The sequence below is a fragment of the Roseospira visakhapatnamensis genome (assembly GCF_014197915.1).
GTDB lineage: Bacteria > Pseudomonadota > Alphaproteobacteria > Rhodospirillales > Rhodospirillaceae > Rhodospira > Rhodospira visakhapatnamensis.
On sequence record NZ_JACIGK010000028.1, the window covers coordinates 1 to 55,810 of the forward strand.

43 protein-coding genes, 1 tRNA gene, 1 other RNA gene and 1 pseudogene are annotated in these 55,810 nt (G+C 71.1%); 10 read left to right on the forward strand and 36 right to left on the reverse strand.

Annotated features, from left to right (window positions below; genetic code table 11):
* Window positions 1–340: 340 nt before the first annotated feature.
* Window positions 341–1,027: pseudogene (locus GGD89_RS20195) on the forward strand (IS3 family transposase); the annotation flags it as partial.
* 66 nt (window positions 1,028–1,093) lie between these two features.
* Here GGD89_RS20195 and GGD89_RS20200 read toward each other — a convergent pair.
* Both GGD89_RS20200 and GGD89_RS15540 read right to left on the reverse strand, forming a co-directional pair.
* Complete coding sequence (locus tag GGD89_RS20200) at window positions 1,094–2,020, reverse strand: hypothetical protein (protein WP_246423162.1); 927 nt, start codon at window positions 2,018–2,020, stop codon at window positions 1,094–1,096.
* A 135-nt stretch (window positions 2,021–2,155) separates the two neighbouring features.
* A complete protein-coding gene (locus GGD89_RS15540; protein WP_184046955.1) occupies window positions 2,156–3,229 on the reverse strand; it encodes a glycosyltransferase family 2 protein in 1,074 nt (357 codons plus the stop codon).
* 184 nt (window positions 3,230–3,413) lie between these two features.
* Here GGD89_RS15540 and ilvD point away from each other — a divergent pair, with 184 nt between their 5' ends.
* Window positions 3,414–5,330, forward strand: coding sequence for a dihydroxy-acid dehydratase (gene ilvD, locus GGD89_RS15545; protein ID WP_184046958.1), 1,917 nt, complete (start codon window positions 3,414–3,416; stop codon window positions 5,328–5,330).
* Window positions 5,331–5,336: 6 nt separating this feature from the next.
* Complete coding sequence (locus tag GGD89_RS15550; RefSeq protein WP_184046961.1) at window positions 5,337–6,245, forward strand: bacteriohemerythrin; 909 nt, start codon at window positions 5,337–5,339, stop codon at window positions 6,243–6,245.
* Between the two features lie 25 nt (window positions 6,246–6,270).
* Here the strand turns inward: GGD89_RS15550 and ligA are convergent, their stop codons facing one another.
* The 24 genes from ligA to GGD89_RS15670 all read right to left on the reverse strand — a co-directional run bounded on the left by ligA (window position 6,271) and on the right by GGD89_RS15670 (window position 36,651).
* Window positions 6,271–8,379, reverse strand: a complete 2,109-nt coding sequence (gene ligA, locus GGD89_RS15555) for an NAD-dependent DNA ligase LigA (protein WP_425503046.1) — start codon at window positions 8,377–8,379, stop codon at window positions 6,271–6,273.
* Window positions 8,376–10,091 carry a DNA repair protein RecN gene (gene recN / locus GGD89_RS15560; protein ID WP_184046965.1) on the reverse strand — a complete coding sequence of 572 codons (1,716 nt, stop codon included), beginning with the start codon at window positions 10,089–10,091 and terminating at the stop codon, window positions 8,376–8,378. The genes ligA and recN overlap by 4 nt, the downstream gene beginning before the upstream one ends.
* 84 nt (window positions 10,092–10,175) lie before the next feature.
* Window positions 10,176–11,042 carry an outer membrane protein assembly factor BamD gene (locus GGD89_RS15565; RefSeq protein WP_184046967.1) on the reverse strand — a complete coding sequence of 289 codons (867 nt, stop codon included), beginning with the start codon at window positions 11,040–11,042 and terminating at the stop codon, window positions 10,176–10,178.
* 172 nt (window positions 11,043–11,214) lie between these two features.
* On the reverse strand, window positions 11,215–12,240 hold the full coding sequence (lpxC, locus tag GGD89_RS15570) for a UDP-3-O-acyl-N-acetylglucosamine deacetylase (protein WP_246423158.1): 1,026 nt from the start codon (window positions 12,238–12,240) through the stop codon (window positions 11,215–11,217).
* 624 nt (window positions 12,241–12,864) lie between these two features.
* Window positions 12,865–14,811 carry a cell division protein FtsZ gene (gene ftsZ, locus GGD89_RS15575; RefSeq protein WP_184046971.1) on the reverse strand — a complete coding sequence of 649 codons (1,947 nt, stop codon included), beginning with the start codon at window positions 14,809–14,811 and terminating at the stop codon, window positions 12,865–12,867.
* Between the two features lie 305 nt (window positions 14,812–15,116).
* Window positions 15,117–16,427 (reverse strand): cell division protein FtsA, encoded by a 1,311-nt coding sequence (gene ftsA, locus GGD89_RS15580; RefSeq protein ID WP_184047063.1) that lies wholly within the window; start codon window positions 16,425–16,427, stop codon window positions 15,117–15,119.
* A gap of 12 nt (window positions 16,428–16,439) precedes the next feature.
* Entirely contained in the window at window positions 16,440–17,462 is a 1,023-nt protein-coding gene (locus tag GGD89_RS15585) for a cell division protein FtsQ/DivIB (protein WP_184046974.1), read from the reverse strand.
* Window positions 17,450–18,388 (reverse strand): D-alanine--D-alanine ligase, encoded by a 939-nt coding sequence (locus GGD89_RS15590; protein ID WP_184046978.1) that lies wholly within the window; start codon window positions 18,386–18,388, stop codon window positions 17,450–17,452. The genes GGD89_RS15585 and GGD89_RS15590 overlap by 13 nt, the downstream gene beginning before the upstream one ends.
* Window positions 18,385–19,377 carry a UDP-N-acetylmuramate dehydrogenase gene (murB, locus tag GGD89_RS15595; RefSeq protein ID WP_184047066.1) on the reverse strand — a complete coding sequence of 331 codons (993 nt, stop codon included), beginning with the start codon at window positions 19,375–19,377 and terminating at the stop codon, window positions 18,385–18,387. The genes GGD89_RS15590 and murB overlap by 4 nt, the downstream gene beginning before the upstream one ends.
* Window positions 19,377–20,831 carry a UDP-N-acetylmuramate--L-alanine ligase gene (murC, locus tag GGD89_RS15600; RefSeq protein WP_184046982.1) on the reverse strand — a complete coding sequence of 485 codons (1,455 nt, stop codon included), beginning with the start codon at window positions 20,829–20,831 and terminating at the stop codon, window positions 19,377–19,379. Before murC ends, murB begins: the two co-directional genes overlap by 1 nt.
* Window positions 20,828–22,033, reverse strand: a complete 1,206-nt coding sequence (gene murG / locus GGD89_RS20205; RefSeq protein ID WP_184046985.1) for an undecaprenyldiphospho-muramoylpentapeptide beta-N-acetylglucosaminyltransferase — start codon at window positions 22,031–22,033, stop codon at window positions 20,828–20,830. Before murG ends, murC begins: the two co-directional genes overlap by 4 nt.
* Window positions 22,030–23,244 carry an FtsW/RodA/SpoVE family cell cycle protein gene (locus tag GGD89_RS15610; protein ID WP_425503047.1) on the reverse strand — a complete coding sequence of 405 codons (1,215 nt, stop codon included), beginning with the start codon at window positions 23,242–23,244 and terminating at the stop codon, window positions 22,030–22,032. The genes murG and GGD89_RS15610 overlap by 4 nt, the downstream gene beginning before the upstream one ends.
* A complete protein-coding gene (gene murD, locus GGD89_RS15615) occupies window positions 23,241–24,740 on the reverse strand; it encodes a UDP-N-acetylmuramoyl-L-alanine--D-glutamate ligase (protein WP_184046987.1) in 1,500 nt (499 codons plus the stop codon). Before murD ends, GGD89_RS15610 begins: the two co-directional genes overlap by 4 nt.
* A 40-nt stretch (window positions 24,741–24,780) precedes the next feature.
* Window positions 24,781–25,866 carry a phospho-N-acetylmuramoyl-pentapeptide-transferase gene (mraY, locus tag GGD89_RS15620; protein WP_184046990.1) on the reverse strand — a complete coding sequence of 362 codons (1,086 nt, stop codon included), beginning with the start codon at window positions 25,864–25,866 and terminating at the stop codon, window positions 24,781–24,783.
* A 76-nt stretch (window positions 25,867–25,942) separates the two neighbouring features.
* Window positions 25,943–27,391, reverse strand: coding sequence for a UDP-N-acetylmuramoyl-tripeptide--D-alanyl-D-alanine ligase (locus GGD89_RS15625; protein ID WP_184046993.1), 1,449 nt, complete (start codon window positions 27,389–27,391; stop codon window positions 25,943–25,945).
* Window positions 27,388–28,860 carry a UDP-N-acetylmuramoyl-L-alanyl-D-glutamate--2,6-diaminopimelate ligase gene (locus tag GGD89_RS15630; RefSeq protein WP_184047072.1) on the reverse strand — a complete coding sequence of 491 codons (1,473 nt, stop codon included), beginning with the start codon at window positions 28,858–28,860 and terminating at the stop codon, window positions 27,388–27,390. The genes GGD89_RS15625 and GGD89_RS15630 overlap by 4 nt, the downstream gene beginning before the upstream one ends.
* Before the next feature lie 145 nt (window positions 28,861–29,005).
* Window positions 29,006–30,805: a peptidoglycan D,D-transpeptidase FtsI family protein gene (locus tag GGD89_RS15635; RefSeq protein ID WP_184046996.1), complete on the reverse strand. Its 1,800-nt coding sequence runs from the start codon at window positions 30,803–30,805 to the stop codon at window positions 29,006–29,008.
* Entirely contained in the window at window positions 30,802–31,236 is a 435-nt protein-coding gene (gene ftsL / locus GGD89_RS15640) for a cell division protein FtsL (protein ID WP_184046999.1), read from the reverse strand. Before ftsL ends, GGD89_RS15635 begins: the two co-directional genes overlap by 4 nt.
* Entirely contained in the window at window positions 31,233–32,237 is a 1,005-nt protein-coding gene (gene rsmH, locus GGD89_RS15645; RefSeq protein ID WP_184047002.1) for a 16S rRNA (cytosine(1402)-N(4))-methyltransferase RsmH, read from the reverse strand. The genes ftsL and rsmH overlap by 4 nt, the downstream gene beginning before the upstream one ends.
* Window positions 32,234–32,716, reverse strand: coding sequence for a division/cell wall cluster transcriptional repressor MraZ (gene mraZ, locus GGD89_RS15650; RefSeq protein ID WP_184047005.1), 483 nt, complete (start codon window positions 32,714–32,716; stop codon window positions 32,234–32,236). Before mraZ ends, rsmH begins: the two co-directional genes overlap by 4 nt.
* 608 nt (window positions 32,717–33,324) lie before the next feature.
* An RNA gene (gene rnpB, locus GGD89_RS15655) (RNase P RNA component class A) lies at window positions 33,325–33,775 on the reverse strand.
* A gap of 83 nt (window positions 33,776–33,858) precedes the next feature.
* Window positions 33,859–34,851, reverse strand: a complete 993-nt coding sequence (moaA, locus tag GGD89_RS15660) for a GTP 3',8-cyclase MoaA (protein ID WP_184047007.1) — start codon at window positions 34,849–34,851, stop codon at window positions 33,859–33,861.
* 115 nt (window positions 34,852–34,966) lie between these two features.
* Window positions 34,967–36,247: a DUF2478 domain-containing protein gene (locus tag GGD89_RS15665; protein ID WP_184047009.1), complete on the reverse strand. Its 1,281-nt coding sequence runs from the start codon at window positions 36,245–36,247 to the stop codon at window positions 34,967–34,969.
* Between the two features lie 203 nt (window positions 36,248–36,450).
* Window positions 36,451–36,651 (reverse strand): DUF3553 domain-containing protein, encoded by a 201-nt coding sequence (locus GGD89_RS15670; protein WP_184047010.1) that lies wholly within the window; start codon window positions 36,649–36,651, stop codon window positions 36,451–36,453.
* A gap of 214 nt (window positions 36,652–36,865) precedes the next feature.
* Between GGD89_RS15670 and GGD89_RS15675 the strand changes: the two genes are divergently transcribed.
* Window positions 36,866–37,534, forward strand: coding sequence for a histidine phosphotransferase family protein (locus GGD89_RS15675; protein ID WP_184047012.1), 669 nt, complete (start codon window positions 36,866–36,868; stop codon window positions 37,532–37,534).
* 193 nt (window positions 37,535–37,727) lie between these two features.
* Window positions 37,728–40,583, forward strand: coding sequence for a hybrid sensor histidine kinase/response regulator (locus tag GGD89_RS15680; RefSeq protein WP_184047014.1), 2,856 nt, complete (start codon window positions 37,728–37,730; stop codon window positions 40,581–40,583).
* A gap of 154 nt (window positions 40,584–40,737) precedes the next feature.
* Here the strand turns inward: GGD89_RS15680 and can are convergent, their stop codons facing one another.
* The 3 genes from can to GGD89_RS20565 form a co-directional block, all read right to left on the reverse strand.
* Window positions 40,738–41,364, reverse strand: a complete 627-nt coding sequence (gene can, locus GGD89_RS15685) for a carbonate dehydratase (protein WP_184047016.1) — start codon at window positions 41,362–41,364, stop codon at window positions 40,738–40,740.
* A gap of 189 nt (window positions 41,365–41,553) precedes the next feature.
* Window positions 41,554–41,629, reverse strand: a tRNA-Ala gene (locus GGD89_RS15690).
* Window positions 41,630–41,903: 274 nt separating this feature from the next.
* Window positions 41,904–42,563 (reverse strand): TIGR02300 family protein, encoded by a 660-nt coding sequence (locus tag GGD89_RS20565; protein ID WP_343058626.1) that lies wholly within the window; start codon window positions 42,561–42,563, stop codon window positions 41,904–41,906.
* On the opposite strand from GGD89_RS20565, the gene GGD89_RS15700 reads away from it, so the two are divergent.
* The 3 genes from GGD89_RS15700 (at window position 42,532) to rpsA (ending at window position 45,872) form a co-directional block, all read left to right on the forward strand.
* Window positions 42,532–43,353, forward strand: coding sequence for a hypothetical protein (locus tag GGD89_RS15700; protein ID WP_184047022.1), 822 nt, complete (start codon window positions 42,532–42,534; stop codon window positions 43,351–43,353). The genes GGD89_RS20565 and GGD89_RS15700 overlap by 32 nt on opposite strands.
* Complete coding sequence (cmk, locus tag GGD89_RS15705; RefSeq protein ID WP_184047025.1) at window positions 43,350–44,039, forward strand: (d)CMP kinase; 690 nt, start codon at window positions 43,350–43,352, stop codon at window positions 44,037–44,039. The genes GGD89_RS15700 and cmk overlap by 4 nt, the downstream gene beginning before the upstream one ends.
* 84 nt (window positions 44,040–44,123) lie before the next feature.
* Window positions 44,124–45,872, forward strand: a complete 1,749-nt coding sequence (gene rpsA / locus GGD89_RS15710) for a 30S ribosomal protein S1 (protein WP_184047028.1) — start codon at window positions 44,124–44,126, stop codon at window positions 45,870–45,872.
* A 121-nt stretch (window positions 45,873–45,993) separates the two neighbouring features.
* Here rpsA and GGD89_RS15715 read toward each other — a convergent pair whose 3' ends face one another.
* From GGD89_RS15715 to GGD89_RS15745, 7 genes are all read right to left on the reverse strand, one after another.
* Entirely contained in the window at window positions 45,994–46,680 is a 687-nt protein-coding gene (locus tag GGD89_RS15715) for a 2OG-Fe(II) oxygenase (protein WP_184047031.1), read from the reverse strand.
* Window positions 46,681–46,747: 67 nt separating this feature from the next.
* Window positions 46,748–48,043 (reverse strand): glycolate oxidase subunit GlcF, encoded by a 1,296-nt coding sequence (gene glcF / locus GGD89_RS15720; protein ID WP_184047034.1) that lies wholly within the window; start codon window positions 48,041–48,043, stop codon window positions 46,748–46,750.
* A gap of 4 nt (window positions 48,044–48,047) precedes the next feature.
* Window positions 48,048–49,298: a glycolate oxidase subunit GlcE gene (gene glcE / locus GGD89_RS15725; protein ID WP_184047037.1), complete on the reverse strand. Its 1,251-nt coding sequence runs from the start codon at window positions 49,296–49,298 to the stop codon at window positions 48,048–48,050.
* A 13-nt stretch (window positions 49,299–49,311) separates the two neighbouring features.
* The gene (locus GGD89_RS15730) at window positions 49,312–50,823 is read right to left on the reverse strand and encodes an FAD-linked oxidase C-terminal domain-containing protein (protein WP_184047040.1); all 1,512 of its coding nucleotides are present in this window, start codon (window positions 50,821–50,823) and stop codon (window positions 49,312–49,314) included.
* Between the two features lie 188 nt (window positions 50,824–51,011).
* Window positions 51,012–51,308: a DUF2442 domain-containing protein gene (locus GGD89_RS15735; protein ID WP_184047042.1), complete on the reverse strand. Its 297-nt coding sequence runs from the start codon at window positions 51,306–51,308 to the stop codon at window positions 51,012–51,014.
* A gap of 55 nt (window positions 51,309–51,363) precedes the next feature.
* Window positions 51,364–51,582 (reverse strand): DUF4160 domain-containing protein, encoded by a 219-nt coding sequence (locus tag GGD89_RS15740; RefSeq protein WP_184047045.1) that lies wholly within the window; start codon window positions 51,580–51,582, stop codon window positions 51,364–51,366.
* A gap of 33 nt (window positions 51,583–51,615) precedes the next feature.
* Entirely contained in the window at window positions 51,616–52,059 is a 444-nt protein-coding gene (locus GGD89_RS15745) for a universal stress protein (RefSeq protein WP_184047048.1), read from the reverse strand.
* Window positions 52,060–52,382: 323 nt separating this feature from the next.
* Here GGD89_RS15745 and dnaK point away from each other — a divergent pair, with 323 nt between their 5' ends.
* The gene (dnaK, locus tag GGD89_RS15750; RefSeq protein ID WP_184047051.1) at window positions 52,383–54,329 is read left to right on the forward strand and encodes a molecular chaperone DnaK; all 1,947 of its coding nucleotides are present in this window, start codon (window positions 52,383–52,385) and stop codon (window positions 54,327–54,329) included.
* Window positions 54,330–54,508: 179 nt separating this feature from the next.
* Window positions 54,509–55,645, forward strand: coding sequence for a molecular chaperone DnaJ (gene dnaJ / locus GGD89_RS15755; RefSeq protein ID WP_184047054.1), 1,137 nt, complete (start codon window positions 54,509–54,511; stop codon window positions 55,643–55,645).
* Window positions 55,646–55,810: the final 165 nt, after the last annotated feature.

The window sequence follows — 55,810 nt, forward strand, 5'->3', positions numbered from 1 at the left end:
TCGAGCGGCGGTCCCAAGCCTGGAAGTGCTTGCAGACGAGGCCGTTCCTGGTGACGGTCATGTGGTCGATCTGGATGCGCTCGCCGACGGCGATGCCCTTGTAATCCTTTATACGTCCATGGCTGGGCGTGCCGGCCCTTGAAGGTGCGTTTGTGTTTGGCGCGCAGGGCGGACGGCGAGCGCTGGGTCAGCCCCTTTTCCGCCAGGTGCTTGAGGATGCGCCCGACGGTGCTGACTCTGAGGGGGCGGCTTTGACGTCGATCGCCGAGACGTTCGGGTGTTCGGCGGAGACGCTGCGCAACTGGGTGCGCAAGGCGGACCGCGCGGCGTCGCCGGTGCACGCGGCGTCCGACGCGGCGGCATTGAGGTGGCCCGCTGCACGGTGGAACGCCTGATGAAGGACATGGCTCTTCAGGGCGCGGTAAGGGGCAAGCGGATCAAGACGACGATCAGCAATCCGGCCACGCCGAGCCCCGAGGACCATGTCAACCGCCAGGTCCAACCGTCCCGCCCCGATGCGCTGTGGGTGGTGAACTTTACCTTTGTCGCGACGGCCTTTGGGTTTGTCTATGTCGCCTGTGTCATTGACGCCTTCGCGCGCCGGATCGTCGGCTGGCGGGGCTCGGCCCGCGCCATGACGACCCTTGTCCTCGATGCCCTGGATCAGGCCCTGCATGCCTGCGGGCCGTTCCCGGGCGGGGCCCTGATCCACCACAGCGACCGGGGAGTCCAGTACTTATCACTGACGTACACCGAGCGCCTGACCGACGCCGGCGTGAAACCGTCCGTGGGCAGTGTCGGCGACAGCACCGACAACGCCCTGGCCGAGACCGTCAATGGCCTCTACAAGGCCGAGGTCATCAACCCGCGCGGCTCCTGGTCCGGCGTCGAGGCCGTCGAATGCGCCACCCTGGAATGGGTGGAGTGGTTCAACCATCGCCGCCTGCTGGGACCGATCGGAAACAGACCCCCCGCCGAGGCCGAAGCCCGCTATCATGAGGCCCTCCGGGAGGCCACGATGGCGGCGGAGCACTCACACCAACCAGCCTCCGCCAAACCCGGGGCGGTTCACTTTGATGCCGTCCGCAGCCTGCTAGACGAGGAGGTTGACGGCGCCGTCCGCCCCTACCGCACCGAAGGCGTCGGTCACCGCCGCCCTGGCGCCGCGCGCGGCGGCGTCGGCGTCCCGGACAGCATAGGAGGCGCCATCGCCGGTCCGCTCCAGGACACGTTCCGCGGCCTTGATGATCGACCGAAGGGTGGCCAGCGTGTGCCGGGCATCGCGCGCGAACGCCTCGTCCTCAGCACGGGCGGATCCACGCCCCCCTGTCTCGGGCGGAGATGCGATCCCCCCCGGGCCGGCGGCGGTCTCCGGTCCTTGGTCGCCGGCGACGACCGGGGGCGGCGCCGTCTCCCCCCCCGGGCCGGCGGCGGTCTCCGCGCCGGCCCTCGTCGCCGATACGGGCGCGCCCTGGGTCTCGGCCGGCGGCGCGCCCGCCCCGTCGGTGGCGCCGACCGTCACCGGCGCGGTCGCCGAGACCGACGCCCCGCCCGGGGACCCCGGGGACATCATGGACGCGGCGGACGCTCCTCCCCCCCCGCCCGCGCCGGCATAGTCCCGAACGGCGGTCGCCAGGTCCCGGGCCAGGGCGGCGGCCCGGCGGGCGGCGGCCTCGGGATTGGTGGCGACCATCATGCGCAGCGCCTGAAGCTCGGCCTTGATACGGGCGATCTTCTGTCGGGCGGCTTCCTTGCGGGCTTCGTCGATGCGCGCCGGGTTGGCGTCGAGCCACGCCTGGGCCTGCCGAAGATGCTCCTGCTGCTCGCGCATCGCGTCCGCGCGATCCGGATCATCCTTCGCGACCATGGCGATCAGGTCGTCGGACGGCAGCGCGCGATCCGCGCGGGTCGCCGATCCGGGTGTCGGCCCCGAGGCACCGGCCGACGATCTGGCGACGGCCGGCTGTCGGGATGCGAAGAAGAGAGCCGCGTTCTGCGGCGTGGGACTGGTCACAAGCATGCGGGTCATCCTTGTTCCCGGGGGGCTTGCTCACGTGACACGTCAGGCTTCATGGGACGTCAGGCTTCAAGCCTTTGACAACCATAGCATCCCGAAACGACCCAAGGCCAAGACTTCTCGCGCCGCGCCGTGTGGTCAGGCGCGCTCGCGCTCGATCGCGTCGCCGACCCTCCGGGGCGGACGGTCACGCACCATATAGGGATCCTGCCCGGTGACGCGCGCGTGCGTGTCGGACAGCAGCTCCAGCACGAAGCCGAATCCCATCAGCATCATGGCCGCCAGGCCCACGCCCATGGACACGTAGAACAGCGGCCGGCTGGTGATGGGGGTGCCGACGATGATCCGCTCCAGGCCCAGCCACAGCAGCACCGCCCCGGCCACCAGCACGGTCGCCAGGCTGATCCGTCCGAACAGGTAGATGGGGCGGGCCTTGAAGCTGGCCTGGAACCACAGCATGACGATGTCGAACAGCACGTCGACGACGCGGTTCAGGCCGTACTTGCTGGTCCCGGCGAAGCGGGCGTCGGCGTGCACGTCGACCTCGACCACCGATCCGCCCATCAGATGCACCAGCGCCGGCAACAGGCGGTGCTGGCCGGCACGCAGGCGCAGGCGCCGGGCCACGTCGCCACGCAGGCACTTGAAACCGCCCATGTCGCGGGCCGGACAGCCGGTGGTGGCGCGCAGCATGGCGTTGGCCGCGCGGCTGGGCCACAACCGCCAGACGGCGCTTTCGGGACGGCCCTGGCGACGACCGGAAACCAGGTCCGCGCCGCCCTCGGCCGCCGCCAGCAGCGTGGCGATATCCTCAGGCCGGTTCTGAAGGTCCGCGTCCATGACGACCACGTGGGCGCCGCGCGCGACCCGGAAGCCGGCCGACATGGCCGCCCATTGCCCGGTGTTGCGCGTCAGGTAGCGCGGTTTCAGACGGGGATCGCCGGCGGCCAGCGTCGCCAGGCGGGCGTTGGTGCCGTCCGTCGACCCATCGCTGACGGCGATGATCTCGTACTCGACTCCCAGCGCCGCCATGGCCGCCGTGGTGCGCCGATGGAAGGCGTCGAGGCATGCGTCCTCGTTGAACATGGGCACGACGATGGACACATCGGGGGGGAGGTCGGCCGGCGGATGGTCGGCGGAGTCGCCGGTCGCGAACCCGGCCGGCTCGGCGGGGGCGACGCGGGCACGGGACACGCACGGATGAGAGGGCATCGCCTGGGCTCGCGAGGGTGAAGGATGGGGCGGGGCGGACCTGTTTAGCGGCTGTCGGGCGCCCGGTCCAGCCGCGTCGCCGGGCCCGGCCGTCGACACCCGTCGCGCCACGCTTTTCAGGGTATCGTGGAGGCCCGCCCCTAAGGTAAGAGTGGCATCACGAACTCGAGACGGGAGGATCATCATGCCTGAGTTGCGTTCGCGCACCACGACGCATGGCCGTAACATGGCCGGAGCCCGGGGACTGTGGCGGGCCACCGGCATGACGGACTCCGACTTCGGCAAGCCGATCATCGCGGTGGCCAACTCCTTCACGCAGTTCGTGCCCGGCCATGTGCACCTGAAGGATCTGGGGCAGCTGGTCTGCCGCGAGATTGAGGCCGCCGGCGCCGTCGCCAAGGAATTCAACACCATCGCCGTGGACGACGGCATCGCCATGGGCCATGGCGGCATGCTCTACAGCCTGCCGTCCCGCGAGCTGATCGCCGACGCCGTCGAATACATGGTCAACGCCCACTGCGCCGACGCGCTGGTGTGCATCTCCAACTGCGACAAGATCACCCCCGGCATGCTGATGGCCGCCATGCGGCTGAACATCCCCACGGTGTTCGTCTCCGGCGGACCGATGGAGGCCGGCAAGGTGGAGGTGGACGGCCAGGACCACGCCGTGGACCTGATCGACGCCATGGTGCAGGCGGCCGACGACGCCAACAGCGACGAGACCGTCGCCGCCTACGAACGCTCCGCCTGCCCCACCTGCGGGTCGTGCTCGGGCATGTTCACCGCGAACTCCATGAACTGCCTGACCGAGGCGCTGGGGCTCGCGCTGCCCGGCAACGGCTCCATGCTGGCCACCCACGGCCGCCGCAAGGCGCTGTTCCTGGAGGCCGGGCGCCGCGTGGTGGACCTCTGCCGGCGGTGGTACGAGCAGGACGACGCCTCGACACTGCCGCGCCACATCGCCTGCCACGCCGCGTTCGAGAACGCCATGCGCCTGGACATCGCCATGGGCGGCTCCACCAACACCGTCCTGCACCTGCTGGCGGCCGCCCGCGAGGGCGAGGTGCCGTTCACCATGGCCGACATCGACCGGCTGTCACGCTCCACGCCGAACCTGTGCAAGGTGGCGCCGGCGGTCGCCGACGTGCATGTCGAGGACGTCCACCGCGCCGGCGGCATCATGGCCATTCTGGGGGAACTGGACCGCCTGAATCTGCTGGACACGTCGGTGCCCACGGTGCACGGCGCCACCCTGGGCGAGGCGCTGGCCCACTGGGACGTCCGCGTGACCAACGACCCGGCGGTGCGCGACATGTTCCGCGCCGCCCCCGGCGGGGTGCGCACCACCCAGGCGTTCTCGCAGGATCGCCATTATCCGGACCTGGACCTTGACCGCGCCGCCGGCGTCATCCGCGACGGCGCGCACGCGTTTTCGGCCGACGGCGGGCTGGCGGTGCTGTACGGCAACGTCGCCGAACGCGGCTGCATCGTGAAGACCGCCGGCGTCGATGCATCCATCCTGCGGTTCTCCGGTCCCGCCGTGGTCTGCGAAAGCCAGGACGAGGCGGTCGCCCGCATCCTCGGCGGCGAGGTCACCGCCGGCGACGTCGTCATCGTCCGCTACGAGGGTCCCAAGGGCGGCCCCGGCATGCAGGAGATGCTGTATCCCACGAGCTACCTGAAGTCGATGGGCCTGGGCAAGAGCTGCGCCCTGTTGACCGACGGCCGCTTTTCCGGGGGAACCTCGGGACTGTCGATCGGCCACGCGTCGCCCGAGGCCGCCGCCGGGGGCGGAATCGCGCTGATCGAGCCGGGAGATATCATTGACATCGACATTCCGGCGCGCACAATCGGCGCGCGCGTGGACGACGCGGAAATGGATCGGCGCCGCGCCGCCATGGAAGCCCGGGGACCCGCCGCGTGGCAACCGAACGGCCGGCGCCGCGTTGTCTCACCAGCGTTGCGCGCCTACGCCGCCCTGACCACCAGCGCCGACCAGGGCGCGGTGCGCGACGTCGCCCAGGTCGAACACGGCGCCGGCGCGGCAGCCGCGCCGGCGCCCACGCCCGCCTCTCCCTTGCCCGTGACCGAGGACGTCTGACCCGACATGGCCTACATCGACTGGAGCCCCGACCTGGAGTTGGGAATCGATCTGGTGGACCAGGACCACAAGGTTCTGGTCGCCCTGCTCAATCAGGCCCACGAATGCATGGGCGATCGCGAGGAGGCGGCCACCCTGGGCAGTGTCTTGAATGCCCTGGTGGATTACACGGAGTATCATTTCCTGCGCGAGGAGCGGGTGATGGACGCCGCCGGCTTCAGCGAACTCGACGAACATCGCGAGTTGCATCGCCGGCTGACCCGCCAGGCCCGCGAAATCCGCGATCGCTACGCCGTCGATCCCAGCGGCGTGCGCGCCGTCGAGGTGATGGACTTCCTGCGCACCTGGCTGATGGACCACATCCTGAAACAGGACTTCCGGTTCCGCCCGGCGGTGATGGCCCGGCCCGAGTCCGTCGACGTGGCCCGGACCATCGAGTTCGAAACCCGCGACGAGGACCACGCCGCCGATGGCGCCACCGGAGCCGGCGACAGCCCCAGGGACGCCGCCACGGTCGGAGGACCGGTGGACTTCACGACCATGTCGGTGCTGGTGGTGGACGACAACCAGAATTTCCAGATCATCCTGCGCACCATCTTCAAGGGCCTCGGCTGCCCCGACGTACGCCTGGCCGACGGCGCCCGCCAGGGCCTGGACGCCCTGAACCAGGCCCCGCCCTCGCTGATCCTGGTGGACTGGCGCATGGAGGGCATGGACGGCCTGGGCTTCGTGCGCGCGGTGCGCGACCAGGACATCACCGTGCCCATCGTCATGATCACCGGCTACAACGAGCCGGGCTTTTCCGACCGGGCGCGTGAGGCCGGCGTCAATGGGTTCCTGGAAAAGCCGATCACCGCGCGGGGGCTGGTGGAGACCGTCTCCCGCGCCCTGCATGACGTGCGTTCGGCGGCCTGACGCCCGCCGGGACCACGCGGGTCCCCTACCCCGCCATGGCCCGGAAGTCGGCCTCGCTGAGGATGGCCACGCCCAGGTCGCGGGCCTTGGCGGCCTTGGATCCGGCGTCGGCGCCGATGATCACGTAGTCGGTCTTCTTCGACACGCTGCCGGCCACCCGGGCGCCCAGGGCCTGGGCGCGGGCCTTGGCCTCGGCGCGGGACAGCGTTTCCAGGGTACCGGTGAACACCACGGTCTTGCCCGCGAGGGGACGCTCGCCCTCGCCGCCGGCCGGGTCCTCGAACGGCGGCACGGTGACCACCGCCGCCAGGGCATCCAGCGCCGCCTGGTTGTGCGGTTCGTGGAAGAAGTCCAGCAGGTCCTGGGCGACACCGGACCCGACATCGTTGATGTTCACCAGATCCCGGTAGGCATCGGACTCCCGGTCCTGGGCCGCCGCCATCGCCGCGCGCAGCGCCTCAAGCGTCCCATAGTGCCGGGCCAGCAGGCGCGCCGTGGCCTGACCCACCTGACGAATGCCGAGCGCATAGATGAACCGCTCCAGGCCGATGGTCCGGCGGGCGTCGATGGCCCGGAACAGGTTCCCGGCGGAGGTCTCGCCCCAGCCGTCACGGTTCCTCAGGCGTTGGAGGCTCTCCCGGTCCCGGGCCTCCAGGTGGAAGATGTCGGCCGGCGCGCGGATTAGGCCGTCCTGATAGAACGCCTCCACGGCCTTGGCGCCCAGCCCCTCGATGTCGAAGGCATCGCGAGACACGAAATGCTTGAGCCGCTCCACCGCCTGCGCCGGACAGACCAGCCCGCCGGAGCAGCGGCGCACCACCTCGCCCTCGGGACGCGGGGCCTCGGAGCCGCAGACCGGGCAGCGCTCGGGAAACGCGAAGGGCGCCGCGTCGGCCGGCCGGGCCTCCGGCACCACGGACACCACCTGGGGAATCACGTCACCGGCGCGCTGGATGATCACGGTATCGCCCGCGCGCACATCCTTGCGCGCGATCTCGTCCTCGTTGTGGAGCGTGGCGCGGGACACCACCACGCCGCCCACCGTCACCGGCGCCAGATCGGCCACCGGAGTCAGCGCCCCGGTGCGGCCCACCTGGACACGGATCGCCGTCACGACCGTCCGCGCCTGCTCGGCCGGGAATTTGTGGGCGGTGGCCCAGCGCGGCGCGCGGCTGACGAAGCCCAGGCGCCGTTGCCAGTCCACCCGGTCCACCTTGTAGACCATGCCATCAATGTCGTAGGGCAGCGCGGCGCGGCGGGCGCCGATGTCGTCGTAGGCGGCCAGGACCTGGTCGATGTCCGCGCACAGCCGGGTCTCGGGGCTGACCGGCAGACCCCAGGCGCGCAGGCGGTCGAGGAAGCCGGACTGGGTCTCGAAGGCGACGCCGGCCACCTCCCCCCAGCCGTAGGCGAACAGGCGCAGCGGCCGCGCGGCGGTGATCGCCGGATCCTTCTGGCGCAGCGATCCGGCGGCGGCGTTGCGCGGATTGGCGAAGGTCTTGCCGCCGGCCTCGGCCTGACGCCGGTTCAGGTCCAGGAAGGCATCGCGGGTCATGTAGACCTCGCCGCGCACCTCCAGCACCGGCGGCGGGTCCTCCCCGGCCAGGGTCTCGGGCACCGCGTCCAGGGTGCGGATGTTGGCGGTCACATCCTCGCCCTCGCGACCATCGCCCCGGGTGGCGGCCTGCACCAGCCGCCCGGCCTCGTAGCGCAGCGAGACCGACAGGCCGTCGATCTTGGGTTCGACCACCAGCGCCAGGGGATCGTCCGCGTCCAGGCGCAGGAAACGGCGGATCCCGGCGACGAACTCGGCGACCTCGGCCCGCTGGAACAGGTTGCCCAGCGACAGCATGGGCACCGCGTGGGTCACCTTGCCGAAGACGCCCACCGGCGCCGCGCCCACCCGCCGCGACGGGCTGTCGTCGCGCACCAGATCCGGGAAGCGGGCCTCGATCGCCGCGTTGCGCCGCGCCAGGGCGTCATAGGCGGCGTCGCTGATCTCCGGCGCGTCCTGCTGGTGATACAGGGCGTCGTGGCGGGCAATCTCGGCCGCCAAACGGGCCAGTTCGGCGGCAGCCTGATCGGCGGTCAGGTCGGTGGGGTCGATCGCGGTGGCGTCGGGTTCGGTCATCATGGCTCCCGGCAGGCGGCCGGTGTCCGGCCCCCCGCGCGCAACAGGGTCTCGGCGGCGGCGCGGGCCTCGGTGGTGACGGTGGCGCCGGACAGCATGCGGGCGATTTCCTCCCGGCGCTGGTCGTCGTCCAGCGGCGTCACGGTGGTCACGGTGGCGGAGTCGGCGACGTCGGCGGCCTTGGCCACATGCCAGTGATGATCGCCCATCGCCGCCACCTGCGGCGAGTGCGTCACCACCAGAACCTGGACCTCCCGGGCCAGCCGCGCCAGGCGATCGCCCACGGCGGCGGCGGTGGCGCCGCCGATGCCGGTGTCCACCTCGTCGAACACCAGGGTGGGGACGGGCCGCGCCCGCGACACCACCACCTTCAGGGCCAGCATGAAGCGCGCCAGTTCGCCCCCCGAGGCGATCTTGTGGATCGGCCCCGGGTCGGCCCCCGGATTGGTGGCCACCAGGAAGGTGACCCGGTCCAGGCCGTCGGGTCCCCAGTCGCGTTCCGGCAGGCTGTCCAGGCCGGTGACGAAGCGGGCCTTGTCCAGCTTCAGCGGCGGCAGTTCGGCGGCGACGGCGGCGTCCAGGGCACGGGCGGCGGCGGCACGGGCATCGGACAGGGTACGGGCGGCGCCAAGGTAGGTCTCGCGAGCCGCCTGCTCGGCCCGCGCCAGGTGGGCCACGTCGTCGCCCCCGGCGTCCAGCGCCGCCAGCCGGGCGCGGGTGCGCTCGGCGAGACCAGCCAGATCGTCCACCGCCACGTCGTGCTTGCGCGCCAGCCCCCGCAGGGCGAACAGGCGTTCCTCCACCTGATCCAGGTGACGCGGATCCAGGTCGATGTCGGCGTTGGCGCGCTCCAGTTGGGCCAGGACCTCGGCGACCTCGATGGCCGCGCGCTCCAGGCCCTCCATGATCGGCGCCACGGTGCCGCCGGCCACCTCGGCGATCCGCTCGAGGGAGCGTTGGGCGGCGCGCAGCGCGCCGTCCACGTCGGCCGGCTGGGTGAGCGCCGTCAGCGCCGCGCTCAGGCCCTCGGCCACCTTCTCGGCATGCATGAGCGCGGTGCGCCGCTCCGCGAGGCGGGCATCCTCGCCGGGGCTGGGCGCCAGGGCCTCCAGGTCGTCCAGAATGGCCCGCACCTGGGCCTCCTGGGCGCGCGTCTGCTCCAGGTCGCGCAGCATGGCGGCGTGGGCGTGGGCGGCGGCGCGCCACTGCGCCCAGGCGTCCCGGCAGGCGGCCAACGGGGCCTCAAGATCACCCTGGGCGTCCAGCAGCGGGCCGTGCAGGGCCGGATCCAGCAGCCCGTGGGTGTCGTACTGGCCGTGCACCTCCACCATGATCTCGCCCAGGCGCCGCAGCAGGCCGACGCTGGCCGGCTGGTCGTTGACGTAGGCCCGGCTGCGCCCGTCGGCGCCCACCACCCGGCGCAGCACCAGCAGCTCGGCCCCGCTGTCCGCCGGGGTGTCCAGGTCGTGCTCGGCAAGACGGTCCAGAACCGGATGCCCGGGCGGCACATCGAACTGGGCGACGACCGAAAGCTTGCCGGCGCCCGCGCGCACCAGGCCGCTGTCGGCGCGCGCCCCCAGGGCCAATCCCAGGCTGTCCAGCAGGATGGACTTTCCGGCGCCGGTCTCGCCGGTCAGCACCGACAGCCCGCTCCCGAACGACAGGTCCAGGCGGGTGATCAGCACCACGTCACGGATGGACAGCGACACCAGCATGACCAGGGGTTCCGAGAGCCTTGGAGGAGTGGGCGCGGTGGGCGGGTCCCGGCCTCGACCCGGCGCCGCCCCACCAGGGCACCGTCAGAGCCAGTCGAACCACCCGTCGTACCAACGGGTTTCCCGCCGGGGATCGGCGATGCGCTCGCCGGTGACCAGTTCATAGGCGTCCACGTACCAGTCGCTGCCCGGGTAGTTGTGGCCCAGCACGGCGGCCACCTTGCGGGCCTCCCCCGTGAGACCCAGCATGACATTGGTCTCCACCACGCGGTACAGCGCCTCGGGAACATGGGTGGTCTGTTGATAGTCGGCGATCACCTGCTTGAACCGGTTCAGCGCCGCCAGGTGGTGCTTCTGCCGCAGGTAGTAGCGCCCGACGCTCATCTCCTTGCCCGCCAGATGGTCGCGCGCCAGGTCGATCTTGAAGCGCGCGTCGCGGGCATACTTCGTGTTGGGGAAGCGGTTGGCCACCTCGCGCAGGCTGGCCATGGCCTGGCGCGTCATTTCCTGATCGCGCTGCACGTCGGTGATCTGTTCGTAGTAGCTCAGCCCCTTGAGATAATAGGCGTAGGCGATGTCCCGATTCCCGGGATGCAACTGGATGAAGCGGTCGATCGCGACGATTGCGTCGTCATATTGGTTATTCTCGTAATGGCTGTAGGCCGCCATCACCTGCGCCTTGGTCGCCCAGATCGAGTACGGGTGCTGCCGCTCCACCTCGTCGAACGCCCGGGCCGCCTCCTCGTAGTCCTCGTCCTCCAGCAGGGTGACGGCGCGGTTGTACAGGCGCTCGACCGGTTCTTCCGTGTAGTCCAGTTCGTCCTCGCCATTGCTGCCGCACCCCGTCAGGCCGACCGTCAGGCCGGCCGCGAGAACAAGGGCGGCCAGGCTCAGGGCCGGGCGGCGCGGAACGCGAGCGTGGTGCGGAACGCGGACTGGGAAGGCGGTCATGGATGCGGCGATGATCCGGATGGCCGTGGGCCGCGAGGGCCGGGGCGGAGGCACGGACCGGGCCGGCTCGGCCCGAGCGAGGACCGCACTATACCACGGTGGCACCGGCTGTCATCACCACGGTGGCGCGGGCGATCATCCGGCCCGCGAGCGTCCCGGCACGCGGGCCGGATCACGCGCGGCGGCGCGCCTCCTGCACACCATCGGTGATGTCGGCGGCGGTGCTCAGGGCGGGTTCCAGGCGCCAGGCCGCCGGCCGCGCGAACAACGCCCGCAGCAGCAGGTTGTTGGCGCGGTGGCTGGGGCGCAGGCCGGCATAGACCCCGATGATCGGATGCCCGGCCAGGGCCAGATCGCCCAGGGCGTCCAGCGCCTTGTGGCGCACGAACTCGTCGGGACGGCGCAGGCCCTCCGGATTCAGCACCCGGTCGCCATCGATCACCACCGCATTGTCCAGCGACCCGCCCTGGGCGAGGCCGTTGGCGCGCAGGAAGGCGACCTCATGGGCGAAGCCGAAGGTACGGCAGTCGGCCAGGTCGGCGCGGAAGCTGTCGGGACTCACCGTGATGGCGTGATGCTGGTGGCCGATCACCGGACTGTCGAACTGGATTTCCGCCTCGATGGTCAGGCCACGCCGGGCGGGGCGCAAGGCCAGCCAGGTCTGGCCGTCCTCCACCGTGATCTCGTCCAGGACACGGATCGCCTGGCGCACCGCCGGCTGGGCGACGGTGCCGACCTTCAGGATGGCGGTCACGAAGGCGGCACTGCTGCCGTCCATCACCGGCAGTTCCGGGCCGTCCACCTCGATGTCCAGATTGTCCACGCCAAGGCCGGCCAGCGCCGCCATCAGATGCTCGACGGTGGAGACGGTAACGCCTTCGGTATTGCCCAGCATGGTGCACAGGCGCGTGTCGGTCACGTGGTCCCAGCGCGCCGGGATCATCGGATTCCGCCCGGTCACGTCCAGGCGGCGAACCCACAGACCCCGTCCCGGCGCTCCCGGACGCAGGGTCATGGTCACCGCCGCGCCCGAGTGCAAGCCCACGCCCTCGATGGTCACCGGCGCGGCGAGGGTCCGCTGGGCGGTGGTGGGGGCCACGGCGCCGTGCGTCCAGGACGTCCGGGCGCCTGGTCCGGGGGTAGGATCATCCCCGGCAAGCTCCATGCTCAGGGCTTCGTCCAGGCTGGCGTCCTTCATCACGGTCCCCTAACGACTGGTTCCAGGTGGTGATTCGGCTGGCGGTCCGAGGGATGGACCATCGGGCGATCCGGCCGCGATCCTGTCGTGACCGGAGGCCGGCGACCCTGGCGCGAGACCTGGCCCGCGAGGCTCCATCCCGCGCTGGCCCCTTCTGGCGACGCAAAGACCATGGCGGCACGGTCCCTGACCGTGCGGATCCCGGCCGCGGCGGCAAACCCATGCCACGGCGAGGGACTCACCTTTTACTGTTCTAGGGATAGAGGGTGCGTCGCTGCACCGCAAATCAATCAATGTTTCAGATTGTTGCGACGGGACGGGAGCGAATTCGGTCTTTGAATCAAAACCCTGACGACGTCTGCGAGAGCACCGTCGTAAGTCTGGGCACCGGCGACAGCACCACCGTCGCGGCACCCGGCCAGAACCGGGGCGCGCGGAAGGCGGACAGTCCTCGTCATGAATAGACGCGTCTTGACCACACGCGTCATGACGACAGGCACGCGCCCCCGGGCGGGCGACGGGCAGGGAAACGGGTGTTGGGAAGGACGCGGAACCGGACACGGCCGGCCGGACCGGGACGAGGGCACGCAGGCCCCGACCCCGACCGGCCGCGCGGTCCCGGCCTCAATTCGCCTGGCGGCGCAGGAACGCCGGGATCTCCAGGTGGTCCTCCCCATGAGACACCGTCGGACGGTCGCTGGGATGGACGGTCATCGGCCCACCGTCGACCCCACCGTCGTCCCGGCGCGCGCCCTGGGGCTCCGCCGTCCAGGTCTCGCGACGGGGATCGCCGCGCGGATCATCCCGCTGATCCTCGCCCGCCGAGGTTCCGCGCCGGAACCCCGTCATGCGCTGGAACAGGCTCAGGCGCTCGCCACGCCCCTGCCCGTCGTCGGACTCGTGCCGGGGCGCGGCCCCATGGCCCCCGTGATCACGACCACCGTGCGTGACCCGCAGGCCCGGCTGATCCCCGCGCGGCGCCATCGGACGGCCGGTCGGATGCGAGTGCGGGTGAGACTGCTGATGAGGTTGGGGATGAGGCTGGGGATGAGGTTGGGGGTGCGGCTGCGCGGCCAGGGCGGTCTGACCCACGGCCTGGGGCTGGGCCATCGTCTGCGGCGCCGCGTACCCCCGCGCCGGCGCCCCGGCGCCACCCGGCTGCGGCACGTGCAGCCCGCGCGCGGCCGCCGGCTCCATGCGCGGCGTCCCTGGTGTGACCGCCGGTTCGGGGATGAAGGCGCGGGCTCCGGCGGCCGCCTGGTTCGGGACCGCCGGGGAAACCGGCGCGCGCACCACCGGACGCGCCGGCGCCTGCGTCGGGGCCGGACGGGGCGGCACCGCCGCGCGCGGCGGCGCGGTCACCGGAGCCGGACGGGCCTCGCCCTCCAGCACCGCCGCCGGGTCAAGCAGATCGCCGGAGGTCATGGCGTCGGCTGTGTCGTCCAGCACCGTGGCGGCCGTGGCGGCGGCCGGCGGCGCCGTCCGGGCGGCCGGGGCCGCCACCTTGCCGGCGGCGTGATCCTGCGCGGCGCTGGCCAGCCCCAGTCCGAACCCACCCGAGACCTGGGCCCCGCCTTCGCGCGGCTGGGTCTGGGCGACGGCATCGATGCCCGTGGCCACCACCGACACCCGCATGCGACCGTCCAGGCCGGAATCCAGGCTGGACCCGAAGATGACGTTGGCTTCCTCGCAGCGCACCTCCTCGCGGATGCGGTTGGCGGCCTCGTCCACCTCGTACAGGGTGAGGTCGTTGCCGCCGGTGATGTTGATCAGCACGCCGCGCGCGCCGCGCATCGACGTCTCTTCCAGCAACGGATTGGCGATGGCCGCCTCCGCCGCCTCGATGGCGCGGTTCTCGCCGCTGGACTCGCCGGTGCCCATCATGGCGCGGCCCATGTCCATCATCACCGTGCGCACGTCGGCGAAGTCCAGGTTGATCAGGCCGGGCATCATCATCAGGTCGGTGACCGAACGCACCCCGGCATAGAGCACGTCGTCCGCCATCTTGAAGGCGTCGGCGAAGGTGGTCTTCTCGTTGGCGACGCGGAACAGGTTCTGGTTGGGGATGATGATCAGGGTGTCCACGTACTGGCCCAGTTCATCGATGCCCCCATCGGCCAGGCGCATGCGGTGGGCGCCCTCGAACTGGAACGGCTTGGTCACCACGCCGACCGTCAGGATACCCAGGTCGCGGGCGCAGCGGGCCACCACCGGGGCGGCGCCGGTGCCGGTGCCGCCGCCCATGCCGGCGGTGATGAAGCACATATGGCTGCCCTTCATCTCGGTGGCGATGGCGTCATAGCTTTCCTCGGCCGCCGCGCGGCCGATGTCGGGCCGGGCACCGGAGCCGAGACCGTGGGTGGTTTCCGCGCCCAGTTGAATGCGGCGGTCGGTGCACGCCTGGGCCAACGCCTGGGCATCGGTGTTGGCGACCACGAAGTCCACCCCTTCCAGGTTGGACTCGATCATGTTGTTGACGGCGTTGCCGCCCGCGCCACCGACACCAATGACGGTGATGCGCGGCTTCAACTGCGGCTCGATATCGTCGGGGACGCCGAGATTGATGCTCATCCTTGCCTCCGTGTGCGAAAAAGGTCGGGTCATGTCTGTCGGGCACCCGGGGGCGATCCCCTTGGGCGCGTGGGATGGCGACGGGTGTCGATGGGTCGATTCTGTGTCGCCCGGGTCTCTGGTCGTCTGCGCGGTTTTCCCGTTCGTCGTTGCGATGTCGGCCCCGGAACCGGCTGGTTCGGCCGGCAGGGGGGCGGGGTGGGGTTCGGGGGGCGCCGAGGGCACCTCATGCGGAGCCGGCGCCAGCGCGTCCGTCACCGGCAGGGGCGCGTCAAGGCGCGAGAGCAGATCGCGGGACTGGGTCATCAGAAGTGCTCCTTCAACCAGCGGCCGATACGCTCCACCGGGCCGAGCAGCCCGCCGGCGCGGGGCGGGTCCTCCGGGTCCGGGCGGTCCACGTGCTCCTGGACGGCGTGACTGAGCAGGCCGGCGCAGGTGGCGAAGGCCGGCCCGGCGACGCTCTCCGCGAGGCCCCGCAGCCTGAGCGGACGGCCGCAGCGGACCTGCTTGTCCAGCACCAGTTCGGCCAGTTCCCGGACCCCGGTGAGCTGGCTCGCGCCGCCGGTCAGCACCGCGCGCCGACCCGCGACCTGGTCCATGCCGGCGGCCTTCAGGTGGCCGTGCACCAGTTCCAGGGTTTCCTCGACGCGCGGACGGATGATCTGCACCAGGTAGGAGCGCGGAACCTCGATGGACTGGGTGTCCTCGTCCTCGCCCACCAGCGGCACGCGCAGGATCTCGCGGCTATCGGCCGGCGAGGCGATGGTGCCGCCGTACATGGTCTTGAGGCGCTCGGCGTTGGCCAGCGGCGTGGACAGACCCTGGGCGATGTCGCTGGTGACGTGGCCGCCGCCCACCGGGATGACGCCCACGTGGACCACGTGCCCGCCCAGGAACACCGCCACCGAGGTGGTGCCGCCGCCCATGTCGATGACCGTGGCGCCCAGGTCGCGCTCGTCCTCCACCAGGCTGGCCAGCCCGGCGGCGTAGGGCGCGGCGACGCGGTTGTCCACGTCCAGGTGGCAGCGCTCGATCACGGTGGACAGGTTGCGCAGCGGCGCCGAGGCCACCGACACCAGATGCATGCGCGCGCCCAGGCGCTCGCCGAACATGCCGCGCGGGTCGATGATGCCGTCGGCGCCGTCGATGGCGTAGCCCACCGGGATGCAGTGGATCAGCTCGCGGTCCGGATCCTCCGGCGGGCGGCGGCCGAAGGCCAGGATGCGGCGCACGTCGGCGTCCCGCACCTGATGGCCGGTGACCGCCATCTCGGCGTCGATGCGCTGGCTTTCGGGCGCGCCGCCGGAGACCGCCACCACCACCCCGTCGATGGTCTCGCCGGCCATGTCCTCGGCGGCGGACACGGCCTGACGGATGGCCGCCTCCACTTCGTCCCGATTGACCACCAGACCGGTGCGCATGCCCCGGGAGCGGTGATGACCCACCCCCAGCACGCGCAGGCCGCCGCTGTCCTCGTCCACGCGGGCGATGAAGCAGGCCACCTTGGTGGTGCCCACGTCCAGCGCGGCCACCAGCCCGCCGCGCCGGCGAAGCACGGGCGGCGGCTGGGGCGCGGGCGCGTCATGGACGCGGGGCGGATCGGTGCGGTCAAGCATCAGCATCGGTCGTCAAGTCTCCTGTCCGGCCGTCGAGACGGACAACGCCGGCACCCCGGACCGCGCCGGCGCCTCGGGGGTCTGCCCACCCAGGCCGACGGACGGACGCGGCCGCACCACCAGACGATCGGGCAGGCGCAGATCCACGCGGTCGATGTGCCGGGCCAACAGGCGCCCCTGGCGTTCCATGACGGCCAGGCGCCCCCAGGCGTCGGCCGGATCGTGTTCCGGCAAGTGAATGTCGATGCCGTCGTCGATGGCATCCAGGCGCAGGGTCCAGCGGCGCCCGCCCACCCAGGTGGCGGCACGGACCCGCGCCGCCAGCGCCGGCTGACGCGCCAGCAGGGCCATCAGGTCCGGCACCTGACCGGGGGCGCCGGCGCCCACGATCACCGGCAGGTCGGCGAACGGACGACAGTCCACCGTCAGCGGCAGACCGGTCTGGTCGATCACCGCGAAGTCGCCGTCCGGCCGGCGCTGCCACAGGGCCAGCGGTTCGCGTTCGGTCAGCACGACGTGGATGGCGTCCGGCAGGCGCCGTTCGACCCGGGCGCCGGCCACCCAGGGCAGGGCCTCCACCCGTGCCCGCGCGGCATGGGGATCGAAGCGCAGGATGGGTTCGCCGCGCCCGGTGCCCAGGGCGTTCAGCAGGCGCGTCGGCGAGGTGCGGTCGCGGCCCTCGACGGTGACCGACCGCACCACCAGCCCGCCCCGCATCGCCAGTTGATCCATCGCCGCGCCCAGGGCCGCCCACTGCTGGCCAATGAGGCCGGAGCGCCACGTCCAGGCGGCGCCGGCCACCAGCCCGATCATGAGCAGGCCGACCCCGGCCAGGCGCAGCCGCCCCCAGATCTGACCCCAGGAGACCGGCGCGCGGCGCGGCGCGGGCCGCTTCCGGCGCGGCGTGCTGGCGTTGGCGGCGCCGCCACGGGCGCGACCGCCACCGGCGCCCCCCCGGGTCCGGCCGCCGCCCCGGGCGGGGGCGGCGCGCGGGGCGTCACCGCCGCGTCCAGCCCTGCCCGTTATCCATCGCATGCGGCGGCCTCCACCATCCAGGCGCAGAGCGCGGGAAACGACAGGCCCGTCAGGGCGGCCTGCTCGGGCACCAGCGAGGTCGCCGTCAGGCCGGGCTGGGTGTTGACCTCCAGCAGGTACGGCGTCCGGCCGTCGAAGCGCAGGTCGGCGCGGCTGACGCCCCGGCAGCCCAGGGCGCGGTGGGCGCGCGCCGACAGCTCCAGGCAGGCGGCCGTGGTGGCGGCGTCCAGGTCGGCCGGCAGCACGTGCACCGAGCCCCCCGTCACGTACTTGGCGTCGTAGTCGTAGAAGCCCCGCTGGGTGGTGATCTCGGTCACCGCCAGCGGGCGGACGGCGTCGCCCTCGCCCATGACCGCCACCGTGAGCTCGCGCCCGGGAATGAACCGCTCCACCATGGCCGGTCCGTCGTAGGGCCAGTCCTGGCGCAACGCGGCCAGGGCGTTGGAGCCCTCCGTCACCACGTAGACGGCGACGCTGGACCCATCGTTGGGCGGCTTGACGACGTAGGGCCGCGCCATCGGCTCGCGGTCCGGATCGGCGAAGGCGTCGGCGCCGACCAGCACATGCTCGGGCACCGGGATGCCGGCGGCGGCGAAGACCGTCTTGGCGGCCGGCTTGTCCATGGCCAGGGCGCTGGCCAGCGCGCCGGAGTGGGTGTAGGGCAGCCCCAGGATATCCAGCATGCCCTGGATGCGGCCGTCCTCGCCGAAGCGCCCGTGCAGGGCGTTGAACACCACGTCCGGGCGGCTGTCGCGCAGGTCCTCCAGGAAGCGCAGCGGGTCCCGGTGCACATCGAGGACGGCCACCGTGTAGCCGGCCTTGCGCAGGGCGTCGGCGGCGGCGGCGCCACTGTTCAGCGACACCGCCCGCTCGGCGGACCAGCCTCCCATCAGGACGGTGACGCGGCGGTATCGTGGAGGGCTCATGACGGCTCTCCCTCGGTGGCGGCGGTGGCGGCCGGATCGGCGCCCGGCAGCGGGTCGCCGATGATCCGGATCTCCCAGCGCAGGTCCACACCACTGGCCGCGCGCACCCGGCGGCGCACCAGTTCGCCCAGGGCCTCGATGTCGGCGGCGCTGGCGGTGCCGGTGTTGAGCAGGAAGTTGCAGTGCCGCTCCGACACCTGCGCCCCGCCCAGGCGCAGGCCCCGACAGCCGACCTTGTCGATCAGCTCCCACGCCTTGCAGCAGGGCGGATTGGCGAACGTCGACCCGCCCGTGCGACCGCGCACCGGCTGGCTGGCCTGGCGGGCCTCGCGAATGGCGTCCATGCGGGCACCGATCTCCGCCGGATCGTCGGGGCGGCCGCGCACCGTGGCCGACGTGAAGATCCAGTCGGCGGGCGCCTCCGAATGTCGATAGGACAATCCCAGGGCGGCGGCCGGCACGTCGTGGATGCGGCCGGCGCGATCCACGGCGCGGGCCGAGACCAGCACGTCCGAGACCTCGCGACCATAGGCGCCGGCGTTCATGCGCAGCGCGCCCCCCAGGGTGCCGGGGATGCCCGAGAAGAACTCCAGCCCGCCCAGCCCGGCATCGCGGGCCACCCGGGCGAGGCTGGCATCCAGGACGGCGGCCCCGGCGACCAGGGTCTCGCCCTCCACCCGGGTCCCGGCGAAGGCGCGCCCCAGGCGGATCACCAGGCCACGCACGCCCCCGTCGCGCACCAGCAGGTTGGAGCCGACGCCGATCACGGTGACCGGCACGCCGTCCGGCAGGGCGGCCAGCACCGCCGCCAGGTCGGCCTCGTCGGCCGGGCGGAACAGCACCTCCGCCGGTCCGCCCACCCCGAACCAGGTGACGGCCGACAGCGGCGCCTCGGCGCGCAGCCGGCCGCGCACCGCCGGCAGGCGGTCGATCAACCGCCGCCGGGGGACGGAGCCGGCGGGACCGGCGTCCAGGCGCTCGGCGGGCATCATGCGAACCTCCCGGTCTGGTCGGGCACCACGCCGGACACGGTCTCGGCCCGCGCCCGCAACTGTCCGGGCAAGGCGTTGGCCCAGGCCGAGATGGTGCCGGCGCCCAGGCACACCACCAGGTCGCCGGGGGCGGCCATGGCGGCGATCGTCTCGGGCAGGGCGGCCGGATCCGCCAGCGGGGCGGCCTTGCGGTGACCATGGGTGCGCAGCCCGTCCACCAGGGCGTCGCGGTCGACGCCGGGGATGGGCGCCTCGCCGGCGGCATAGACGTCGGCCACCAGCACCTCGTCGGCATCGTTGAAGCAGGTGCAGAAGTCCTCGAACAGCGCCTGAAGGCGGCTGTAGCGATGCGGCTGCACCACCGCGATCACGCGCTTGTCGCCGGCCACCTCGCGCGCGCCGCCCAGCACGGCGGCGATCTCCACCGGGTGGTGGCCGTAGTCGTCGACGACGGTCACGCCGTTCCAGGTGCCGGTGCGGGTGAAGCGCCGCCGCACCCCGGCGAAACCGGCCAGGGCGCGGCGGATGGTCTCGCCGTCGATGCCCATCTCGTGGCCGATGGCGATGGCCGCCAGGGCGTTCTGCACGTTGTGGCGCCCGAACATCGGCAGGAACAGGTCCGCGACGGTCTCGCGGGCCCCGCTGACCCGGTCCGCCAGGGTGACGTCGAAGCGCGCGCCATCCGGACCCCGCCGGGGATTGACGGCGCGGACGTCGGCCTGCGGGCTGAAGCCGTAGGTGATGACCTTACGGTCCAGCACCTCGGGGATCAGGGACTGCACCTCGGGATGATCGATGCACAGGATGGCGAAGCCGTAGAAGGGCAGGTTCTGGATGAAGGTCTTGTAGGCGTCGCGCATGCGCGCGAAGGTGCCGTAGAAGTCCAGGTGCTCGGCATCCATGTTGGTGACCACGCCGATGGTCGCCGGCAGCTTGGTGAACGTGCCGTCGCTCTCGTCGGCCTCGACCACCATCCAGTCGCCATGGCCCAGGTAGGCGTTGGTGCCGCGCGCGTTCAGGATGCCGCCGTTGATGACCGTCGGGTCCATGCCGGCGGTCTCCAGCAGGGCCGCGACCATCGACGTGGTGGTGGTCTTGCCGTGGGTGCCGCCGATGGCGATCGCCCACTTCAGGCGCATCAGCTCGCCCAGCATCTCGGCCCGGCGCACCACCGGGATCAGGCGGGCGCGGGCGGCCTCCACCTCGGGATTGTCGCCCTTCACCGCCGACGAGATCACCACCACCTGCGCCTCGCCCAGATGGGCGGCGTCGTGGCCGGTGGCGACCCGCACGCCCAGCCCGCGCAGACGCTTGACGTTGGCGTTCTCGGCAAGGTCGCTGCCCTGGACGGTATAGCCCAGGTTGTGCAGCACCTCGGCGATGCCGCTCATGCCGATGCCGCCAATGCCCACGAAGTGGATCGGGCCGATATCGAGGGGAAGGGCTCTCACGCGGTGGTCTCCCGGGGCAGGACATGGTCGGTCGGACCATCGGGGGGATCGGCCAGCGCCAGGGTCAGGGCGGCCAGCCGTTCGGCGGCGTCGGGGCGGCCCAGGGCGCGGGCGCGGGCGGCGGTGGCGGCCAGGCCATCCGCGTCGCCCAGCAGCGCCGCCAGGCGCGCGGACAGGGTGTCGGGGGTCAGCGTGCCCTGGGGCATCAGCCAGGCGGCCCCGGCCTCGTCCAGGGCGCGGGCGTTGGCCGTCTGATGGTCGTCGACGGCGAACGGAAACGGGATCAGCACCGCCGGGCGGCCGGCGCAGGTCAATTCCGCCACCGTGGAGGCTCCGGCCCGGCACAGGACCAGATGGGCGGCCGCCAGCCGCGCCGGGATGTCGTCGAAGAAGGCGGCGGTCTCGGCGGCGATGCCGGCGGCGGCATAGGTGGCGCGGGCCCGGTCCAGGTCCTCGGGACGGCACTGCTGGGCCACCGACAGGCGCGCCCGCAGGGTCTCGGGCAGCGCCGCCAGGGCCACCGGCACCAGGTCGGAGAGCGCCCGCGCCCCCTGGCTGCCGCCGGTGACCAGAAGGCGGACCGGCCCGTCCGGCGCCGGCGGGTCATAAGGCACGGCGCGCGCCTCCAGCGTCGCCGGGCGCACCGGATTGCCCACGTGCCGGCCCTTGCCGGCGGGCAGGTGGCGCACCGTGGGCAGGGCCGTGGCGACCATCCGCGCCCGCCCGGCCAGCAGGCGGTTGGCGCGGCCCAGAACCGCGTTCTGCTCGTGAATCACCGTCGGCAGCCCCAGCAGGCTCGCCGCCAGGGTCGGCCCGAAGGCCGCGTAGCCGCCGAAGCCCACCACCACGTCGGGCCGCAGCCGGCGCAGCAATCGCCACGCCTGCCCGGCGCCGACGATCAACCGCGCCAGCCCCACCACGCGACCGGTCAGGCCGCGCCCGGCGATACCGCCGGCCTGGACCCGATGCGTCGTGAGCCGGCCCAGGACACCCCCCAGGGTCGCGCCGCCGTGGCCCTGACCGCGCCGGTCGGTGACCAGCGCCAGCCGGCAGCCGCGCGCCTCCAGCGCCGCCGCCAGCGCCTCGGCCGGGAACACGTGCCCGCCGGTTCCCCCGGCGGCCAGGACGATGAAGGGCGCGTCCCGCCCGGGCGCGACCGGCGTGGAAACCGGAAGGGGGGTGCACAGGGGCACGTGCGTCATGACCGACCCTCCGCGCGTGGACGCGCCCGGGTGAGCGCCAGAATCATCCCCGTGGCCATCGCCACGCCGACCATCGAGGACCCGCCGTAGCTGATGAACGGCAGGGTCATCCCCTTGGTGGGCATGAGGTTGAGGCTGGAGGCCATGTTGATCACCGCCTGCATGGCCAGCTGCACGGTCAGACCGCCCACCGCCAGCATGGCGAACAGGTCGCGCTGGCCCATGACGCGGACCATGGCGCGCACCACCAGCAGGGAGAACAGGGCCACCAGCACCAGGCAGAGCCACAGGCCGAATTCCTCGCCGGCGACGGCGAAGATGAAGTCCGTGTGGGCGTCGGGCAGCGCCTCCTTGACCCGGCCCTCGCCCGGGCCGCGCCCGAACAGCCCGCCCTGGGTGAAGGCGTCCATGGCCTGGCGGATCTGATAGTTGTCGCCGCTTTCCGGATCCAGGAAGCGGTTCACGCGGGACTGCACATGCGGAAACAGGGCGTAGGCGCCGACCAGGCCGCCCAGCCCCATCAAGGCCAGCAGCACCACCCAGGCCAGCGACAGTCCGGCCAGGAACACCTGGGCGCACCAGATGGCCACCACCACCAGGGTCATGCCCACGTCCGGTTGGGCCAGCAGCAGCGCCGCCACCCCCGCCGTCAGCACCAGCGACAGACGCAGGCCGGGCACGCCCTCTCCGGTGACGCCGGCGGCCAGCAGCCAGGCCACCACCACCGCGAACAGCGGCTTGACCAGTTCCGAGGGTTGCAGGGTCAGCCCCGCCACGGTCAGCCACCGGGTGGCGCCGTTGTACTCGGGACCGACCACCAGGGTGAGCGCCAGCAGGCCCGTCGCGCCCAGGAAGCCCAGGACCCCCAGGCGCCGCACGCCGCGCGGCGACAGCAGCGACACCGCGAACAGCACCGCCAGACCGACCGGCACGAACACCATCTGCCGGCGCACGAAATGGAAGGTCTCGACATTGATGCGGCCGGCGGCCGGCGGGCCGGCGGCCAGGATCAGCACCCCGCCGATGGCCACCAGCAGGGCCACCACGGCCAGCATCCAGCGGTCCACCGACCACCACCAGCGACCGATCACGCTGCCATCGCCCGGACGCACGCGCACGCGCCGCGCCGCCCCCGCGACGCCCGCGCTGGGGGGCGGCACCGTGGGCAGGGCGCGGGGCGCGATCGGAGCCTGGACGCGATGGAGGGTCACGCGGGCGCCTCCCTGTCGGTGTCGGTGTCAGTATCGGTGTCGGTGCCGGTGCCGGTGTCAGCGTCGGTGTCGTCCTCGGTTTCGGCGGCCTGGTCGCCGGTCCCGGCGCGGTCGTGCGCGCGGGACAGGTCGGCGACCAGCGCCTTGAAGACGTCGCCGCGATGGGCGAAGTCGTCGAACTGGTCCCAGGACGCGCAGGCCGGCGACAGCAGGACCACCGGCTCCTCCTCGTCGTCCTCCACCGCGTGCCGGAAGGCCATCGGCACCGCCTTGTCGAGGGTGCCGCACAGCGAATAAGGCACCTCGTGACGATCCAGGAAGGCGGCGAACGCCTTGGCGGCGTCGCCGATCAGGTAGGCATGGACGATACGGTCCAGGTGCGGCTCCAGGCGGTCGATACCGCCCTCCTTGGCCTGACCGCCGGCGATCCAGTAGATGTCCTCGTGGCACAGGATGGCCTTCTCGGCGGCCTCGGCGTTGGTGGCCTTGCTGTCGTTGACGAAGTGGACGGCCCCCACGGTGGCCACCGGCTCGTGCCGGTGCGGCAGACCCGGGAAGCTCTGGATGGCGGCGGCGATCACAGAGGCCGGCAAGCCCCGGGCCCGGCACGCGGCGTAGGCGGCGGCGGCGTTCTGCCAGTTGTGCGCGCCGGCCAGCGTGGCCACGCCCGTCAGGTCCATGACCCGGTCGGGGCGGCCGTCGATGGCGTCCACCAGCACGCCCTTGGCGGTGGTGACGCCGCCGGGGATCGGCCGCTCGGCGGAGAAGGGAATCAGACGCCGGGTATCCTGGGAGACCAACTCGCCATGGATGGCCCGGCAGGTCTCGTCATCCACGCCGATGCACACGGTCCGGGGGGGCAGGACACCATCCAGGATGCGCCGCTTGGCGGCCACGTACCCGTCCATGCCGCCGTGGCGCTCCAGGTGGTCGGCCGACACGTTGAGCAGCACCGCCACGTCGCAGGTCAGATCGCGGATCAGGTCCAACTGGTAGCTGGACAGCTCCAGGACATAGGTGCCGAAGTCCGACAGGGGCTCCAGGTCCAGCGCCGGAACACCCAGATTGCCGCCCACCTGCACGCGCTGCCCGGCGCGGCCGAGGATATGGCCGATCAGGGCGGTGGTGGTGGACTTGCCATTGGTGCCGGTGACGCCGACGGTGAAGGCGGTGCGGCAGCTCGCGGCCAGCAGGTCGATGTCGCAAAGCAGCGGCACGCCGGCGGCGCGCGCCCGCTCGGCCACCGGATGCGGGGTCGGCAGGCTGTGCGGAATGCCGGGGCTCCACACCATCGCGCGCGTGCCGCTCAGGTCCGCCTCGCCCAGGTCGGCCAGGGGGATCCCCTCGGCCTCGGCCGCCGCGCGCCGCGCCGCGTCGTCATCCCACGCCCGGACCTTGGCCCCCGCCGCCATCAGGGCGCGGGCGCTGGCCAGTCCGGACCGACCCAGGCCCATGACGGCGACCGGTTCCAAGGCGAGGGCATAGACGGGAATCACGACGGCGGTCTCCTTGCGGACTGAAGAGGATCAGGGGATCTCAGCGCAGCTTCAGGGTGGACAAACCGATCAGCGCCAGGATCACGGCGATGATCCAGAAGCGGATGACGATGGTGGGCTCGGCCCACCCCTTCTGTTCGAAGTGATGGTGCAGCGGCGCCATGTGGAACACGCGCCGGCCGGTGGTCTTGAAGCTGACCACCTGGACGATCACCGAGACCGTCTCCAGCACGAACAGGCCGCCGACGATGGCCAGCACGATCTCGTGCTTGGTGACCACGCTGATGGCCCCCAGGGCACCGCCCATGGCCAGCGAGCCGGTGTCTCCCATGAACACCATGGCCGGCGGCGCGTTGAACCACAGGAAGCCGATGCCGGCGCCGATCAGCGCGCCGCAGAACACCGCCAGTTCTCCGGTGCCGGGCACGTGGTGGATCTGGAGGTAGTTGGCGAACACGGCGTTACCCACCAGATAGGCGATGAGCGTGAACACACCGGCGGCGATGATGACCGGCACGATGGCCAGGCCGTCCAGGCCGTCGGTCAGGTTGACGGCGTTGGAGGCACCGACCATCACGAACACGGCGAACGCCAGGTAGACCCAGCCCAGGTCCACCAGCAGATCCTTGAGAAACGGGAAGGCCAGGCTGGTGCTCTCGCCGTTGTCGCCCAGCGAGGCGATCCAGACGGCCGCCGCCACGGCCAGCACGATCTGGCCCAGCAGCTTGGACTTGCCCGGCAGGCCCTTGCTGTGGCGGCGGGTGACCTTCAGGTAGTCGTCGGCGAAGCCCAGGACGCCATAGCCCAGCGTGACCATCAGCACCGCCCAGACATAGCCGCTGGACAGGTCGGCCCACAGCAGGGTGGCCACGGCCACGCCCAGCAGGATCATGATGCCGCCCATGGTGGGCGTGCCCTGCTTGGTCTCCAGATGGCGTTCGGGACCGTCCTCGCGGATCGGCTGGCCGTTGACGTGACGCCGCTTCAGCCAGCGGATGATGGCCGGCCCGAAGACGAAGGCCACCAGCATCGCCGTCATCACGGCGCCGCCGCTGCGGAACGTCAGATACCGAAAGACGTTCAGCGCGCCGACCTGATCCGAAAACTGGTACAATAGATAGAGCATTCCCCGGTCCTGTCCCGCCGTCCGTATGTGTGTCCCGACAGGCCCCGATGTGACCTGGCGTCCCCTGTGCGCCGCCCTACGCGGCCGGCTCGTCCTCGACACGCGCCTCGGCTCCGGCCAGCGCCAGCAGGGCGCGGACCACCAGACTCATGCGGCTGCCCAGCGACCCCTTGACCATCACCACATCGCCCGGCCGCACCGCCGCCGTCACGCGGGGCGCCAGCATGGCGCTGGAGGACGCGTGATCACCACGCCGCCCGGCCGGCAGCGCGTGGTGCAGGTGCGCCATCAGGGGGCCGGCGGTATGCACCACATCGATCCCATGTTCCAGAACCGAGGCGGCAAGCCCGGCATGCAGCGCCGGCCCCTCCGCCCCCAGTTCCAGCATGTCGCCCAGCACGGCGATGCGCCGGCCGCCCGGTCCGGTGCGAGCCAGCGCCAGGGTTTCCAGCGCCGCCGTCACCGCCACCGGGCTGGCGTTGTAGCTTTCGTCGATCAACCGGAAACGACCGCCCGGCATGACACTCTCCCTCTGCTCGCCCCGTCCCTCCGGCGAGGTCATGCGGCCCAGGGCCGCCACCGCCGGCATCACGTCGGCGCCCGGCGCAACCAGGGCGCGCACCGCCACCACCACCGCCAGGCTGTTGAACGCCCAATGGCGCCCGTCCAGCCCCAGCGGGTAGCCCAGCGCCGCGCCCTCGCACACCATGAACACCCGCTGGCGGCCCGGATCGCTGGCCAGGTCGAGCAAGCGCGCCTCGGCCTCGGCATGGGCGCCGAAGCCGACGATCCGCGCGACCCCGGCCAGGCGCGCGGCCCGCGCCAGCCGCCGGAAATGGCGGCTGTCACGGGGCAGAACGGCCACGCCGCCGGGCTCCAGACCCTCCAGGATTTCGGCCTTGGCGTCGGCGATGCCCTCCTCGGAGCCGAAGAACGCGATGTGCGCCGAGGCGATGGCCGTGATGATCGCCACGTGAGGCCGCGCCAGCCGCGTGAGCGGCGCGATCTCGCCGGCGTGGTTCATGCCCATCTCGATGACCGCGAAGGCGGTGTCGGCGGGCATCCGCGCCAGCGTCAGCGGCACCCCCCAGTGATTGTTCAGGTTGCCCCGGGTGGCATGGGTCGACCCCAGGGACGACAGGGCCAGGGCCAGCATGTCCTTGGTGCCGGTCTTGCCGACGCTGCCCGTGACGCCCACGACCCGCACCCCGGCGGCGCGGGCGCGGGCCCGGCGGCCAAGGCCGTGGAGCGCCGCGAACGTGTCATCCACCACCAGCAGACGAGCCGGGTCCACGCCGGCCGGCGCCTGATGAACCAGGGCGGCCACGGCGCCGGCCTCCAGGGCGGCGGCGACATAGTCGTGGCCGTCGAGGCTCGGCCCCTTGAGCGCGACGAACAGGTCGCCGGGCGCGACGGAGCGGCTGTCGATGGACACGCCGGTGGCCGTCCAGGCACCCCCTGCCCGGCCGCCGGTGGCGCGCGCGGCCTCGTCATGGGTCCACAGCGAGGCGACGGACTGGGTCATGTCGCGTCCTCCCCCTGGCGACGGTCGCGCACGGCGGCGCGGGCCTGGGTCGCGTCGTCGAAGGGCAGCACGCGGTCGCCGACCACCTGGCCCTGCTCATGCCCCTTGCCGGCGATCAGCAGCACGTCCCCGGGACCCAGCGCGGCGACGCCGGCCCGGATCGCCTCGGCGCGGTCGCCGATCTCGCGCCCGCCCGGGCAGGCGGCCATGACGGCGGCGCGGATGGCGGCCGGATCCTCGCCGCGCGGGTTGTCGTCGGTGACGATGGGCACGTCGGCGAGGCGGGCGGCGATCTCGCCCATGATCGGGCGCTTGGTCCGGTCGCGGTCGCCGCCGCAGCCGAACACGCAGACCAGGCGCCCGGCGGCATGCGGACGCAGGGCCGTCAACGCGGTTTCCAGCGAGTCCGGGGTGTGGGAATAGTCCACGTAGACCACCGCGCCGTGATCGAGGGTGGCCACCTTCTGCATGCGGCCCGGCACCTCGGTCAGCGTCTCCAGCGCCGCCGCCGCCGGACTCGCGGGGGCGCCGCAGGCCAGCACCAGGCCCAGCGCCGCCAGCGCGTTATGCGCCTGGAAGGTGCCCGCCACCGGCAGGCACACCCGATGCCGGGTGCCCAGCACCCGCAGGGTCAGGGTCTGGCCGCAGGCCGTGGGGCGCACCTTTTCAAGGCGCAGGTCGGCGCCGCGATATCCGTAGGTCAGCACCTGATGGCCGCGACCACGGCAAACGTCGGCCAGATCCTCGGCCTGGGGCATGTCGGCGTTCAGGACCGCCACGCCGCCGGGCGCCATCACCTCGGTGAACAGGCGCGCCTTGGCGGCCAGGTAGGCGGCCATGGAGCCGTGGTAGTCCAGGTGATCGTGGGTCAGGTTGGTGAAGGCGGCGGCGCGCACCCTTACGCCGTCCAGGCGATACTGGTGCAAGCCGTGGCTGGACGCCTCCATCGCCAGATGATCGCAACCGGCGGCGACCATCTCCGCCAGAATCCGATGCAGGGCGACCGGATCGGGCGTGGTCGTGGTGCTGGCGCGTTCGTATCCCGGCGCCACCGCGCCCAGGGTCCCCAGGCTGCCGGCCTTGAGGCCCAGCGCCGCCCAGATCTGACGGGTGAACACGGCGGTCGAGGTCTTGCCGTTGGTGCCGGTGACGGCGGCCACGGTGTCCGGCTGGGCACCGAAGAACCGGGCGGCCATGAGGGCGAAGGCACGGCGCGGATTGGCCTCGGTGATCAGCTGGACCGGGCGCCGCGCATCGTGCACGCGGGTGCCCAGCGGCGCCAGCACGGCCACGGCGCCGCGCGCCACGGCCTCGGGGATGAACGCGCGTCCGTCCCGGGTGGTGCCGGGCAGGGCCGCGAACAGGAACCCGGGCGCGACGCGGCGCGAGTCCGCCGTCAGACCGGCGATCTCCAGACCGGGCTCCAGATCGGCGAGGTGCCTCGCGCCGATATGCGACAGACGGCCCATGACGCTCCCTTCGTCTTTCTCGCGCGCGGTCGCGCTCGTGCACGCGCCGGCGATGCTGTTCCGACCGGCATCCATGTCCGGTGTGCGGACCGGGGCGCCGGCCATCCCTGGCGACGACGCCCCCGTCCGCAAGGCGGCGATCAGGTCAGCGAGGCGGACCACCGATCGCCCCCTCCCCGAGCCCCGGGCCCCCGCCGGCCACCGCCAGCCGGACACCGTCGGGAGGACCATCGATCGCCGGCCGGGGCGTCACGCCCAGCAGCGGCGCCACGCGGGCGATGATCGCGCCCGCCGTGGGCGCGGCGTTCCAGCCGGCGGTCGCGAATCCGTGTGTTTCCGGCAGGCCCTTGGGCTCATCCAGCATGGCGAGCACCACGTAGCGCGGGGCGTCCATCGGAAAGGCGGCCACGAAGGACGGCAGCAGGGCCTTGGCCCGGTAGCCGCCGCCGTTGGCTTTCTCGGCCGTGCCGGTCTTGCCGCCCACCAGATAGCCCGGCACGTCCGCCTTGCCGCCGGTTCCCTCCTCCACCACCATGCGCATGAGCTGGCGCATCTTGTCCGAGGTCTCCACCGACAGCACCCGCCGCCCGCCCGGCGGCGCCCCGGACCCGCGCCGCAACAGCGTGGGCGCGCGCAGCACGCCGCCATTGACCAGCGCCGCCGTGGCGGTCACCAGATGCAACGGCGTCACGGCGATCCCGTGGCCGTAGGAAATCGTTACCGTGTTGATGGGCCGCCAGGTCTCCGGATAGAGCGGCACCCCGGCCTCGGGCAGTTCGATGGACACCGGCGACAGCAGTCCCAGGCGGTCCAGGAACGCCTTCTGCCGCTCCCCTCCGACCGACAGCGCCATCTTGCCGGAGCCGATGTTGGAGGAGTGCACCAGGATCTCGGGGATCGACAGCCACCGCCCCTGGGCATGGAAGTCCTTGATCCGGAAGCCGGCCATGCGCAGCGGATGGGAGGCGTCGAAGCCGTCCGTCAGGCGGTAGCCGCCCACCTCCAGGCCCAGGGCCGTGTTCACCAGCTTGAAGGTGGAACCCATCTCGTACACGCCCAGGGTGGCGCGATTGAAGCGCGCCTCGGACGGAGCCGCGCCGAAGCGCTCGGGCTCGTAGTCGGGCAGACTGACCAGGGCCAGCAGTTCGCCGGTGCGGGCATCCATCACCATCGCCGCGCCGGCCAGCGCCTGGAAGCGATCGACGGCCTCGGCCAGCACCTCGCGCACGGCGTGCTGCACGCGGATATCCAGGGACAGGCGCAGCGGCCGGTTGTCGGTCCCCAGGCGGTCGTCGAAGGCGCGCTCGATCCCGGCGATGCCCCGGTTGTCCACGTCGGTGGCGCCCAGCACGTGCGCCGCCAGACGGCCTTGCGGGAACACCCGGCGCTCGGCGGCCTCGAACTCCAGCCCCGGCAGACCCAGGCGATTGACCAGATCCTGCTCGCGCGGGGTCAGGTTGCGGCGCAGGTAGACGAAGCTGCGACCAGACGCCAGCCGCGCCCGGGCCGTCTCGAACGGAATATCGGGCAGCACCGACACCAGCCGCGCCGCCGTGTCGTCGGGGTCGTGCACCTGGCGGGCGTCGGCGTAGAGATTGACCGTGGGAAGGTTGGTGGCCAGCACCACGCCGTTGCGATCCAGCACGTCCCCCCGCTGCACGACCGCCTGGGCCGCCGGCAGGGCCGCGTCCGCCGTCTCGTGCGCGCGTCCGTCGGACAGCGCCATCAGGTTCACCAGACGCACCGCGATCACCAGGAAGGCGATGACGAACACCCCGGCGGTGACGGCCAGGCGGGTCCGCCCCACCTCGATGGCCGCCTTGGTCGGGCTGTCCAGGGCCACGCGCGCCGCCTGACGCGGATCGCGTCCGGGCACATCGCGGATCTCGTCGCCGGGATAGAGAAACTGGCCGCGCCGGCGCGGCGGGAACAGGCACGCGCTCATGGCCGACCTCTCGATGGATGCAGGGGCAGGGTCACCAGGGTGGCCAGGGGTCGCGGCGCCGTCATGGGCTTGCGGCCCGGCAGCGGGATGGCGTCGACCTGACCCGGGTTGAGCACGCGCGGCGCCAGCGGCGCCGGCGCATCCGGCCGCGCCACGGGACGGAACGGCAGCGCCGCCAGCGTCGTCATGCGCTCCGGTCCGACCGGCACCAGATCCAGGTGCGATCCCACCAGGCGCTCCAGGTACGCGGGCTCGCTCAGGTAGCTCCATTCGGCGCGCAGCACGTGGATCGCCTCGCGGTCGGCGGCGATGGCCCCTGTCAGGGCGGCCAGATCGTCCTCCAGGGCGATGACCTCGTACTTGAGCAGGAACAGGCCGGTGGCGAGCGCCAGCACCAACCCGCCCCAGACGATGGCGATTCCCCGGATCATGGCGCGCCTCCCGGGTCGAGGGGCGTCCGGGCCGGCGCCTCGGTGCGCTCGGCGACCCGCAAGCGGGCCGAGCGGGCGCGCGGGTTGGCGACCACCTCGGCGTCGGCGGGCCGGCGCGCCTTGCGGCCGATGGCCCGGAAGGTGGCCGGCGGCTGATCGTTGGCGGCGGTGGGCAGGTGGCGCGAGGGATTGGGCCGGCCCTCCGAACGGTCGCGGATGAAGTCCTTGACCAGCCGGTCCTCCAGCGAATGGAAGCTGACCACCACCAGGCGCCCGCCCGGCGCCAGCAGGGCCTCGGCGCCCTCCAGGCCCGCGACCAGTTCGTCCAGTTCGTCGTTCACCCGCAGGCGCAGGGCCTGGAAGGTGCGAGTGGCCGGATCGATGCCGTCGCGCGCCTGCTGACGGGCGGCCCCGGGGATAGCGGCGCGCACCACCGCCGCCAGGGCGCCGGTACGCGTCAGCGGCGCGTCCGCCCGGGCGGCGACGATGGCCCGGGCCACCCGGCGGGCATGGCGTTCTTCGCCCAGGGCATGAATCAGGTCGGCCAGGACGTCCTCGTCCAGGGTATTGACCAGATCGGCGGCGCTTGGTCCGTCGCCGCCCATGCGCATGTCCAGCGGACCATCCCGCAGAAAGGAAAAGCCGCGCGCGGGGTCATCGACCTGGAGGGAGGAGATGCCAAGATCGAGGGCGACGCCAGTCACGGCACGGACCCCGCGCGCGGGCAGCGACTGACCCATGGCGCCGAAGCGACCCTGAATCAGCCGGAAACGGTCGGGAAAGGCGGCGGCCACCGCCTCGGCATGCGGCCGCGCCACCGGATCACGGTCGATGGCCCAGACGGCGCAGCCGGGCGCAGCCGCCAGGATGGCGCGGGTGTAGCCGCCGGCGCCGAAGGTTCCATCCACGTAGACGCCCCCCGCGCGCACCGCGAGGGCCTCCACCACCTCGTCCCGCATCACCGGGACATGGGGCGTGGCCTGGGTCGACAGCGCGGTCATGACCCCGCCTCACCCGCGCGGCCACCGCGTGGCGGCAACACCGGCCCCTTGGGGGGCGCCTGGCGGGCCCGGTCCAGCAACTGCTCCATCTTCCGCTTCTGCGCGGCCGGCTCCCAAATCTGGAAGGTCCGCGCCTTGCCGACGAAGGCCGCCTGATCGGTGATGCCCGCGTGCTCCATCAAGTCGCGCGGCAGGACGATTCGCCCGGTCTGGTCGTAGGGGACCTGGACGCTGGAGGCGAACACGAGCTGGGTGAACTCGTCCAGGTCGGACGAGAACGTCGGCAGGGACTCCAGCCCCTCGCTCAGTCGCTCCAGGTAATCCATCCCGCATCCCTCGATGCATGGATCGGTGTAGGACCGGAACAGGATGACGCCCTGGAAGTCCTGCTGCTTCAGGGCGGCACGGAACGTGGCCGGGACGGAAACGCGTCCCTTGCTGTCCACCTTGTTCGTGAATGTGGACAGGAACAGCCCCATGGCCGTTCGCCTTTCGTTACCGCGGTTGGTCCGTCATGGCGTGCCGGCGGCTCATCCTCGATCCAGGAAAGCCAGGTCACCGATCCCCGATTGGGTCTTTATGGTATCGCATGGGAAATCATGGTCGTCAATGCCATTCCGGGTCCATTACATGGGATGGTCGAAGACTGTCGTTGGCGCAACAAGATTCTGAGAAAGACACTGAAGGTTTTCTGTCAAACCCTTGAGGCTCACCCCAGAATCGAAGCCGAGAAAAATGTGCCTGTCGCTCTTGTTCTATTTATGTTCCTATTGCGGCCCTGGGACGGCACCCGCGGCCAGCCCATGGGACTCCATGGGATGTCCCGTCCTCGCCCCCCCGGTGACCGCCCAGCGGTCACGCGGCGCCCGGGCGGGCACGCCCGGCCCCGGCGCATGCGTCACCGCGCACGCCCGGACCGGCGCATCGCCGGTCGCGTTAACGGTCTGATTCTCATGAGTCTTTCGGATGGATCACCGGTCGCGCCGACGGCGGACCCGGGGGCGGGAGACGCCCGTCCCATGCCATCCCATGGCCGCGCCACGGTCGCTCGACGGTCGCGCCCGCACGGCCGACCACCGGGAAGACAGGCGTCAGATGGCCTGTAAGCCGGGTTCTGTCCCCGCGCCCCGGTCTGGCCGACTCGGGGCGCGATGGATGGCCATTCATCTGGGACGCCCGTCGCCGGACGCCTCGTGCGACATACCTGAACGGCGGCGCGGAAACCCGCCTGCCATCACCACCCCGGCGAACCGGAGGGTGGGGCCAACCGTTCTCCCTCAGTCTTGCTCCCGGTGGGGTTTACCATGCCCCCCCTGTCGCCAGGGGGGCGGTGCGCTCTTACCGCACCCTTTCATCCTTACCCGCCGGCGAGTCCCGAAGGGTCGCGGACGGGCGGTTTGCTTTCTGTGGCACTTTCCCTAGGGTCGCCCCCGCCGGACGTTATCCGGCACCGTGTTTCCGTGGAGCCCGGACTTTCCTCCCCAACGGGGGCGAACGCGGCGCGTCCGCCCCGCCAGGGCGGCCATCCAGCCATCTGACGCGGGTCCCAGGATAGGCCGGATGCGCCCGTCCCCCAACCCCGTTTTGCCGGCGACGCGCCCGGACCGACAGCCCCCCGCGCCTACCCGCCCGTCACGCTCATGTGCCGGGCCACGGCCGGACGGGCGCCGGCGCGGTCGATGACGAAGTCATGCCCCCGGGGCTTGCGGGCGATGGCCGCGTCGATGGCCGCCAGCAGCGGTCCGTCGTCATCGGGGGCGGCGCGCAGGGGCGCGCGCAGGTCGGCGGCGTCCTCCTGCCCCAGGCACATGTACAGCGTGCCGGTGCAGGTGACCCGCACCCGGTTGCAGCTCTCGCAGAAGTTATGGGTCATGGGGGTGATGAAGCCCACCCGCCGGCCGGTCTCGGCGACGTCCACATAGCGGGCCGGGCCGCCGGTGCGATGGTCGGTGTCCCGCAGTGTCCAGGTCTCGGCCAGGCGGGCGCGCACGACGGACAGCGGCAGGTAGTGGTCCATGCGGTCGGGTTCGATCTCGCCCAGGGGCATGGTCTCGATCAGGCACAGGTCCAGCCCCCGGTCGCCGCACCAGGCCACCAAGCGGTCCAGTTCGTCCTCGTTGATGCCCTTCATGGCGACGGTGTTGATCTTCACGCGCAGGCCGGCGGCGCGGGCGGCGGCGATGCCCGCCATCACCGCGTCCAGGTCTCCCAGCCGGGTGATGCGGCGGAACCGGTCGGCATCCAGGGTGTCCAGCGAGATGTTGATCCGGCGCACGCCGCAGTCCGCCAGCGCCCCGGCATAGCGCGCGAGTTGAGTGCCGTTGCTGGTGAGCGTCAGGTCGTCGAGCCCGCCGCCCTCCAGCAGCCCGCCCAGGCCCCGGAACAGGCGCATGACGTTCTTGCGCACCAGGGGCTCGCCCCCGGTGATGCGCAGCGTGCGCACCCCACGGGACACGAAGGCGCGGCACAGGCGCTCCGTCTCCTCCAGGGTCAGCAGCGCCCGCTTGGGCAGAAAGGTCATGCTCTCCGCCATGCAGTACTGGCAGCGGAGGTCACACCGGTCTGTCACCGAGACCCGGAGGTAGGTCACGGCGCGGCCAAAGGGGTCGATCATCCTGGACGGGTCCCTGTTCCCTGACGTTGTGTCCCTGACATGATCCGTGATCGTCCCTGATGTGGTGTCACGGTTGAACACCGACCATAGCCGGAACGACAGACCCGGGCCAGGGTCACGCCGACGGCGCCCGCAGCACCACCGTCCGGCCGTGGCGCTTCAGGTGGCGGGCGCCGCCGCCCTCCTGAACGGTTCGCGCCAGACCGTCGGCGTCCTCCACCACCAGCCCGGCGAGCATGGTGACCCCATGGTCGAACAGGACCGGCGCCAGCGGTGTTCCCGGACCGACCATAACCACGTCGGCGCCCGGCCGCAGCCGCGCCAACAGCCCCGGCAGGGTGCCGTTGGCCAGGGTGGAGGCGGTCAGCAGCACCGCGTCGGCCCCCGGCAGGAGAGTGGCGGCGGCGTGCACCGGGTCCCGTCCCGGCCCCGGCGTGCGCTCGACCACCCGCAGGCGCGGCAGCCGCTCGGTCAGGCCCGGAAACGCGCCGATGCTCACCGGCGCCTCGGCCTCGGCGGCCAGGGTCGCGAACAGGTTCAGGCCGTTGGCGCTCTCGCCGCGCGTGTCCCGGCGGTTGTGGGCGGCGTTGACGGCGGCCGCGCCCACGGCCCGCAACACCGGATCGGCGCCGCCCAGCCCCACGGCCAGGTCCCGCAACGGCCGCCCCGCCAGGTCGCCGGGCGCCGGTGTCGGCTGACAGCCGTGCGCCGCGCGGCGCGGCGTCTGCGCCAGCCCGACGCCGTCGGGTCCCTCCACCAGGGTCCAGTTGAAGCCGATCACCACGCGGCGCGCCGTGGCCCCGGCCGGGACATGGGCCGCCAGGGCGGTCTCCAGGCCATGCGGTCCCCACCAGCGCCAGCAGGCGTCCAGGCTGGGCGCCAGCAGGTGCCCGGTCGGACCGCAGAAGCCCAGCCAGTCCAGGGCGTGGGACTCGGGGACCAGGGTCAGCACCGGCACGCCCTCGGCCATGGCCGCCAGCATATCCTGGGCCAGCCCCTGGCCCCGGGCCTCCAGATGCGAGAACTTGGAGACCACCAGCAGGTCCACGCCCGCCGCCACGGCGTCGCGCAACACCGAGGTGGCCCCCGTCAGGCCCTGGGAATCGAGGGAACAGGCCCCGGACTGCCGTCCCAGCGCCTGCATGATGTCGTGAGGTGGACCGCCGCCCAGGTCCAGAAGTCCCATGCCGGTCTTGCGACCGGCGGCGTCGCGGGTGGTGCGCTGCGCCAGCCCGCCCACCCTGACCCCGCGCCGCTGGAGCGCCCGGGCGAAGGCGATCAACAAGCCCTCGACATCGCCGGCGCCGGGGCCATACAGGATGGCCGCCGGCCCGGGCGGGGGACGGGGCGGAGCGACGGGGGCCGGAGGCGTGGCGCGGGCGGCGGTCGGGTTCATCGCCCTTTGGTGCGCCGATCCGACCGGCAATGCAACACCCTGTGGGGCAACACCCGCCCCCCCGCGGGTCGCGCCCCTAGTGCACTGATCCAGACAAAAGATGCAGTCCACATTCTTTTGTCTGGATCGAAAGTGCACGAGAAACAATGTTTTGTGCAGCGACGTTTGCATTCAAGGGGGAACCCCTTGAATGCGTCGCTGCACTAGCCGCGCGGCGGGCGGGCTTCCTCGACCAGGTCCAGGTCCACGGCGGCGATGTTGACCACCTGCTTGCCCTGGTTCTCGAAGTTCACCGTCACCTGCGGCCCGACCACGGTCTGCACCTGCCCCAGCCCCCAGTCCGGCTGCGTCGGCAGGCGCACCCAGGCCCCGGGTGTGAACGGCAGAATGGTCGCCTCGGGCATGGTCGTCTCCTCTGTTCGTAAGGGCTCTGTGCGTAAGGGCGCGTCCCGAACCGGCCGTTGCGTCGCGTCGCGTATGGCAGGGTGGACCGCTGTATAAAAACGGCGTCTCTTTTATGACATGGGCATGACGCGCGGCCGGCGCCAGGGATACAGTGCGGATCCAACGACGCCCCCGCCCACCGTGGGCCCGCGCATGGCCTCGAAAGGATCCCCCATGGCCGACCGCGCCTTCCTGGAACTGGCGCAAACCCTGTGCACGCGGCTGTGCCACGACCTGTCCGGGCCGATCGGCGCCGTCAACTCGGGCGCGGAGCTGCTGCGCGAGGAAGGCGACACGCCCGACCCCCAGGTCATCGCCCTGATGACCGAAAGCGCCGCCGCCGTGACCACGCGCCTGCGCTTCCTGCGGGCGGCGATGGGCACGCCCGGCGGCCGGGGCCTCGACCCCGATGCCGCGCACACACTCCTGGACCAGTATCTGGCGGTGGCCGGCGGGACGCGGCGCCCGGCGCTCGACTGGTCGGTGCCCGCCCACGGCGAGCCGCCGGAAACGGTGCGCCCCAGGGTCCAGGCGCTTCTGAATCTGTGCCTGGTGGCGCTGGAGGCCCTGCCGCGCGCGGACCGGCTGAGCGTGCGGGCACCGTCGGCCCGCGCGGCGCAGGTGCTCATCGGCGGCACCGGACAGCCGCGCCCGGGTCCCCTGGACGCGATGCGGGCCGGCCTCGACGGCCCGCCGCCGTCCGGCGACCCTCGCGACGCCCAGGGGGCCTACACGGGCGTGCTGATCCGCGCGCTCGGCCTGACGGTGGTCATGGAAACCGATCCGGGGGCCGTGCGGCTCGACCTGCGCCCGGCCGGTCGGGACGGCTCCCGAATGACGTGAAGCGGGCCGATCGGCGCCACCGGACTATGACGCCGGTGTCCGAGCATGGTATAAGGTCAAGCAAAGCCATGGTCGCGATGTGATGTCCGGCGGGATTGTCGCGTTCGCGGGTCCCGGCCGCCGAAGGAAAACGGTGGCGTCCCCGGGCCGCGACGGGATGGTCTCGGCGTCGTCGGTGAACGGGGGTTGTGTGATGGATGACCTGCTGAGCGAATTCCTGACCGAAACGGGCGAAAGCCTGTCCACCCTCGACGTGGAACTGGTCAACCTTGAACAGAACCCGAACGATCGCGACATCCTGTCCAATATCTTCCGTCTGGTGCACACCATCAAGGGCACCTGCGGGTTCCTTGGGCTGCCGCGCCTGGAAAGCCTGGCGCACGCCGGCGAGAACGTGCTCGGCAAGTTCCGCGACGGCGAGCTTGAGGTCACGCAGGAGGCGGTCACCGTCATCCTGCACACCATCGACCGCATCAAGGACATCCTCGGCCACCTGGAACAGACCGAGACGGAACCCGAGGGCACCGATCAGGACCTGAAGGACCAGTTGGCGCTGCTCGCCGAGGGCCAGAGCCTGGGAACCGCCGCGCCCGCCGCTCCCGCCGCTCCGCTGGCCCCCGCGCCGGCCGAGCCGGCGGCGCCCGCCGAGGCCGACGGCGACGCCCCGGTGGTCAGCGATGGCGGCTTCCCGGTGGCCGCCGAACTGCTGGCCGAGGTCGAGGAGGCCATGGCCCAGGGCAAGCGGGCCGCCTCCGAGGTCGATCTGGCGGCGGAGATGGCCGCCGAGGCCGCGGCCGAGGAGGCCAAGGCGGCGGCGCAGGCCAAGCCCGCCCCGGCCGCCAAGCCCAAGCCGGAGCCGAAACCCGAACCCAAGGCCCAGGTTCCGGCCCGCAGCGCCGCCGCCCAGGACGGCGCCGCCAACGAGGGCGTCAAGAAGGAATCGGTGGCCGCGCAGAGCATCCGCGTCAACGTGGACCTGCTGGAAAACCTGATGACCCTGGTCTCCGAACTGGTGCTGACGCGCAACCAATTGCTGCAAATGGTGCGCGGTACCGATGATTCGGAATTCGCCGCGCCGCTGCAACGGCTGTCGCACATCACCTCGGACCTTCAGGAAGGGGTGATGAAGACGCGCATGCAGCCCATCGGCAATGCCTGGGCCAAGCTGCCGCGCATCGTCCGCGATCTGGCCCTGGAAATGGGCAAGAAGATCGACCTGCAGATGTTCGGCGCCGACACCGAACTGGACCGCCAGGTGCTGGAGCTGATCAAGGACCCGCTGACCCACATGGTCCGCAACTCCGGCGACCACGGCCTGGAGTACCCCGATGAGCGCGTCTCCGCCGGCAAGCCCGAGACCGGCATCGTGAAGCTGAACGCCTATCACGAGGGCGGTCACATCATCATCGAGATTTCCGACGACGGGCGCGGCCTCAACCTGACCAAGATCCGCGAGAAGGCCATCATGAACGGGCTCGCCAGCGAGGCCGACGTGGAGGCCATGACCGACCAGCAGGTCGCCCAGTTCATCTTCAAGGCCGGCCTGTCCACGGCCGAGAAAGTGACCAACGTCTCCGGACGCGGCGTCGGCATGGACGTGGTGCGCACCAATATCGAGAAGATCGGCGGCACCATCGAGTTGAAAACCTGGCCCGGCAAGGGCTCCACCTTCATCATCAAGATCCCGCTGACGCTGGCCATCGTGTCCGGCCTGATCGTGGAAAGCGCCGGCGAGCGCTTCGCCATCCCGCAGATCTCGGTGCTGGAACTGGTGCGGGTCACCGACAAGTCGGACACCCGGATCGAGCGCATCAACCGCGCGCCCGTGCTGCGCCTGCGCGATCGCCTGCTGCCCCTGGTGTCGCTGGCCGCGCTGCTGCGCCTGGACGAGGACCGGGGATCGGTCGAGGAGGAGGTCAGCGGCCAGGAGGAAACCTTCATCGTCGTCGCCCAGGTCGGCACCTACACCTTCGGCATCATCGTCGACCGGGTGTTCGACACCGAGGAGATCGTCGTCAAGCCGGTGGCGCCCATCCTGCGGCACATCACCATGTTCTCGGGCAACACCATCCTGGGTGACGGCAGCGTCATCATGATCCTCGACCCCAACGGCATCGCCAGCGCCACCGGCGAGACCACCATGGGCGGCGGCGGCGCCGCGGAGGCGGTGCACATGCACGAGACCCGCACCGACGACCGGACCTCGCTGCTGATCTTCCGCGCCGGGTCCAAGGAACTGAAGGCGGTCCCCCTGGCCCTGGTGGCCCGCCTGGAGGAAATCGACGTCGAGAAGGTGGAGTACAGCTACGGCCAGCCGGTGGTGCAGTACCGGGGACAGTTGATGCCGCTGGTCGGCGTGGACGGCATGCTGGGCATGAAGGACGAGGGCCGCCAGCCGGTGCTGGTGTTCTCGGATCGGGAACGGACCATGGGCCTGATGGTCGACGAGATCGTGGACATCGTCGAGGACCGCCTGAAGGTGGAACTGAAGGCCGAGCAGATGGGCGTCATCGGCACCGCCGTGATCAACGGCAAGGCCACCGACATCATCGACACCGGCCACTACCTGACGCAGGCGTTCGGCGACTGGTTCGGCACCGCCGAGAGCGAGGCGTTCCAGGGCGGGCGCAAGCCGCCGGTGCTGCTGGTGGACGACAGCCCGTTCTTCCGCAACCTGCTCTCGCCGCTGCTGTCGGCGGCCGGGTTCGACGTGACCGTCGCCGCCGCGCCGACCGAGGCCCTCGCCCTGTTCGAGCAGGGGCGCCGGTTCTCGGCCATCATCAGCGACATCGAGATGCCCGAGATGAACGGTTTCGAGTTCGCCGAAGCGGTGCGGCAGCGGCCCGAGTGGGCGCGCGTGCCGCTCATCGCGCTGTCGTCTCACGCCTCGGAACGCGACCTGGAGCGGGGCCGGGAAGCCGGCTTCGACGACTATGTGGCCAAGTTCGACCGCGAGTCCCTGCTCCATGCCCTGCGCACCATGATTTCCGAGACCGGCGGCAATGGTCAGGCACAGGGTCACCACGAAACCGCCGACATGCGGTTCTGAGCGCGCGAGAGGCCCCAAGGCGCCGGCGCGCAGCGTCAACGGCGCCCTTGGAGATGGCGCCTGGGGGAGGAACCCCATGCGCGGGGCCACAGGCCCTGCGGTGGTCCGGTCGGCCGGGACGACGCCCGTGACCAGGGCCTTTCGCCGGGCCGGCCTAACGAAGCAACCGCATGACCTCGGCCAGGTCCTCGGAACCGGCCAGGGTGCAGGTTAGGTCGCGCAGGTGGCCGTCGTGGAGGTCGTAGATCCAGCCGTGGACCTGGAGAGCCTGGCCCCGCGCCCAGGCGTTCTGAACGATGGTGGTCGCGGCGACGTTGCGGGCCTGCTGAACCACGTTCAACTCGCACACGCGGCCCAACCGGGCGGCTTCGTCCAGGTCGGCCAGATCATGGGCATGCGCGGCCATGATCTGCTTGATCGGACTCAGCCAGTTGTCGATGAGGCCGAAGGCCTTGCGGCTCATGGCGGCCTTCACGCCCCCGCACCCATAGTGGCCGCAAACAATGACATGACGAACCCGCAGGATCTCGACCGCGTACTGCAACACGGTCAGCAGGTTCAGGTCCGACGGCACCACCATGTTGGCGACGTTGCGATGCACGAACAACTCGCCCGGCGCCAGCCCGACGATGTCGTTGGCCGGCACCCGGCTGTCGGAACACCCGATCCACAGGAACTCCGGGGATTGCTGGTTGACGAGGCGATTGAAGAAGTCCGGGTCGCCGGCGGTCTTCTGGTCGACCCATACGGCGTTGTTCTGGAACAGGCGGTCGATTCCCATGGGCACGGCCTCCTTGCCGGTCACGAAAATGGGCCGATCACGAAAATGGACCGATCACGAAAATGGACCGATCACGAAAATGGACCGATCACGAAAATGGACCGATCACGAAAATGGACCGATCACGAAGAAAACGGGCCGGTCATGAAAAAGGGCTCGACCTGTCGCGGCCGAGCCCTTTCCTGATGATGGTGGAGCCGTGGGGAATCGAACCCCAGACCTCTACAATGCCATTGTAGCGCTCTCCCAACTGAGCTACGGCCCCACGAAACCGCGTCTTCCCGCCGTCCGCCCGGGCGGTTTCGGCGTGTCTTTTCCGGACGACGGCGGTCGCCCTGAACCCCGACCTCCGAACCCTGATGGGCGCCTTTGGGGAGACGCCCGACACCCGGGTGGCCATGGCCGAGGCCCGGGGTTATATGGGCTTCATCGGCCGGGGGCAAGAGGAAAAACGCGCGTTTCCGCGAAAACCCTGTCACCCCCGTCGCGCGCCCGCTGCACCATCCCTGGGGCGTCCCGCCCCAGGGTCGGGGACGGGCTTACTCGTCCTCTCCATCGCTGTCGAGATGATCGATGACCTCGGCCATGTCGTCATCGTCCTCGCCCAGATCCGAGGCGTCCTCCATCATGTCCCCGGCTTCATCCTCGGTATCGTCCAGGTCCGGCGCCTCAAGGTTGGTCTTGACGACGTCTTCGACCTCCTCAAGGGCCGCGGCCGCCACCACCGGCACCGCCTTAGGCTTCTTGTCCGGCACAGCCGGGCGCGCGCGCCGCGCACGCACGGGGGCGTCCTCCTCGTGGACGGCCCCACACTTGGGACAGACGATCGGCTGGCGCCGCATGTCATAGTATCGGGCTCCGCAGGAGCCACAGGATCGCTTCGTTCCCCATTCCGGCTTGGCCACCCGGACCTCCTCCTGCAGGCGCGCCGGATCCCTGGTTCCGGTTCCGGCGCGGTGGCAGACGCGATACGACAACAACAGAGTCTCAAGAGGGGCGCGTTTGCCATCATCGACAAGCCAAGTCAACGCCCGATGCGCCCGCGCGCCCACTCTGTCGCACACGGCATGGACCCTCTCGGGACACGCGGGAAACCCGGCCCGGCGCGGTGCTTTGTCGCCAAGGACTGTCGCCGGCCGGCCGTGCGTGGTACACGCGGGCTGCCCCATGTCGTCCCGATTGCCGCCCGCCGCCGCCATGCCCCCATCACTGGTCCCGACACAGCCGCCCGGTCCGCCCGCCGCCCCCACCCGCGCCGCCGTCACGGCGCCGGCGGTGACCGCGCTGGGCGCCCTGATGGCGGCGGCCACGGTGGGCGAAAGCCGTCTGCCGGCGGCCTGGGTGCCCGCCCCCCTAGCCCGCATCCTGGTCGGGCTGGGCGCGCGCGTGCGGTCCACCGACACCGGGGTGACGGTGCGTGGCCGGGGCCTGGGCGGGCTGGCCGAGCCGACCGCGCCGCTGGACGTGGCCGCCAGCCCCGACGGCCCGGTCCTGCTGCCGCCGCTGGCCGGGCTGCTGGCCACCCAGCCGATCCTGGTGGTGATCCTCGGCCCGGCGGACATGGACCTACCGGCGGACCTGATCGAGGTCCTCATGCGCGTCGGCGCCCGGCCGCGCGCCGCCGGGGAGGGCCGGCGATCCCCCCTGAGCATCCAGGGAACCGCCGCGCCCGTGGCCCTGGACCTGGGCGCCGATCCGCCGCCCTCGATCACACCGGCGGGCGCCCTCGCGGCGGTGGCCGCCGGACTGAACAGCCCGGGCGAGACCCGGGTGCCGCTGCCCGCGCCGCTGGCCGAGGCCCTGGCGGCGCTGCTGACGGCCTTCGGGGTTCCGGCCCGGATCGCCGCCGGCCCATCCCCCCCGGCGGACGACGGACCGGTCCACCTGTGCCTGACGGGCGAGGTGGAGACCCGGCCGGTCGACATCCCGGCCGGCGACCGCCGTTTCGTCCCGTTCCGCCCATCTCCGCAGGACCCCGGTACACCATGATCATCGCCATCGACGGACCCGCCGCCGCCGGCAAGGGCACCCTGGCCCGCGCCCTGGCCGACCGGCTCAACCTCGCCTACCTGGACACCGGCCTGCTGTACCGGGCCACCGGGCATGCCGTGCTGCGCGCCGGCGGCGATCCCGCCGACCCGGTCACGGCCGAGGCCGCCGCCCGCGCCCTGTCCCCGGCCGACCTGGACGACCCGGACCTGCGCACCGAGGCGGCGGCGGCCGCCGCCTCGGCGGTGGCCGCCCTTCCGGCGGTACGCGCGGCCCTGCTGGACGTCCAGCGGGCCTTCGCCGCCCGCCCGCCGGCCGGCCGCGACGGCGTGGTCCTGGACGGTCGCGACATCGGCACCGTCGTCTGCCCCGAAGCCGACCACAAGCTGTTCATCACCGCCACCCTCGAAACCCGCGCCCGTCGGCGCTTTCTGGAGTTGCGGGACAAGGGCGTTGACGCTATAGAGTCCAGCGTTCTCCACGACATGGTGGACCGGGACGCGCGCGATTCGTCGCGCCGCGTCGCGCCGTTGGTTCCGGCCGCCGATGCGTTCGTGCTGGACACCTCCGACCTGAGTGTGCACGACGCCCTGGCCGCGGCCCTGGCTTACGTTCGCAAGCGCCAGGAGCGGAGCGGGTCCACACCCGCCGGCACCGACGCCGACGCCGACACCGATGTTTCCTGAGTGAGGGACGATCAAAGACCGCCGGACCCAACCGGCAGGCCGGAAAACCAATTGCGACTCGAGTAGGACAAGGACAGACTCCCCATGGCCGAAGCCGCCACCGACACCCACGCCACCGACAGCCAGGATTCCGGAGCCGACATCTTCGCGGCCGAATCCTTCGAGGCCCTGCTGAACGAAACCCTGGGCGAGAACAGCAGCCTTGAAGGCACCGTCATCAAGGGCACCGTCATCGCCGTGCGCAACGACCATGTGGTCGTGGACGTCGGCCTGAAGTCCGAAGGACGCGTGCCGCTGAAGGAGTTCACCAAGGCCGGCGAGGATCCCGAACTGAAGCCCGGCGACGGCATCGACGTCTACGTCGAGCGCTACGAGGACCGCGACGGCAACATCATCCTGTCGCGCGAGAAGGCCCGGCGCGAAGAGGCGTGGAACGAGTTGGAGAAGGCCTACACCGAAAGCCGCCGCGTCAAGGGCCAGATCTTCGGCCGCGTCAAGGGCGGCTTCACCGTGGACCTGTCCGGCGCCATGGCCTTCCTGCCCGGCAGTCAGGTGGACATCCGCCCGGTGCGCGACATCACGCCGCTGATGGGCCAGCCGTTCGAGTTCCAGATCCTGAAGATGGACCGCTCGCGCGGCAACATCGTCGTCTCGCGCCGCTCGGTGCTGGAGGAGACCCGCGCCGAGGAACGCGCCAAGCTGCTGGAGCGCCTGAAGGAAGGCGAGATCCTGGACGGCGTGGTCAAGAACATCACCGACTACGGCGCGTTCGTGGACCTGGGCGGCGTCGACGGCCTGCTGCATGTCACCGACATCTCGTGGAAGCGCATCAACCACCCCACCGAGGCCCTGTCCATCGGCCAGACGGTGCGCGTGCAGGTGATCCGCTTCAACCCGGACACCCAGCGCATCAGCCTGGGCATGAAGCAGCTGGAGGCCGACCCCTGGGAGGGCGTGGCCGTCAAGTACCCCACCGGCACCAAGTTCGCCGGCCGGGTGACCAACATCACCGACTACGGCGCCTTCGTGGAACTGGAGCCGGGCGTCGAGGGTCTGGTCCATGTCTCCGAGATGAGCTGGACCAAGAAGAACGTGCACCCGGGCAAGATCGTCTCCACCAGCCAGGAAGTCACCGTGATGATCCTGGACGTGGATCCGGACAAGCGGCGCATCTCCCTGGGCCTGAAGCAGACCATGGGCAACCCCTGGTCCGACTTCCTGGGCAAGTTCCCCCCGGGCACCGAGGTCGAGGGCGAAATCAAGAACATCACCGAGTTCGGCCTGTTCATCGGCCTGCCCGGCGAGATCGACGGCATGGTCCACCTGTCCGACCTGGACTGGGCCCGGTCCGGCGACGAGGCGGTCAAGGACTACAAGAAGGGCGACGTGGTCAAGGCCAAGGTCCTCGACGTGGACGTGGACAAGGAGCGCATCAGCCTGGGCATCAAGCAGCTCGGTGATGATCCCTACGCCGCCGCCACCGCCGACCTGCGCAAGGGCCAGACCGTCACCGGCGTGGTCACCCAGGTGCAGGACAACGGCATCGAGGTGGAGGTCAGCGGCGCCATCGGCTTCATCCGCAAGAGCGATCTGGCCCGCGATCGCGGCGACCAGCGCCCCGAGCGCTTCGCCGTCGGCGAGAAGGTGGACGCCAAGATCACCAACATCGACAAGGCCAATCGCCGCATCGGCCTGTCCATCAAGGCACGCGAGGTGGACGAGGAGAAGCAGGCGATGGCCGATTACGGCTCCGCCGACTCGGGCGCCTCGTTGGGCGACATCCTGGGCGCCGCGCTGCGGCAGGCGCAGGAAAAGGCCGACGGCGACTCGTAAAAAAGCGTTGGCCCCGTGTCCCCCTGTTTCGGGTCACGGGGCACCACGTTCGAAGCCCCCGGGGTGCGACATCGGCGCCCCGGGGGTTTTTCGTGTGCGCCCCGGCGAAACCGCCGGCGGATCACACGACCGGTCGGTCGGGAAAGCACAACTCGTGCCGTGCCCGCCACTCGGGACCGACGTAATTGACGATCAGCGAGCGGCGCACGCCATGGATTGGCCGTCGCGCGAAGCCGTGCCAGGTCCGCTCCGAGGGCACGAAGACGGTTGCGTGATTGGCCACGAACGGCAGGCGAAGCGGCGGTCCCTTGGGGTCGGCGTAGACGTCCGTCCCCCAGTCGCCAGCCTCCGGTCCCCGCGACAGCGGCGCCAGCAGGGTGAACCGCTTGACGCCGATGTCGGTGTGCGGCTCCAGCCAGAAGCCATCGGTGTCCCGGGCGTATTCGACGCGCAGGAAGGTCCCGCTCAGGTCCACCCCGCACAGGGTCTGGATCGCGGCCACCACGCGCGGATCCTGAAGGGCGGCCGCGACCCGTCGGCAGACGGAGAACGCCTCTTGATGCGCCTGGTCGAAATAGACGCGCAGGGCGTTGTTTTCCTCCCGCCGCCCCGCCGCGTAGGTCATGGCCGCCGGATCGACGGGCAGGGCCTCAAGGGCATCAAGAACCGTCGATGGCCAGACGGTCGTGAGCCGCCAGTACGGAAACGGGTGGTCGTGTCGCGCCGCCGCCGCCAACGACGCCAGGACCGAGGTCGTGACGCCGTCGGACGTGCCTGGTGTGTTCTCCGGATGGCCTGATGTGTCCATGCCCCACCGTACCACGGTCGATCGCCGTCCAGAACAACCAGGCACGTCGGGGACGGGCGCACACGTCCTACTGGCTTTCCAGACCCCTCGGCCGTGGCCCCCCGGTGGCCCAATCCAGCAATTGCACGGTGTGCACCATCGGACGCCCCCGGGGCGCGCCCTTGCCTTCGCGCAGGTGGTTGAGGCAGCCGATGTTGCCGGCGGCGACAACGTCGGCCTCCAACGCGCCCAGGGTCTCCAGCTTGCGGGCGCGAAGCTGCCGGGACAGGCCCGGCTGGGTGATGGAATAGGTGCCGGCGGAGCCGCAGCACAGGTGCGGGTCGCGGGGCGAGACCACGCGGAAGCCGGCGGCCTCCAGCAGGGCCTTGGGCGCGGTCTTCACCTGCTGGCCATGCTGCAACGAGCAGGCGGCGTGATAGGCCACGGTCAGCCCTGGGTCGGCGACGGGCTCCCGAAGGCCAAGCTCGCTCAGAAGCTCGGTGACGTCCACCGTCTTGGCGCTGATCGCCTGGGCCTCGGCGGCGATATCCGGCTCGCCCGCCAGCATGTGGCCGTAGTCCTTCACCGTGGTCCCGCAGCCGGAAACGGTGATCACCACCCGATCCACGCCGGCCTGGGTCCAGGCCCGCACGTTGGCGCGGGCGAAGGCGCGGGCGGCCTCCTCCCGGCCCATGTGCTGAACGACGGCCCCGCAACAGCCCTGCCCGTCGGCGAGCACGACCTCGCAGCCGTGACGGGTCAACAGGCGGATGGCGGCGGCGTCGATCTCCGGGTCCAGGGCCGGCTGCACACAGTTGCGCATCAGCGCCACCCGCATCCGCGCCGGTCCCTGGGCGGGGATCACCCGCGCCCGGTCGGTGGGCGCGCGCAGCGCCGGGCGCCGGGTCGCCATGCCGGCGAGCGCCCCCAGTCGTCCGGGCATCCATCTGGCGACCGGCGCCGTCAGCCAGCCCGCCAGCATCGCCAGGCGGAACCGCCCCGTGTGGGGCACCACCGCCGCCAGGATCCCCCGCACCAGGCGCTCCCCCCGGGGGCGGTTGTAGGTACGCTCGATATGCGCCCGGCCCTGGTCCAGCAAGTGCATGTAGTCCACGCCCGAGGGGCAGGTGGTCACGCACGACAGGCAGGTGAGGCAGCGGTCGATGTGCTTGACCACGCTGGCGCTGGCCGGCGTGTCCCGCTCCAGCATGTCCTTGAGCAGGTAGATGCGCCCACGCGGGCTGTCCAGTTCGTCGCCCAGCAGCACGAAGGTCGGACAGGTGGCGGTGCAGAAGCCACAATGGACACAGGTGCGCAGGATGTCGTTGGCCTGGCGGAGGAGTGGATCGCGCGCCAGCCTGTCTTCGGCGAAACGAGTCTGCATGGGGTTACCGTCCCTCCGCCATGCGGCCGGGGCTAAGGATGCCCTTGGGGTCGAAGCTCTCCGTCACCCGCCGGGACAGCGCCGCCAGCGGCGCCGGCTGGGGCTGGAACACCGGCACGTGGGCGCGCACGTCGGCGCCGGCGCGGATCAGGGTGGCGTGGCCGCCGCCATGGTGGGCCACCGCATCGCGCACCGCGCCCGCATGCGCCTCCGGCGTCGGCGCCAGGGCCAGCCACAGCAGGCCCCCGCCCCAGTCCATCTGCCACCCCGACAGGTGTCCCTCGCCCACCCCGTGACGCACCGCCGCCAGCACCCGCGCGCCCTGGGCCGGGGGCACCGACAGGCGCCAGAGAACCGCGTCGGCCGGGTCCGCGATCAGGCGGGCGTCGCTCACCTCGCCCCACAGGACCGCGCCGTCATCGTGAGACAGGGCCTCGGTGGGACCCAGCGCGGTCAACTCGGTCCGCAGCGCCTGACAGCGCCAGGCCACGGACGGGTCCGGTCCCTCGACCCGCAGCGCGGTGATGGCCCGCCCATCCCCGGCGATCGCGGCGACGGCCGAGCGCGCCGCCATGGCCGCCGGCAGATGGGCGGCGCCGGACACCTCGTGCGACGAACCCAGGGCCCGCGTCATGGCCTGGACCGCGTCGGCCGCGTCCAGGCCCAGCACCAGCACGGTGGCCGATGTCTCGGGCCGGGGCACGGTCTTCAACGAAAGCTCGGTCAGCGCCGCCAGCGTCCCCATGGAGCCGGTCAGCAGCTTGGAGAGATCAAAACCGGTGACGTTCTTGACCACCCGACCACCGGACCTGAACGCCTCGCCGCGCCCGGAGACCCCGGCGATGCCCAGCACATGGTCGCGCGCGGCCCCCGCCGAAATCCGCCGGGACCCGGCCAGGTTGCAGGCCACCAGTCCACCCAGGGTGCCCGGCGGATCCGCCGGTCCATGGGGCTGGCCCAGCAGCGGGCGCCAGTCCGGCGGCTCGAAGGCCAGCATCTGTCCGGCGGCGTCCAGGGCGGCCCGGACCTCGGCCATGGACGTCCCGGCCCGCGCGGTCATCACCAGTTCCTCGGGCGCGTAGTCGACGATGCCGGCGATCCCGCTCAGGTCGAGCGCATGACTGGTGTTGGTGGGTCGGCCCAGGGCGGCCTTGGTGCCATGGCCACGCAGCGCCAGCGGCGTGGACTCGGCCAGCGCCCAGGTGATCAGGTCGGCCACCTGCTCCGGCGTGTCGGGACGGTACGTCTGGCTCATGGAGTCACGAGTCCTAGAACCTCGGGATATCGGGGAATGGAACCGCCCCCCCGGACACGCGCATCCGCCCCAGTTCGGCGCATCGGTGCAAGGTGGGAAAGACCTTGCCCGGGTTCAGGAACTGCCCCGGATCGAAGGCGCATTTCAGGCGCTGCTGGTGCGCCATGTCGGTCTCGGTGAACATGGTGTACATCAGGTCGCGCTTCTCCACGCCCACGCCGTGCTCGCCGGTCAGCACGCCACCCACCGCCACGCACAGGCGCAGGATGTCGGCGCCGAACGCCTCGGCGCGCTCCAGTTCGTCGGACACGTTGGCGTCGAACAGGATCAGCGGATGCAGGTTGCCGTCCCCGGCATGGAAGACGTTGGCCACGCGCAGGCCGTACCGGCGGGACATCTCCGTCATCCGCTGCAACACCCGGGGCAGCGCCTGGCGGGGAATGGAGCCGTCCATGCACAGGTAGTCGGGCGAGATGCGCCCCACCGCCGGGAAGGCTGCCTTGCGTCCGGCCCAGAACAGCGCCCGCTCCGCGTCGTCGGCGGACGCCCGCAGCGAAACGACGCGGTTGTCGTGGGCGATGGCGGCGACGCGCTCGATCAGGTGGTCGACCTCGGCCTCGGGACCATCCAGCTCGCAGATCAGCAGCGCCTCCACATCAAGCGGGTAGTCGGCGTGCACGAAGTCCTCGGCGGCATGGATGGCCGGCCTGTCCATCATCTCCAGGCCGGCGGGAATGATCCCCTGGGCGATGATGGCGGCCACGGTGTCGGCGGCGGCGGTGGTGTCGGGGAAGCCCATGAGCACGGCGCGAGCGGTCTCCGGGCCGCGCAGGATGCGCACGGTGACCTCGGTGATCACCCCCAGCAGGCCCTCGGAGCCGGTGACCACCCCCATCAGGTCCAGATCGCCCGGGTCCAGGTGCCTGCCGCCCAGGCGCACCACCTCGCCGGTCATCAGGACCATCTCCAGGCCCAGCAGGTTGTTGGTGGTCAGGCCGTACTTGAGGCAATGCACCCCGCCGGCGTTCTCCGCCACATTGCCGCCGATGGAACAGGCGATCTGGCTGGAGGGGTCGGGGGCGTAGTAGAAGCCGCGCGCCTGGACGGCCTGGGTGATGCCCAGGTTGGTGACCCCGGGCTGGGCCACCACGCATCGGTTGTCATAGTCGATGTCCAGGATGCGGTTGAACTTGCCCAGCCCCAGGGTGACCGCGTCGGCCAGCGGCAGGGCGCCCCCGGACAGCGAGGTTCCCGCGCCCCGGGGCACGATCTTGACGCCATGGTCGTGGCAGTAGCGCAGGACCTTGGACACCTGCTCCGTGGTGGAGGGCAGCACCACCACCAGGGGCGGCTGGCGGTAGGCGGTCAGGCCGTCGCACTCGTAGGCGCGCAATTCGTCCTCGTCGACGATGACCCCCTCGCCCACAGGACTGTTGGAGGAGCCGTCGGGCACCAGGCGCCGCAGGTCGCGGGCGATCCGGGCGCGGCGCGCGATGACGTCGGTGTCGGGATCGGGCATGCGCATGGGCGGACGTCCTCGGCCATCGGGCACGGCGCGGACCGGTCATGACGGAACCGCGACAGTATAACCGATGTACGCCTGGGCGAGCCCCACCGCAAGCACACAACCGAGCAGTACGTCCGCCTCATGAAACACCAGGACAGAAACCGGCCGCCGGAACACCCCGCCAGACGCCGCGCCGACGAAAGGGCTTAGCCCCTAGCGGCGCTCGGCAACGCCGCGCGCGGCGATCCAACATCGTAATGTCGATCCGGACTGTGCGCGATTTCTCGGTACATGGTGTCGGGAGCAAGGTCCAGGTCACCAGGCCAGACCACAACCCCACCCTCGACACGCGCGCAGGCAACCGCGTGGTCGTCGCTCAGGGCCTCGAACACACCGGTGCAGAATGCACGGTCAATGCGGATCGTTCCATTCAGGCCGTCCTTGAACTGAACGGCAAGGGTCCGAGGCGCAACAGGATGGACGTCAATCACATGCCAGTGCATTCGACCTTCTCCGTTAATCAAGAGGAGCGATCTTCTCTGGCCTCTTCTTTTACTTTCAAAGAGACCAGTTTCGCGCCAGCTCATCGCGATGCAAATCCGCCCATTCCATCACCATCCGCGCCGCCCTTCGCGGCAGTCCCCCTTCAATGACTTCAAGATTTTGAAGACTCACCAAGACTTCATGTTCACCATATGTCGCATGAAAGTGCGGGGGAGCATGATCGTCCCAAAACATGCGGATGATGATGCCGTAGAACGTGGAGATCGTTGGCATACGTCGTCAACCCGCGATCAACCGCCCCACGCCTCACCCGGCGCTCGCTTCCTCGCGCACCACCAGGACCGAGCAGGTGGCATGCCGCACCACGCGCGCGGCGTTGGGACCCAGCAGGTAGTCGCGCAACTCCGGCCGATGGGCACCGATGACGATCAGGTCGATCCGGCGCTGCTCGGCCATGGCCAGCACGGATTCATAGACATTGCCCTCGCCCACCAGATGGTTGACGGTCATGCCCGACGGCAGCGCGGCGTCGGCCTTGGATTTCAGGTTCTCCATCACCAGCCGGGCCATCTTCTTTTCATAGCCGTTGGGGAAGAACTGGCCCACCATGCTCATGCCGAAGGCCGGCACCACGGTCATCACGTCCAGCCGCGCCGACCACTGCCGCGCCAGGGTCACGGCGGTGGGAAACGTGCGCTCCCAGTCGAATGGAGCATCCAGATCCACGGACACGAGAATACGGCTGAACATCGCGGCGGGTCTCCCGGTCGGGACAACGGGTGGGCGGCCAGCCTAGCATGGGCGGGGGCGGGACTAAACACCCGGCCTGCGCGTCCCCGCCGCCCTGGTTCCCGGCGCCACCGGCGCGCGGCGTTGATTCTGTTGCGACACCCGCGACCGATCCTTATATAGCGCCAAACCTCAACACGCCCGATGCCGGGCGGCGACCGACCTCCCCCTCGTGGATGGACAGGGTCCGCCGTCGCGGCAACGGCCACTGAAGACCCCTTCGTTCCGGGAAACGCCGCGGTGCCTGATGGGGCCGCCGTGCTTCGCCAAACTGGAGACAGACCATGAGCAAGGTTATCGGTATCGACCTGGGAACCACCAACTCCTGCGTCGCGGTCATGGACGGCAAGGATGCCCGTGTGCTGGAGAACGCCGAGGGCACGCGCACCACGCCGTCGATGGTGGCGCTGACCGACAGCGGCGAGCGGCTGGTGGGCCAGCCGGCCAAGCGCCAGGCGGTGACCAACCCTGAGAACACGCTCTTCGCCATCAAGCGCCTGATCGGCCGCCGTTACACCGACCCGACGGTGGACAAGGACAAGGACTTGGTGCCCTACAAGATCATCAAGGGCGACAACGGCGACGCCTGGGTCGAGGCCCAGGGTGACAAGTACGCCCCCAGCCAGGTGTCGGCCTTCATCCTGCAGAAGATGAAGGAAACCGCCGAGGCGCACCTGGGCGAGACCGTCACCCAGGCGGTCATCACCGTGCCGGCCTACTTCAACGACAGCCAGCGCCAGGCCACCAAGGACGCCGGCAAGATCGCCGGCCTGGAGGTGCTGCGCATCATCAACGAGCCGACGGCCGCCGCGCTGGCCTACGGCATGGACAAGAAGCACACCGGCACCATCGCCGTCTATGACCTGGGCGGCGGCACCTTCGACGTGTCGGTGCTGGAAATCGGCGACGGCGTGTTCGAGGTGAAGTCGACCAACGGCGACACCTTCCTGGGCGGCGAGGACTTCGACGCGCGCATCATCGCCTATCTGGCCGAGGAGTTCCGCAAGGAGCAGGGAATCGACCTGCGCCAGGACCGCCTGGCCCTGCAGCGCCTGAAGGAGGCCGCCGAGAAGGCCAAGATCGAGCTGTCCTCGTCCATGCAGACCGAGGTCAACCTCCCCTTCATCAGCGCCGACCAGAGCGGTCCGAAGCACCTGAACATCAAGCTGACCCGCGCCAAGCTGGAAGCCCTGGTGGACGACCTGGTGCAGCGCACCATCGGACCGTGCAAGAAGGCGCTGGCCGACGCCGGCCTGAAGGCCAGCGAGATCGACGAGATCATCCTGGTCGGCGGCATGACCCGCATGCCCAAGGTGCAGCAGGTCGTGAAGGAGTTCTTCGGCCGCGACCCCAACAAGGGCGTGAACCCCGACGAGGTGGTGGCCATCGGCGCGGCCATCCAGGGCGGCGTGCTGAAGGGCGACGTCAAGGACGTGCTGCTGCTGGACGTCACGCCGCTGTCGCTGGGCATCGAGACCCTGGGCGGCGTGTTCACCCGCCTGATCGACCGCAACACCACCATCCCGGCCCGCAAGAGTCAGGTGTTCTCCACCGCCGAGGACAGCCAGAGCGCGGTGACCATCCGCGTCTTCCAGGGCGAACGCGAGATGGCCGCCGACAACAAGCTTCTCGGCCAGTTCGACCTGGTGGGCATCCCGGCGGCGCCCCGTGGCGTGCCGCAGATCGAGGTCACGTTTGACATCGACCCCAACGGCATCGTCAACGTCTCGGCCAAGGACAAGGCCACCGGCAAGGAGCAGACCATCCGCATCCAGGCGTCCGGCGGCCTCTCCGACGCGGACATCGACCGCATGGTCCAGGACGCCGAGCAGAACGCCGAGGCCGACAAGAAGCGTCGCGAACTGGTGGAGGCCCACAACCAGGCCGACGGCCTGATCCACGCCACCGAGAAGACCCTGTCCGAGCACGGCGACAGCATCCCCGCCGACGACAAGGCCAAGATCGAGGCCGACATCGCCGCGCTTCGCGAGGCCATGAACGGCGAGGATCTGGATGACCTCAAGGCCAAGACCGAGGCCCTGATGCAGTCCTCCATGAAGCTGGGCGAGGCCATGTACAAGGCCCAGCAGGAGGCCGGCGCGGCCCCGGGCGGGGACGCCGACGGCCCCTCGGCACCCGGGGGTGACGCGGGCACCGGAGGCGGCAAGGCCGACGACGGCGTCGTCGACGCCGACTTCGAGGAGGTGGACGACTCCCGAAAGGCCAAGTAAAACCGGCGCCTTCACGGCGCGCCGGGCCGCCATCGGGATCGCGCGCGGGCGCGGCCCCCCGACCTTCGGGGGGCGCGTGCCGGTCGTGACCCGGGGCGGCCCGTTCGCGTGACGGGGACGCGGCCACGCCGCGGGCGACGCCAGGCAACCGATCACCGCCGCCGGAGAGATCATCGGGGATGAGCAAGCGAGATTACTACGACGTCCTGGGCGTCGACCGTCAGGCCGAAGCCGACGACCTGAAGAAGGCCTACCGCAAGCTGGCCATGAAGTACCATCCGGACCGCAACCCGGATGACAAGGACGCCGAGCACAAGTTCAAGGAACTGAACGAGGCCTACGAGGTCCTCAAGGACGAGCAGAAGCGCGCCGCCTACGACCGCTTCGGCCATGCGGCGTTCGAGGGCGGCGGCCCGGGTCAGGGCGCCGGGTTCGGGGGATTCGGCGGCTTCGCCGACATCTTCGAGGAGATGTTCGGCGAGGTCATGGGCGGCGGCCGGCGCGGCGGCGGGGGCCGCTCCAGCAACCGGGGCGCCGACCTGCGCTACACCATGGACATCTCCCTGGAGGACGCCTTCGCCGGCAAGAAGGCCACCATCCACATCCCCACCTCGGTGATCTGCGACACCTGCTCCGGCAGCGGCGCCAAGGACGGCACCCAGGCCAAGGCCTGCGGCACCTGTGGCGGCCTGGGCCGGGTGCGGGCGCAGCAGGGCTTCTTCACCATCGAGCGCACCTGCCCCACCTGTAACGGCCAGGGCAAGGTGATCGCCGATCCCTGCGGCGCCTGTTCCGGCAGCGGCCGGGTGCGCCGCGACAAGACCCTGGAGGTGACCATCCCCGCCGGGGTGGAGGACGGCACCCGCATCCGCCTGGCCGGCGAGGGAGAGGCCGGGTTGCGCGGCGGGCCGCCCGGCGACCTGTACATTTTCCTTTCGGTGGCGGCGCACCGTCTGTTCCACCGCGAGGGCGCCAACATCCACTGCCGCGTGCCCATCCCCATGACCACGGGGGCGCTGGGCGGGGCCATCGAGGTCCCCTCGATCGACGGCGCCCGCGCCAAGGTGACCATCCCCGCCGGCACCCAGACGGGCACCCAGTTCCGCCTGCGCGGCAAGGGCATGAGCGTGCTGCGCTCACCCGCGCGGGGCGACATGTTCATCCAGGCGGTGGTGGAAACGCCCATGAACCTGACCAAGAAGCAACGCGAGCTTCTGGAGTCGTTCGCCAAGGAGGCCGGTGACGATTCCACCAGCCCCGAAAGCCATGGCTTCTTCAAGAAGGTCAAGGAGTTCTTCGAGGACCTGACCGACTAGTGTGGTGGATTTGAAGTTCCTATGACCTGGTCGGGAAGCGCTGGACGGACCTTCAAATCCATAAACCACACTAGCAGTCTGTCGGGTTTGGCCGCGCGGCCTTGAGTTTAGGTGGTGGCGCGGGTGTCATGCGGCCCTGATGCGGGCCATCCGCTTGCAGTTGTA

Excerpts from the sequence above, each read along its gene's own strand:
- GGD89_RS20200 (WP_246423162.1), bottom strand. The coding sequence starts at position 2,020 with ATGCTTGTGACCAGTCCCACGCCGCAGAACGCGGCTCTCTTCTTCGCA.
- glcF (WP_184047034.1), bottom strand. The coding sequence starts at position 48,043 with ATGCAGACTCGTTTCGCCGAAGACAGGCTGGCGCGCGATCCACTCCTC.
- ilvD (WP_184046958.1), top strand. The coding sequence starts at position 3,414 with ATGCCTGAGTTGCGTTCGCGCACCACGACGCATGGCCGTAACATGGCC.
- GGD89_RS15745 (WP_184047048.1), bottom strand. The coding sequence starts at position 52,059 with ATGTTCAGCCGTATTCTCGTGTCCGTGGATCTGGATGCTCCATTCGAC.
- ligA (WP_425503046.1), bottom strand. The coding sequence starts at position 8,379 with ATGATGACCGAACCCGACGCCACCGCGATCGACCCCACCGACCTGACC.
- GGD89_RS15675 (WP_184047012.1), top strand. The coding sequence starts at position 36,866 with ATGGCCGACCGCGCCTTCCTGGAACTGGCGCAAACCCTGTGCACGCGG.
- GGD89_RS15625 (WP_184046993.1), bottom strand. The coding sequence starts at position 27,391 with ATGACCCAGTCCGTCGCCTCGCTGTGGACCCATGACGAGGCCGCGCGC.
- ftsL (WP_184046999.1), bottom strand. The coding sequence starts at position 31,236 with ATGATCCGGGGAATCGCCATCGTCTGGGGCGGGTTGGTGCTGGCGCTC.
- GGD89_RS15585 (WP_184046974.1), bottom strand. The coding sequence starts at position 17,462 with ATGCGATGGATAACGGGCAGGGCTGGACGCGGCGGTGACGCCCCGCGC.
- GGD89_RS20565 (WP_343058626.1), bottom strand. The coding sequence starts at position 42,563 with ATGGCGGCGGCGGGCGGCAATCGGGACGACATGGGGCAGCCCGCGTGT.
- recN (WP_184046965.1), bottom strand. The coding sequence starts at position 10,091 with ATGCTGGTGTCGCTGTCCATCCGTGACGTGGTGCTGATCACCCGCCTG.
- GGD89_RS15635 (WP_184046996.1), bottom strand. The coding sequence starts at position 30,805 with ATGAGCGCGTGCCTGTTCCCGCCGCGCCGGCGCGGCCAGTTTCTCTAT.
- GGD89_RS15565 (WP_184046967.1), bottom strand. The coding sequence starts at position 11,042 with ATGACCGCCTTCCCAGTCCGCGTTCCGCACCACGCTCGCGTTCCGCGC.
- GGD89_RS15740 (WP_184047045.1), bottom strand. The coding sequence starts at position 51,582 with ATGCCAACGATCTCCACGTTCTACGGCATCATCATCCGCATGTTTTGG.
- glcE (WP_184047037.1), bottom strand. The coding sequence starts at position 49,298 with ATGAGCCAGACGTACCGTCCCGACACGCCGGAGCAGGTGGCCGACCTG.
- murG (WP_184046985.1), bottom strand. The coding sequence starts at position 22,033 with ATGACGCACGTGCCCCTGTGCACCCCCCTTCCGGTTTCCACGCCGGTC.
- GGD89_RS15630 (WP_184047072.1), bottom strand. The coding sequence starts at position 28,860 with ATGGGCCGTCTGTCGCATATCGGCGCGAGGCACCTCGCCGATCTGGAG.
- GGD89_RS15735 (WP_184047042.1), bottom strand. The coding sequence starts at position 51,308 with ATGCACTGGCATGTGATTGACGTCCATCCTGTTGCGCCTCGGACCCTT.
- rsmH (WP_184047002.1), bottom strand. The coding sequence starts at position 32,237 with ATGACCGCGCTGTCGACCCAGGCCACGCCCCATGTCCCGGTGATGCGG.
- GGD89_RS15590 (WP_184046978.1), bottom strand. The coding sequence starts at position 18,388 with ATGAGCCCTCCACGATACCGCCGCGTCACCGTCCTGATGGGAGGCTGG.
- lpxC (WP_246423158.1), bottom strand. The coding sequence starts at position 12,240 with ATGAAGGACGCCAGCCTGGACGAAGCCCTGAGCATGGAGCTTGCCGGG.
- dnaJ (WP_184047054.1), top strand. The coding sequence starts at position 54,509 with ATGAGCAAGCGAGATTACTACGACGTCCTGGGCGTCGACCGTCAGGCC.
- rpsA (WP_184047028.1), top strand. The coding sequence starts at position 44,124 with ATGGCCGAAGCCGCCACCGACACCCACGCCACCGACAGCCAGGATTCC.
- GGD89_RS15730 (WP_184047040.1), bottom strand. The coding sequence starts at position 50,823 with ATGCGCATGCCCGATCCCGACACCGACGTCATCGCGCGCCGCGCCCGG.
- can (WP_184047016.1), bottom strand. The coding sequence starts at position 41,364 with ATGGGAATCGACCGCCTGTTCCAGAACAACGCCGTATGGGTCGACCAG.
- cmk (WP_184047025.1), top strand. The coding sequence starts at position 43,350 with ATGATCATCGCCATCGACGGACCCGCCGCCGCCGGCAAGGGCACCCTG.
- ftsA (WP_184047063.1), bottom strand. The coding sequence starts at position 16,427 with ATGCTTGACCGCACCGATCCGCCCCGCGTCCATGACGCGCCCGCGCCC.
- GGD89_RS15540 (WP_184046955.1), bottom strand. The coding sequence starts at position 3,229 with ATGCCCTCTCATCCGTGCGTGTCCCGTGCCCGCGTCGCCCCCGCCGAG.
- murB (WP_184047066.1), bottom strand. The coding sequence starts at position 19,377 with ATGCCCGCCGAGCGCCTGGACGCCGGTCCCGCCGGCTCCGTCCCCCGG.
- GGD89_RS15680 (WP_184047014.1), top strand. The coding sequence starts at position 37,728 with ATGGATGACCTGCTGAGCGAATTCCTGACCGAAACGGGCGAAAGCCTG.
- GGD89_RS15670 (WP_184047010.1), bottom strand. The coding sequence starts at position 36,651 with ATGCCCGAGGCGACCATTCTGCCGTTCACACCCGGGGCCTGGGTGCGC.
- GGD89_RS15715 (WP_184047031.1), bottom strand. The coding sequence starts at position 46,680 with ATGGACACATCAGGCCATCCGGAGAACACACCAGGCACGTCCGACGGC.
- mraZ (WP_184047005.1), bottom strand. The coding sequence starts at position 32,716 with ATGGGGCTGTTCCTGTCCACATTCACGAACAAGGTGGACAGCAAGGGA.
- mraY (WP_184046990.1), bottom strand. The coding sequence starts at position 25,866 with ATGCTCTATCTATTGTACCAGTTTTCGGATCAGGTCGGCGCGCTGAAC.
- dnaK (WP_184047051.1), top strand. The coding sequence starts at position 52,383 with ATGAGCAAGGTTATCGGTATCGACCTGGGAACCACCAACTCCTGCGTC.
- GGD89_RS15665 (WP_184047009.1), bottom strand. The coding sequence starts at position 36,247 with ATGAACCCGACCGCCGCCCGCGCCACGCCTCCGGCCCCCGTCGCTCCG.
- moaA (WP_184047007.1), bottom strand. The coding sequence starts at position 34,851 with ATGATCGACCCCTTTGGCCGCGCCGTGACCTACCTCCGGGTCTCGGTG.
- GGD89_RS15550 (WP_184046961.1), top strand. The coding sequence starts at position 5,337 with ATGGCCTACATCGACTGGAGCCCCGACCTGGAGTTGGGAATCGATCTG.
- GGD89_RS15700 (WP_184047022.1), top strand. The coding sequence starts at position 42,532 with ATGTCGTCCCGATTGCCGCCCGCCGCCGCCATGCCCCCATCACTGGTC.
- ftsZ (WP_184046971.1), bottom strand. The coding sequence starts at position 14,811 with ATGAGCATCAATCTCGGCGTCCCCGACGATATCGAGCCGCAGTTGAAG.